Annotated in this window: 42 protein-coding genes; 14 read left to right on the forward strand and 28 right to left on the reverse strand. The window is 70.7% G+C overall.

What is annotated here, in order from left to right; genetic code table 11:
* Nucleotides 1–122: 122 nt before the first annotated feature.
* From O5O46_RS33550 to thyX, 3 genes are all read right to left on the reverse strand, one after another.
* Nucleotides 123–1,808, reverse strand: coding sequence for a ribonuclease J (locus O5O46_RS33550; RefSeq protein ID WP_269859452.1), 1,686 nt, complete (start codon nucleotides 1,806–1,808; stop codon nucleotides 123–125).
* Nucleotides 1,809–1,909: 101 nt separating this feature from the next.
* On the reverse strand, nucleotides 1,910–2,809 hold the full coding sequence (gene dapA / locus O5O46_RS33555) for a 4-hydroxy-tetrahydrodipicolinate synthase (protein WP_269859453.1): 900 nt from the start codon (nucleotides 2,807–2,809) through the stop codon (nucleotides 1,910–1,912).
* Nucleotides 2,810–3,033: 224 nt separating this feature from the next.
* Entirely contained in the window at nucleotides 3,034–3,771 is a 738-nt protein-coding gene (gene thyX / locus O5O46_RS33560; RefSeq protein ID WP_269859454.1) for an FAD-dependent thymidylate synthase, read from the reverse strand.
* A gap of 173 nt (nucleotides 3,772–3,944) precedes the next feature.
* Here thyX and O5O46_RS33565 point away from each other — a divergent pair, with 173 nt between their 5' ends.
* Together O5O46_RS33565 and O5O46_RS33570 are read left to right on the forward strand one after the other, a co-directional pair.
* Entirely contained in the window at nucleotides 3,945–4,187 is a 243-nt protein-coding gene (locus tag O5O46_RS33565) for a hypothetical protein (protein WP_269859455.1), read from the forward strand.
* A gap of 137 nt (nucleotides 4,188–4,324) precedes the next feature.
* Nucleotides 4,325–4,888 (forward strand): hypothetical protein, encoded by a 564-nt coding sequence (locus tag O5O46_RS33570; protein ID WP_269859456.1) that lies wholly within the window; start codon nucleotides 4,325–4,327, stop codon nucleotides 4,886–4,888.
* A gap of 46 nt (nucleotides 4,889–4,934) precedes the next feature.
* Here O5O46_RS33570 and O5O46_RS33575 read toward each other — a convergent pair whose 3' ends face one another.
* The 6 genes from O5O46_RS33575 to eccD form a co-directional block, all read right to left on the reverse strand.
* A complete protein-coding gene (locus O5O46_RS33575; RefSeq protein ID WP_269859457.1) occupies nucleotides 4,935–5,387 on the reverse strand; it encodes a hypothetical protein in 453 nt (150 codons plus the stop codon).
* Nucleotides 5,388–5,392: 5 nt separating this feature from the next.
* The gene (gene dapB / locus O5O46_RS33580; RefSeq protein ID WP_269859458.1) at nucleotides 5,393–6,148 is read right to left on the reverse strand and encodes a 4-hydroxy-tetrahydrodipicolinate reductase; all 756 of its coding nucleotides are present in this window, start codon (nucleotides 6,146–6,148) and stop codon (nucleotides 5,393–5,395) included.
* A gap of 44 nt (nucleotides 6,149–6,192) precedes the next feature.
* Nucleotides 6,193–7,575, reverse strand: a complete 1,383-nt coding sequence (locus O5O46_RS33585; RefSeq protein ID WP_269859459.1) for a M16 family metallopeptidase — start codon at nucleotides 7,573–7,575, stop codon at nucleotides 6,193–6,195.
* Complete coding sequence (locus O5O46_RS33590) at nucleotides 7,572–9,794, reverse strand: polyribonucleotide nucleotidyltransferase (RefSeq protein ID WP_269859460.1); 2,223 nt, start codon at nucleotides 9,792–9,794, stop codon at nucleotides 7,572–7,574. The genes O5O46_RS33585 and O5O46_RS33590 overlap by 4 nt, the downstream gene beginning before the upstream one ends.
* 392 nt (nucleotides 9,795–10,186) lie before the next feature.
* The gene (gene rpsO, locus O5O46_RS33595; protein WP_269859461.1) at nucleotides 10,187–10,474 is read right to left on the reverse strand and encodes a 30S ribosomal protein S15; all 288 of its coding nucleotides are present in this window, start codon (nucleotides 10,472–10,474) and stop codon (nucleotides 10,187–10,189) included.
* Between the two features lie 121 nt (nucleotides 10,475–10,595).
* Nucleotides 10,596–12,038 (reverse strand): type VII secretion integral membrane protein EccD, encoded by a 1,443-nt coding sequence (eccD, locus tag O5O46_RS33600; protein WP_269859462.1) that lies wholly within the window; start codon nucleotides 12,036–12,038, stop codon nucleotides 10,596–10,598.
* Between the two features lie 167 nt (nucleotides 12,039–12,205).
* Between eccD and eccCa the strand changes: the two genes are divergently transcribed.
* From eccCa to O5O46_RS33620, 4 genes are all read left to right on the forward strand, one after another.
* A complete protein-coding gene (gene eccCa / locus O5O46_RS33605) occupies nucleotides 12,206–16,159 on the forward strand; it encodes a type VII secretion protein EccCa (protein ID WP_269859463.1) in 3,954 nt (1,317 codons plus the stop codon).
* A gap of 89 nt (nucleotides 16,160–16,248) precedes the next feature.
* Nucleotides 16,249–16,638 carry a hypothetical protein gene (locus O5O46_RS33610; protein WP_269859464.1) on the forward strand — a complete coding sequence of 130 codons (390 nt, stop codon included), beginning with the start codon at nucleotides 16,249–16,251 and terminating at the stop codon, nucleotides 16,636–16,638.
* Between the two features lie 8 nt (nucleotides 16,639–16,646).
* The gene (locus O5O46_RS33615) at nucleotides 16,647–18,854 is read left to right on the forward strand and encodes a hypothetical protein (RefSeq protein WP_269859465.1); all 2,208 of its coding nucleotides are present in this window, start codon (nucleotides 16,647–16,649) and stop codon (nucleotides 18,852–18,854) included.
* A 19-nt stretch (nucleotides 18,855–18,873) separates the two neighbouring features.
* Nucleotides 18,874–19,476 carry a hypothetical protein gene (locus O5O46_RS33620; protein WP_269859466.1) on the forward strand — a complete coding sequence of 201 codons (603 nt, stop codon included), beginning with the start codon at nucleotides 18,874–18,876 and terminating at the stop codon, nucleotides 19,474–19,476.
* A 98-nt stretch (nucleotides 19,477–19,574) separates the two neighbouring features.
* Here the strand turns inward: O5O46_RS33620 and O5O46_RS33625 are convergent, their stop codons facing one another.
* From O5O46_RS33625 to O5O46_RS33645, 5 genes are all read right to left on the reverse strand, one after another.
* A complete protein-coding gene (locus tag O5O46_RS33625; protein ID WP_269859467.1) occupies nucleotides 19,575–19,874 on the reverse strand; it encodes a WXG100 family type VII secretion target in 300 nt (99 codons plus the stop codon).
* A gap of 71 nt (nucleotides 19,875–19,945) precedes the next feature.
* Nucleotides 19,946–20,281, reverse strand: coding sequence for a WXG100 family type VII secretion target (locus tag O5O46_RS33630; RefSeq protein ID WP_269859468.1), 336 nt, complete (start codon nucleotides 20,279–20,281; stop codon nucleotides 19,946–19,948).
* Nucleotides 20,282–20,436: 155 nt separating this feature from the next.
* Complete coding sequence (locus O5O46_RS33635) at nucleotides 20,437–21,612, reverse strand: S8 family serine peptidase (protein WP_269859491.1); 1,176 nt, start codon at nucleotides 21,610–21,612, stop codon at nucleotides 20,437–20,439.
* Nucleotides 21,613–21,666: 54 nt separating this feature from the next.
* Entirely contained in the window at nucleotides 21,667–23,088 is a 1,422-nt protein-coding gene (locus O5O46_RS33640) for a WXG100 family type VII secretion target (protein WP_269859469.1), read from the reverse strand.
* Nucleotides 23,089–23,102: 14 nt separating this feature from the next.
* Complete coding sequence (locus O5O46_RS33645) at nucleotides 23,103–23,531, reverse strand: DUF2563 family protein (RefSeq protein WP_269859470.1); 429 nt, start codon at nucleotides 23,529–23,531, stop codon at nucleotides 23,103–23,105.
* Between the two features lie 415 nt (nucleotides 23,532–23,946).
* Between O5O46_RS33645 and O5O46_RS33650 the strand changes: the two genes are divergently transcribed.
* Together O5O46_RS33650 and O5O46_RS33655 are read left to right on the forward strand one after the other, a co-directional pair.
* Nucleotides 23,947–25,491, forward strand: coding sequence for a beta-N-acetylhexosaminidase (locus tag O5O46_RS33650; protein ID WP_269859471.1), 1,545 nt, complete (start codon nucleotides 23,947–23,949; stop codon nucleotides 25,489–25,491).
* Between the two features lie 65 nt (nucleotides 25,492–25,556).
* Nucleotides 25,557–26,672: a hypothetical protein gene (locus O5O46_RS33655; RefSeq protein WP_269859472.1), complete on the forward strand. Its 1,116-nt coding sequence runs from the start codon at nucleotides 25,557–25,559 to the stop codon at nucleotides 26,670–26,672.
* A 29-nt stretch (nucleotides 26,673–26,701) separates the two neighbouring features.
* Here the strand turns inward: O5O46_RS33655 and mycP are convergent, their stop codons facing one another.
* Nucleotides 26,702–27,922: a type VII secretion-associated serine protease mycosin gene (gene mycP, locus O5O46_RS33660; protein WP_269859473.1), complete on the reverse strand. Its 1,221-nt coding sequence runs from the start codon at nucleotides 27,920–27,922 to the stop codon at nucleotides 26,702–26,704.
* Nucleotides 27,922–29,484, reverse strand: a complete 1,563-nt coding sequence (gene eccB, locus O5O46_RS33665) for a type VII secretion protein EccB (protein ID WP_269859474.1) — start codon at nucleotides 29,482–29,484, stop codon at nucleotides 27,922–27,924. The genes mycP and eccB overlap by 1 nt, the downstream gene beginning before the upstream one ends.
* Nucleotides 29,485–29,760: 276 nt before the next feature.
* Between eccB and eccE the strand changes: the two genes are divergently transcribed.
* From eccE to O5O46_RS33680, 3 genes are all read left to right on the forward strand, one after another.
* Nucleotides 29,761–31,107: a type VII secretion protein EccE gene (gene eccE, locus O5O46_RS33670; RefSeq protein WP_269859475.1), complete on the forward strand. Its 1,347-nt coding sequence runs from the start codon at nucleotides 29,761–29,763 to the stop codon at nucleotides 31,105–31,107.
* A 14-nt stretch (nucleotides 31,108–31,121) separates the two neighbouring features.
* Complete coding sequence (locus tag O5O46_RS33675; protein WP_269859492.1) at nucleotides 31,122–31,874, forward strand: hypothetical protein; 753 nt, start codon at nucleotides 31,122–31,124, stop codon at nucleotides 31,872–31,874.
* A 325-nt stretch (nucleotides 31,875–32,199) separates the two neighbouring features.
* Entirely contained in the window at nucleotides 32,200–34,785 is a 2,586-nt protein-coding gene (locus O5O46_RS33680; protein WP_269859476.1) for an SCO5717 family growth-regulating ATPase, read from the forward strand.
* Between the two features lie 60 nt (nucleotides 34,786–34,845).
* On the opposite strand, the gene O5O46_RS33685 is transcribed toward O5O46_RS33680, so the two are convergent.
* From O5O46_RS33685 to rimP, 9 genes are all read right to left on the reverse strand, one after another.
* Nucleotides 34,846–35,787, reverse strand: a complete 942-nt coding sequence (locus O5O46_RS33685; protein ID WP_269859477.1) for a bifunctional riboflavin kinase/FAD synthetase — start codon at nucleotides 35,785–35,787, stop codon at nucleotides 34,846–34,848.
* Nucleotides 35,788–36,103: 316 nt separating this feature from the next.
* Nucleotides 36,104–39,544 (reverse strand): S1 family peptidase, encoded by a 3,441-nt coding sequence (locus tag O5O46_RS33690; RefSeq protein WP_269859478.1) that lies wholly within the window; start codon nucleotides 39,542–39,544, stop codon nucleotides 36,104–36,106.
* A gap of 221 nt (nucleotides 39,545–39,765) precedes the next feature.
* Nucleotides 39,766–40,653, reverse strand: coding sequence for a tRNA pseudouridine(55) synthase TruB (gene truB, locus O5O46_RS33695; RefSeq protein WP_269859493.1), 888 nt, complete (start codon nucleotides 40,651–40,653; stop codon nucleotides 39,766–39,768).
* Between the two features lie 20 nt (nucleotides 40,654–40,673).
* The gene (gene rbfA / locus O5O46_RS33700; RefSeq protein ID WP_269859479.1) at nucleotides 40,674–41,123 is read right to left on the reverse strand and encodes a 30S ribosome-binding factor RbfA; all 450 of its coding nucleotides are present in this window, start codon (nucleotides 41,121–41,123) and stop codon (nucleotides 40,674–40,676) included.
* 35 nt (nucleotides 41,124–41,158) lie between these two features.
* On the reverse strand, nucleotides 41,159–41,452 hold the full coding sequence (locus O5O46_RS33705; protein ID WP_269859480.1) for a DUF503 domain-containing protein: 294 nt from the start codon (nucleotides 41,450–41,452) through the stop codon (nucleotides 41,159–41,161).
* 177 nt (nucleotides 41,453–41,629) lie between these two features.
* Nucleotides 41,630–44,656 (reverse strand): translation initiation factor IF-2, encoded by a 3,027-nt coding sequence (infB, locus tag O5O46_RS33710; RefSeq protein ID WP_269859481.1) that lies wholly within the window; start codon nucleotides 44,654–44,656, stop codon nucleotides 41,630–41,632.
* 163 nt (nucleotides 44,657–44,819) lie between these two features.
* On the reverse strand, nucleotides 44,820–45,107 hold the full coding sequence (locus O5O46_RS33715; protein WP_269859482.1) for a YlxR family protein: 288 nt from the start codon (nucleotides 45,105–45,107) through the stop codon (nucleotides 44,820–44,822).
* 85 nt (nucleotides 45,108–45,192) lie between these two features.
* Nucleotides 45,193–46,197: a transcription termination factor NusA gene (gene nusA, locus O5O46_RS33720; protein ID WP_269859483.1), complete on the reverse strand. Its 1,005-nt coding sequence runs from the start codon at nucleotides 46,195–46,197 to the stop codon at nucleotides 45,193–45,195.
* 2 nt (nucleotides 46,198–46,199) lie between these two features.
* Entirely contained in the window at nucleotides 46,200–46,763 is a 564-nt protein-coding gene (gene rimP, locus O5O46_RS33725; RefSeq protein ID WP_269859484.1) for a ribosome maturation factor RimP, read from the reverse strand.
* 238 nt (nucleotides 46,764–47,001) lie between these two features.
* Between rimP and O5O46_RS33730 the strand changes: the two genes are divergently transcribed.
* Genes O5O46_RS33730 through O5O46_RS33740 form a run of 3 tightly spaced genes read left to right on the forward strand, consistent with a single transcriptional unit; the run spans nucleotide 47,002 to nucleotide 48,969 of the window.
* Entirely contained in the window at nucleotides 47,002–47,490 is a 489-nt protein-coding gene (locus O5O46_RS33730; RefSeq protein ID WP_269859485.1) for a hypothetical protein, read from the forward strand.
* 31 nt (nucleotides 47,491–47,521) lie between these two features.
* On the forward strand, nucleotides 47,522–48,004 hold the full coding sequence (locus O5O46_RS33735; protein ID WP_269859486.1) for a ferritin-like domain-containing protein: 483 nt from the start codon (nucleotides 47,522–47,524) through the stop codon (nucleotides 48,002–48,004).
* Nucleotides 48,005–48,045: 41 nt separating this feature from the next.
* Nucleotides 48,046–48,969, forward strand: coding sequence for an aminoglycoside phosphotransferase family protein (locus tag O5O46_RS33740; protein ID WP_269859487.1), 924 nt, complete (start codon nucleotides 48,046–48,048; stop codon nucleotides 48,967–48,969).
* Nucleotides 48,970–48,972: 3 nt separating this feature from the next.
* On the opposite strand, the gene O5O46_RS33745 is transcribed toward O5O46_RS33740, so the two are convergent.
* From O5O46_RS33745 to O5O46_RS33755, 3 genes are all read right to left on the reverse strand, one after another.
* Nucleotides 48,973–50,646, reverse strand: coding sequence for a proline--tRNA ligase (locus tag O5O46_RS33745; protein WP_269859488.1), 1,674 nt, complete (start codon nucleotides 50,644–50,646; stop codon nucleotides 48,973–48,975).
* A 96-nt stretch (nucleotides 50,647–50,742) separates the two neighbouring features.
* The gene (locus O5O46_RS33750; protein ID WP_269859489.1) at nucleotides 50,743–51,279 is read right to left on the reverse strand and encodes a GNAT family N-acetyltransferase; all 537 of its coding nucleotides are present in this window, start codon (nucleotides 51,277–51,279) and stop codon (nucleotides 50,743–50,745) included.
* 245 nt (nucleotides 51,280–51,524) lie between these two features.
* On the reverse strand, nucleotides 51,525–52,370 hold the full coding sequence (locus O5O46_RS33755) for a GNAT family N-acetyltransferase (protein ID WP_269859490.1): 846 nt from the start codon (nucleotides 52,368–52,370) through the stop codon (nucleotides 51,525–51,527).
* Between the last annotated feature and the right edge of the window lie 68 nt (nucleotides 52,371–52,438).

Below are 52,438 nucleotides of genomic sequence, written 5' to 3' on the forward strand. Positions count from 1 at the left end.
ACCCCGTCCTGAGCCCTCATCGGACACACAGGTGTCCGCGGCACTCGTCGAGGCGGAGATGACAACGTACTGGAGCGGGGCGCCCGGATGCAAATCCGGGCGCCCCGCTCGTTGACGATCCGTCAGACCTCTACGACCACAGGCAGGATCATCGGGCGACGGCGGTAGGTGTCGGAGACCCACTTGCCGACGACCCGTCGGATGAGCTGCTGCACCTGGTGTGGTTCCAGAACGCCGTCCTCGGCGGACCTGAGCAGCGACTCCTCGATCTTCGCCACCACCGGTGCGAACGCCGCGTCCTCAATGCCCGAGCCGCGCGCCTGGATGTCGGGGCCGCCAACGATCTTGCCCGTCGTGCTGTCCACCACGACGAAAATGGAGACGATGCCCTCGTCGCCGAGAATGCGGCGGTCCTTGAGCGAGGTCTCGGTGACATCGCCGACGGACAGACCGTCGACGTACACATATCCCGCCTGCACCTTGCCGGTGATCCTGGCGACGCCGTCGACCAGGTCCACGACCACGCCGTCCTCGGCGATGACCGTGCGCTCCTTCGGAACGCCGGTGGCGATTCCGAGATCCGCGTTGGCCCGCAGATGGCGCCATTCACCGTGCACCGGCATGAGATTGCGCGGCTTGCAGATGTTGTAGAAGTACAGGAGCTCACCGGCCGACGCATGGCCGGAGACATGCACCCGGGCGTTGCCCTTGTGGACGACGTTGGCGCCCCAGCGGGTCAGCCCGTTGATGACCCGGTACACCGAGGTCTCGTTGCCGGGGATCAGCGAGGAGGCGAGCACCACCGTGTCGCCCTCGACGATCCGGATCTGGTGGTCGCGGTTGGCCATCCGGGAGAGCGCCGCCATCGGCTCGCCCTGCGAGCCGGTGCAGATCAGCACGATCTCCTCGTCCGGCAGGTCGTCCAGCGTCTTGACGTCCACCACCAGGCCGCCGGGAACGCGCAGATAACCGAGGTCGCGTGCGATGCCCATGTTGCGCACCATCGAGCGGCCGACGAACGCCACCCGGCGCCCGTACTCGTAGGCCGCGTCGAGTACCTGCTGGATGCGGTGCACGTGGCTGGCGAAGCTGGCCACGATGATGCGGCGCTCGGCCTTGGCGAAGACCTGACGCAGTACCGGCGTGATGTCGCGCTCGTGCGGGATGAAGCCGGGGACCTCCGCGTTGGTGGAGTCCGACAGCAGCAGGTCGATGCCCTCCTCTCCGAGCCTGGCGAAGGCGGGCAGGTCGGTGAGGCGGCCGTCCAGCGGAAGCTGGTCCATCTTGAAGTCGCCGGTGTGCACGACCATGCCCGCGGGGGTGCGGATGGCGACGGCCAGGGCGTCCGGAATGGAGTGGTTGACGGCGACGAACTCGCAGTCGAAGGGGCCGATGCGTTCCCGGCGGCCTTCCTCGACCTCCAGCGTGTACGGCCGGATGCGGTGCTCCTGGAGCTTGGCCTCGATCAGGGCGAGGGTGAGCTTCGAGCCGATGAGCGGGATGTCGGGCTTCTCGCGCAGCAGGAACGGCACGCCGCCGATGTGGTCCTCGTGACCGTGGGTGAGGACGATGCCCACCACGTCGTCGAGGCGGTCCCTTATGGAGGTGAAGTCGGGCAGGATCAGATCGATTCCGGGCTGCTCCTCCTCCGGGAAGAGCACCCCGCAGTCGACGATCAGCAGTCGGCCACCGAATTCGAAGACCGTCATGTTGCGGCCGATCTCACCGAGGCCGCCGAGCGGGGTGATGCGCAGGCCGCCCTGCGGCAGGGCAGGGGGCGCCGCGAGATCAGGGTGCGGATGGCTCAAAAGTATCTCCTTACCACTCGCGCCACGTGCCCTACGCGGGTTCGTGGCGCGAGTGCGTCGTGCTGTGTTTCCGGTCCGGTATTCAGTTGTGAAGTCTTTTGCTAGAGCTGTACCCCGCCCGCGGCGAGATCCCTCTTCAGCTGCTCGGTCTCGTCCTCGGACAGTTCCACCAGGGGCAGCCGTAGCGGCCCGCCTGGCAGGCCCTTCAGGCCGAGGGCGGCCTTCACCGTGATGACGCCCTGGGTGCGGAACACGCCGGTGTAGACGGGCAGCAGCCGCTGGTGGATCTCCAGGGCCTTGGCCACGTCGCCCGCGAGGTAGGCCTCGACCAGGGAGCGCAGCTCGGGCGTGACCAGGTGGCTGACGACCGAGACGAAGCCGACCGCGCCGACCGACAGCAGCGGCAGGTTGAGCATGTCGTCGCCGGAGTACCAGGCCAGGCCGCTGCGCGCGATGGTCCAGCTGGCCCGCCCGAGGTCGCCCTTGGCGTCCTTGTTGGCGACGATGCGCGGGTGCTCGGCGAGCCGGACGATGGTCTCGGTCTGGATCGGGACACCGCTGCGGCCGGGGATGTCGTAGAGCATCACCGGGAGGTCGGTGCTGTCCGCGATGGCGGTGAAGTGCCGGTACAGGCCCTCCTGGGTGGGCTTGCTGTAGTACGGCGTCACGGTGAGCAGGCCGTGGGCTCCGGCCCGTTCGGCCTGGCGGGCGAGTTCGACACTGTGCCGGGTGTCGTTGGTGCCGACACCGGCGACGACGAAGGCGCGGTCGCCGACCGCTTCCCGTACCGCCCGCACCAGCTGCTCTTTCTCCGCATCGCTGGTGGTCGGGGACTCGCCGGTGGTGCCGTTGACGATCAGGCCGTCGTTGCCTGCGTCCACCAGATGGGCGGCGAGGCGCTGTGCGCCGTCGACGTCGAGGGCGCCGTCCGGGGTGAACGGCGTGACCATTGCGGTCAGGACCCGCCCGAAGGGGGTCTGCGGTGTGGAGGTCGGAGCCATGGGTCCAACGCTACTCGTAGCGAGTACGGGGGTGTCCCCTCGGGGACCTTCGCGGCTGCCCCAAGAGGCTGCTCAGAGGATTCCGGCGCTGCCTGCTCGGGGGTCCAAGCAGCACCGGAATCCGTTTCTGCAGCCTAGATGAACTTCACCAATACCCGCAATTTGGACACTTGAGGCACTGGTTCGACGGCCCGTGTGTCAGCGCACGTCAACTGGTGTCCGCACTACGGGGCGATACGTCCGTTGGCGTTGAAGGCCGCGTGGGTCAGCGGCATGAGCTTGGCCCACTCCGCCTCCATCTTCTCGCCCACCATCTCGATCTCCCGCTGCGGGAACGAGGGCACCTTGGCCAGCTCGTGCTGGGTGCGCAGACCGATGAAGTGCATCAGCGAACGCGCGTTGCAGGTGGCGTACATCGAGGAGTACAGGCCGACGGGGAGCACCGAGCGGGCGACCTCGCGGGCCACACCGGCCGCCAGCATCTCCTGGTAGGCCTCGTACGCCTGACGGTAGGAGTCCTGCATCACGCGTCCGGTCAGTTCCTGCTGCGCGGGGGTGCCCTCCACGAACACGTACTTACCGGGACGGCCCTCCTGCACCAGCTTGCGGCTCTCGTCCGGCACGTAGAAGACCGGCTGCAGCTCGCGGTAGCGGCCGGACTCCTCGTTGTACGACCAGCCGACGCGGTGCCGCATGAACTCCCGGAAGACGAAGATCGGCGCGCTGATCAGGAAGGTCATCGAGTTGTGCTCGAACGGGCTGCCGTGCCGGTCGCGCATCAGGAAGTTGATGAGCCCCTTGGACCGTTCGGGGTCCTTGGCCAGCTCGTCGATGGACTGCTCCCCCGCGGTTGACACTCGCGCCGCCCACAGCACGTCCGAGTCCGCCGCGTTGTGCTTGACCAGTTCCACGGTCATGTCGCTGCGGAACCGTACAGCGGTCTCAGTGGAGGTGTCGGTCACCAGTGGTCCTTCCTGCCTGCGGTTGTCGCCTGGGGACGCCCAGGGGGCGGCGCCAAGCTTACGTCGAAAAATCCCCGGAGATTCCGGGGGAAACGGGCACTACCGGGCGGCTTCGTACGTTTCCAGGCCAGACGCCGAAGCAGGCGCGAGCCCACGACCAGGGAGGGTGCCCTATGTTCCGCCGGGGAGAGCCGGTTCCGTTCGCCTTCGTCGCCGAGGCGGACCGCTTCCGAAGCAATGTGACCCCTCCCCCGCGCGAACGTGCCACCCGCGTCCAGCTCGCCGGGCGCATACTCGCGACGGTCACCGTGGTCGCCTCCCTGGTGGGTGCCGTCGTCCTCGGCATGCCCGCGTTGGAAGTGCACCAGCCGGGCACCACCGGCCAGCATTCGGCGACAGCCGCCCAGCACCGCTAGCGCCACCCGGCGCCGCGCCCGCTGTCGCAGAGCAGGCATCGGCGCCCAGCCGCGCCTGACCGGCCGCTGAACGGCGCTGGTAGCCTCACCCGTCACAGAGCCACCCATGCCTGTCCGACGGAAGGGACGTCGACGCCGTGCCCCTGTCCTTCCTCACCGCCGACGGCGGCCACGACCAGCCTTCTGACGCCGCTCCCACCGCGCGGCACCATGCCGCCAGGGACTCCGAGGACCACTGGTGGCGGCCGTACCGGCCGGGCCCATGGCGGGTGGCGATCGCCTCGCTGCTGTTGGTGATCGCCTCGTACCTGCTGTTCGCCGGGGTGATCGTGGCCGCGGCGGGCCGCCTGACCGGTGCCGGGCTGAGCATCGGCACCGCGGTGCTGGTGATCGCCGGGGCGCTGCGGTCGCTGCGGATGGGCGTCTGGGTGAGCGGCCGGGGGCTGCGGCAGGTCGGCCTGCTGCGTACGGTGACGGTGCCGTGGGGGCGGGTCAGGGCGGTACGCACCGCGCAGCAGCCGGTGAAGTGGCTGGCGCTGCCGCGCACCGTGCAGGGCCAGGCGCTGGTGCTCCAGGCTGCTGACGGCGCGGAGCCGCGCACCCTGATCACCGACCACAACGCGGACTTCCTCGGCCGCTCCGACGCCTTCGACCTCGCGGCGGACGTGGTGGAGGACTGGGCGACCCGCTCGCGCGGCTGAACCAGGCGGTGCGGCGGCACGGGGCCGCCGCCCCCGGGCGGGTGCCCTACCCCCGTACCGCCTTGCCGTCGTGCAGGGCGATGGCCCGCTGCATCGCCTTGCGGGCGCGGGGGGTGTCGCGGGCATCGTGGTAGGCGACGGCCAGCCGGAACCAGCAGCGCCAGTCCTCCGGGGACGCCTCGGCCTCCGCCTTGCGCCGGGCGAACACCTCGTCCGCGGAGGCCCGGTCGATCCGGCCGCCGGGAGTGCGCGCCAACTCGTCCACCGGCAGGCCGCCTTCGGCGTCCAGCTCCTTGGCGAGCTGGTCCGCCCGGTGCGCGAAGCGGGTGGTCTGCCACAGGAACCAGGCGCCGATCAGCGGAATGATCAGCACGGCCACGCCGAACACGACGGTGATCGGGGTGCCCTGCTCGATGAGCACCACGCCCCGGTCGCCGGCCAGCACGAAGTAGACGACCAGGACGGCGGCCAGGACGAAATACGTGATCTTGGCGCGCACGTCCCTCAGTCCAGATCCATGAAGTGTTCGAGCCCGAAGGTCAGCCCCGGCACCTCGCCGACCCGGCGGGCGGCCAGCAGGATGCCCGGCATGAAGCAGCTGTGGTGGAGCGAGTCGTGCCGGATGGTGAGCGTCTCGCCGGTGTCACCGAACAGCACCTCCTGGTGCGCCAGCAGCCCGCGCAGCCGGACCGCGTGCACCGGCACCCCGTCCACGTCCGCTCCACGGGCGCCCTCAAGGCCGTGCGTGGTCGGGTCCTGCTGGGGCGCGATGCCCGCCTTCTCCCGTGCCGCGGCGATGAGTTGGGCGGTACGGGTCGCCGTACCGGACGGGGCGTCCGCCTTGCCGCGGTGGTGCAGCTCGACCACCTCGACGGACTCGAAGAAGCGGGCGGCAAGCTGCGCGAACTTCATGCCGAGCACCGCGCCGATGGAGAAGTTCGGCGCGATGAGCACACCGGTGGACGGCGACTCGGCCAGCCAGCCGCGCAGCGTGGCGAGGCGCTCCTCGGTCCATCCGGTGGTGCCGACCACCGCGTGGATGCCGTGGCGCACGCAGAACTCCAGATTGCCCATCACCGAGTCGGGGTGGGTGAGTTCCACGACGACCTCAGCACCCGCGGCGGTCAGCACGTCGAGCGAGTCGCCCCGCCCGAGCGCGGCCACCAGCTCCATGTCGTCGGCGGCCTCGACGGCACGTACCGCCTCGGAGCCGATGCGTCCGCCCGCGCCGATGACGGCTACCCGCAGCTTGCTGCTCATCTTTCGCGATTCCTCCGGTTAGGGGGCTTCAGTCCCGGCCGCGCTCAGGCCACGGCCTCGTGCAGCCGCGCCGCCTGCTTGCCCAGCGGGCCGATCGCGGCCAGCGACGGGCGGGCGTCCAGCACATCACGCGCCACCGCCCGTACGTCGTCCGGGGTGACGGCGGCGATCTTGGCCAGCATCTCGCCCACCGACAACTGCTCGCCCCAGCACAGCTCGCTCTTGCCGATGCGGTTCATCAGGGCCCCGGTGTCCTCCAGGCCAAGCACGGTGGAGCCGGACATCTGCCCGGCGGCCCGCCGCAACTCCTCGTCCGACAGACCGTGTTCCACGATGTCGTGCAGCTGGTCGCGGCAGATCTTGAGCACCTCGCCGGTCTTGTTCGGCGCGCACCCCGCGTACACCCCGAACAGGCCGCAGTCGGCGAACGAGGTGGTGTACGAGTACACCGAGTAGGCAAGGCCGCGCTTCTCCCGGACCTCCTGGAACAGCCGGGAGCTCATGCCGCCGCCCAGCGCGGTGTTGAGCACGCCGAGCGCCCAGCGCCGCTCGTCGGTGCGGGACAGTCCGGGCATGCCGAGGATGACGTGCGCCTGCTCGGTGCGGTGGTCCAGCAGCTCGACGCGTCCGACGCCGCGCACCGTACGGGCGCCGGAGCGTGGTGGCGCCGGCAGCGCCATGGGGTCGCCCAGCGCGCCCGCCCGCTCGAAGGCGCGGCGCACCTGGCGTACCACCTTGCCGTGGTCGATGTTGCCCGCGGCCGCGACGACCAGGTTCGGCGCGCCGTAGTGCCGGTCGTAGAAGCGGGCGATCTGGTCCCGGGTCAGCGCGTTGATGGTGTCGACCGTGCCGAGCACCGGACGGCCCAGCCGGGAGTCGCCGAGAACCGCCGTGGTGAACAGGTCGTGCACCTGGTCGCCCGGGTCGTCCTCGGTCATCGCGATCTCTTCGAGGACCACGCCGCGCTCCGCGTCCACGTCCTCGGCGGTGATCAGCGAGCCGGTGAGCATGTCGCAGATGACGTCGATGGCCAGCGGCAGGTCGGTGTCGAGCACCCGCGCGTAGTAGCACGTGTACTCCTTGGCGGTGAACGCGTTCATCTCGCCGCCGACCGCGTCGACCGCCGCGGAGATGTCCAGCGCGGTACGCCGCTCGGTGCCCTTGAAGAGCAGGTGCTCCAGGTAGTGCGTGGCGCCGTTGAGCTTGGGCGTCTCGTCCCGCGAGCCGACGCCGACCCATATCCCGAACGTCGCCGAGCGGACGGTCGGCAGGGTCTCGGTGACGATCCGCAGGCCGCCGGGGAGGACCGTCCTGCGGACCGTGCCGCCGCCGTCCTCGCCCTTGAGCACGGTGCGGGTGGTGGTACGGGGGACGGCCCGCCCCTCGGAAGAGGTGCGGGCCGTCCCACGGTGCGTTGCCGAGGTCACTTGGCGGACTCGTCCTTCGCGGCCTCGTCCGCGCCGTCCTCGCCCTCGATGACCGGGATCAGCGACAGCTTGCCGCGCTGGTCGATCTCGGCGATCTCGACCTGGACCTTGGCGCCGACTCCCAGCACGTCGTCCACGTTCTCCACCCGCTTGCCACCGGCGAGCTTGCGGATCTGCGAGATGTGCAGCAGACCGTCCTTGCCCGGCATCAGCGAGACGAACGCGCCGAACGTGGTGGTCTTGACGACGGTGCCCAGGTAGCGCTCGCCGACCTCGGGCATCGTCGGGTTGGCGATGCCGTTGATGGTGGCGCGGGCGGCCTCGGCGGCCGAGCCCTCGGAGGCGCCGATCAGCACCGTGCCGTCGTCCTCGATGGCGATCTCGGCGCCGGTGTCCTCCTGGATCTGGTTGATCATCTTGCCCTTGGGGCCGATGACCTCGCCGATCTTGTCGACCGGGATCTTGATGCTGATGATCCGCGGCGCGTTCGGGGACATCTCGTCCGGAACGTCGATGGCCTCGCTCATCACGTCCAGGATGTGCAGTCGCGCGTCCCGGGCCTGCTTCAGCGCGGCGGCCAGCACCGAGGCGGGGATGCCGTCGAGCTTGGTGTCGAGCTGCAGCGCGGTGACGAACGTCTTGGTACCGGCGACCTTGAAGTCCATGTCGCCGAACGCGTCCTCGGCGCCCAGGATGTCGGTGAGCGTCACGTAGTGCGTCTCACCGTCGATCTCCTGCGAGATCAGGCCCATGGCGATACCGGCGACCGGGGCCTTCAGCGGCACACCGGCGTTCAGCAGCGACATGGTCGACGCGCACACCGAGCCCATCGAGGTCGAGCCGTTGGAGCCCAGCGCCTCGGAGACCTGGCGGATGGCGTACGGGAACTCCTCGCGGGTGGGCAGCACCGGGATCAGCGCCCGCTCGGCCAGCGCGCCGTGGCCGATCTCGCGGCGCTTGGGCGAGCCGACGCGGCCGGTCTCACCGGTGGAGTACGGCGGGAAGTTGTAGTTGTGCATGTAGCGCTTGCGCGTCTCGGGCGACAGCGTGTCCAGCTGCTGCTCCATGCGCAGCATGTTCAGCGTGGAGATGCCCAGGATCTGGGTCTCGCCGCGCTCGAACAGCGCCGAGCCGTGCACCCGCGGCACGACCTCGACCTCGGCGGACAGGGTGCGGATGTCGGTGACACCGCGGCCGTCGATGCGGACCTTGTCCTTGATGACGCGCTCGCGGACCAGCTTCTTGGTCAGCGCGCGGTAGGCGGCGGAGATCTCCTTCTCGCGCCCCTCGAACTGCGGCAGCAACTTCTCGGCGGCCAGGGCCTTGACCCGGTCCAGCTCGGCCTCGCGGGCCTGCTTGCCGGCGATGGTCAGGGCCTGGGCCAGCTCGTCGCGGACCGCCTCGGTGAGCGCCTCCAGGACGTCGTCCTGGTAGTCGAGGTAGATCGGGAACTCGGCGGTGGGCTTGGCGGCCTTGGCGGCGAGGTCCGACTGGGCCTTGCACAGCGCCTTGATGAACGGCTTGGCAGCCTCAAGACCGGCGGCCACGACCTCCTCGGTCGGCGCCTCGGCGCCGCCCTCGACCAGCTTGATGGTCTTCTCGGTGGCCTCGGCCTCGACCATCATGATCGCGACGTCGCCGTCCTCGAGCGTGCGGCCGGCGACGACCATGTCGAACACGGCCTCTTCCAGCTCGCTGTGGGTCGGGAACGCCACCCACTGGCCGCGGATCAGCGCGACGCGCACGCCGCCGATCGGGCCGGAGAACGGCAGACCGGCGAGCTGCGTCGAGGCGGAGGCGGCGTTGATGGCGACCACGTCGTAGAGGTGGTCCGGGTTGAGCGCCATCACCGTGGCGACGACCTGGATCTCGTTGCGCAGGCCCTTCTTGAAGGACGGGCGCAGCGGGCGGTCGATCAGTCGGCAGGTGAGGATGGCGTCCTCGGAGGGGCGGCCCTCACGGCGGAAGAACGAGCCGGGGATCCGCCCGGCCGCGTACATCCGCTCCTCGACGTCCACCGTCAGCGGGAAGAAGTCGAGCTGGTCCTTGGGGTGCTTCGACGCGGTGGTGGCCGACATGACCATGGTCTCGTCGTCCAGGTACGCCACGGCGGAGCCGGCGGCCTGGCGGGCGAGGCGGCCCGTCTCGAAGCGGATGGTACGGGTGCCGAAGGAGCCGTTGTCGATGACGGCGTCGGCGTAGTGGGTCTCGTTCTCCACTATGGGGATTCTCCTTGTGTCTGCCCCCGGGCAACCGCCCGGGGACCCTCTGCGGTGGAGCGCCGCACGTGTGCCGACCCACGGTCCCGGCCGGGCCGGTCTTCGATCGAAGCCACCGGGTGCCGCGCTCGCGCGCTGCCCGGGGGCCACTACCGAGGACCGGCGCCTCTGGCACCGACTCGGCGGTCGGCTGGCGCGGGCGCTCCTCCTTCTTCCGAAGCCTCTACCCGAGGCTTCTCCGGTGTGAAGTTGTCTTCTGTGCGAAGTCGCCTTCGTCAGGTGGTACCGGGGCCAGCCTACAAAGCTTGCGGTCCGGGCACATGCGTGGCGTGGTCACACATACGGCAAAGGGAGCGGCCCCCAGGTCTGGGAACCGCTCCCTCCACGACGTCTTACTTGGCGCCCGCCGCACCACGGCGGATGCCGAGGCGGTCGACCAGGGTACGGAAGCGCGTGATGTCCTTCTTCGCCAGGTACTGCAGCAGGCGGCGGCGCTGGCCGACGAGCAGCAGCAGACCACGGCGGGAGTGGTGGTCGTGCTTGTGGGTCTTCAGGTGCTCGGTCAGGTCCGAGATGCGGCGGGTCAGCAGCGCGACCTGGACCTCGGGGGAGCCGGTGTCGCTCTCAGAGGAACCGAACTCGGTGACGATCTGCTTCTTCGTGGCGGCGTCGAGCGACACGCGTACTCCTTCGAGTGGTCGTTGTCCGCGAGTGCCCCTGGTCTTCATCACAGACGGGTCTTGGATGACTCGGCGGACAGGCCGCATGCGGGCATGCAGCGGTCACCCAGAGTACCAGCCGCTACCCGGAGGTCATCCCGCGGGCCGCCGCGTACACGTTCAGCACCGCCAGGCACAGCGGTACCAGGGAGAGCAGCACGGCGCCCTCCACCAGGTCGAGCAGTCGGCCCCAGAACGGGGAGACGCCCTTCTTCGGCACGATCAGCGCGATCGCGGTGAGCAGCCCGGCGCCCGCGGCGACGCTGGCCGCCAGCCACACGGTACGGATGTCGACCTGGGCGCTGTTCCCGGTGAGCAGGTCGCGCACCAGGCTCGACGGGGGGTTGAGGGACAGCCCGAGCACCAGCAGGCCGATCGCGGCGATCCCGGCCACCAGCAGGCAGGTCACCTGTGCGGTGTAGCGGAAGAGCCGGGCCCGCAGCAGCGTGGCCGCCCCGACGGCCAGTGCAAGCAGCTGCGCCCAGAGGGAGTGCGTGAAGCCGAGCACCGCGGCGCAGCCCACCACGACCGCCGAGCAGCCGCCGACCAGTCCGAGCAGCATCTCGTGGCCGCGCCGGGCGCGGGCGGCGATCCGCTCCTCGTCCACCGGCTCGTCCCGGCCGTCGGCGCCCTCGGCGCGCGGCGCGGTGTAGCCGATCGGCAGCCGGGCGAAGCGGGCGGACAGCGAGGGCAGGAAGGCGGTGACCGCGATCGCCGCGACGGCGCACGTGGCGGCGGTGTCGCTGGCGGACGCCTCGGTGAGGATCCCGACGAAGGTGGCCAGGGTGCCGACGCCGGACACGAACGCCGCCGCCACGAACGGGGCATCACCTTGCGGGGTGAAGGCGATGAGCAGCGCTGACACCACCAGCACGGTGACGCAGCCCAGCAGGAACTGCAGCCGCCCCTGTCCCTGTCCGGGGTCGGCGGCGACGATGCCGGATCCGGCGATCATCAGCAGCGGCAGCGCGGCCAGCCCGAGCGCGACGGCGGAGCCGCGATCGTCGTAGACCCGGGCACGGACCGCCGACAACGCGGTGAGCAGCACCCCGGCCGCACCCGCGATGACGCCGGGCAGGCTGTGCATGTCGTGCCGCACCGGGTCGGCGAACCACAGCACGAAGCCCATCAGGACCAGCAGCAGCACACCGCCGACCAGTCCGGCCGCCCGCATCAGGTCGTCGTTCCAGCGCCGCCGGTCTCGGGTGACGGCGGAGGCGACGGCGTCCACCACGTCGTCGTAGACCGCGGGCGGCAGCGACTCGGCGAACGGGCGCAGGGAGAGCAGTTCGCCGTCCAGCACGCGCTGCGCGGCGAGCGAGCGGGCGCCGTCGAGCACCGTGCCGTCCCGCCGCACCAGGTGCCAGCCGGTGGGCGCGCCGTCCGGCTGCGTCTGTCCGGACAGTCGCAGGATCTCAGGGTACACGTCGGCGAGCGCGATGTCCTCCGGAAGGGCGACATCGATACGGCTGTCGGGTGCGACGACGGTGACCCGGCAGAAGCCGGTCCCTGCGGTCGTGCTCACCTCGCGGTTCCCCCTAGTGTGCGTACGGTGCGGCAGGTGCGGGTGGTCACCCTATCGGGATGGCGAGTTGGCATGCCCAGTAGGATCGGCCGTCGCGCGGAGGGAGGCCGTCGCCACGGGGGCGCCGGTGCGGAACTTTCGTCTCCGCATTGAGGATTGATGCATCGGTGAGTGTGGTCGTCGTCAAGCGCCCGCCCCGGGCGGTGCCGCCCGAGGTCCCGACCGACGAAGTGCGACTGGAGACCCCTCCCGAACTGCCCAGAACACAGGACCAGGGCATGTTGATGGCCCTGTTGCCGATGCTCGGCATGGCCTCGTCGGCCGCCTTCTTCTTCATGCCGGGCCAGCAGGCGTTCATGAAGGTCATGGGCGGACTGATGGTGGCCTCCACGGGCGCGATGGCCGTCGCCCAGGCGGTCAAGATGCGCCAGGGCCCCAGCGGCCAGATGTCGCAGGCCCGCCGCGACTACTTCAAGTACCTGGCGCAGGTGCGCAAGCAGGTCCGCAGGACGGCGGCGACCCAGCGTGCCGCCCAGTTCCACCAGCACCCCTCCCCCGACCAGCTGTGGTCACTGGTCGCCGAGGGCAAGCGGGTGTGGGAACGCCGCATCAACGACGAGGACTTCGCCCAGGTGCGCATCGGCCTCGGCCCGCAGCAGCTGGCCACCCCGCTGGTCGCGCCGACCACCGCCCCGGTGGACGAACTCGAACCGCTGACCGCCGCCGCGATGCGCCAGTTCCTCTCCGCCCACGGCGCCCTCGACGGCCTGCCGATGGCGGTCAGCCTGCGCTCCTTCTACCACCTGACCGTCTCCGGCGCCCCCGACTCGGTCTACGGCAGCGCCCGCGCCCTGCTCGCCCAACTCGCCGCCCTCCACTCCCCCGAGGACCTGGTCATCGCGGTCGTGGCGGGCCGCGGCGCGGCGTCGGAGTGGGAGTGGACGAAGTGGCTCCCGCACACGCAGCTGCCGGGGGCGCTGGACGGGGCGGGGGCGCGGCGGTTGTTCTCCGACGACCTGATCGAGCTGGAAGAACTGCTGTCCAAGCACCTGGAGGGCCGACCGCGGTTCCACCGCAGTGGTGAACTTCTCCTCGACCAGCCGCACGTGGTGGTCGTCGTGGACAACGCCACGGTGCCCGCGGAGTCGTTGATCGCCAGTCCCGAGGGGCTCCAGGGCGTCACCGTCGTGGAGGTGGTGGCGGGTGAACTGTACGAGCCGAGTGGGGCGTTGTCGGTGATCGTGCAACCCGGGCGGCTGCGCACCGAGACCGCCGACGGCATCGTGTACGAAGGCTCCCCCGACTTCCTCAGTGACACCGAGGCGACCGCCCTGGCCAGGCAGCTCGCACCGCTGCGGGTGGGCAGCGGGGACGGTGAGGAACCCCTGCTGACGAACCTGGAGTTCACCGATCTGCTCGGGCTCGGCGACGCCGCCTCGGTGGACGCCGCACGGACCTGGCGGCCGCGCTCCCACCATGAGCGGCTCCGAGTTCCGATCGGTGTGGGCCAGGACGGCCAGCCGGTGATGCTCGACCTCAAGGAGGCGGCCCAGGAAGGCATGGGACCGCACGGCCTGTGCGTCGGGGCAACCGGTTCGGGCAAGTCGGAGCTGCTGCGCACACTGGTACTCGGCCTCGCGGTCACCCATTCCTCCGAGACGCTGAACTTCGTCCTCGCCGACTTCAAGGGCGGCGCGACCTTCGCCGGTATGTCCGAACTGCCGCATGTAGCCGCCGTCATCACCAACCTGGCCGACGACCTGACACTGGTCGACCGCATGCGCGACTCGATCACCGGCGAGTTGCAGCGCCGCCAGGAGTTGCTGCGCTCCGCGGGCAACTACGCGAACATCCACGACTACGAGAAGGCCCGGGCGGCGGGCGCACCGCTAGAGCCGCTGGCTTCCCTGGTGCTGGTGATCGACGAGTTCAGCGAACTCCTCACCGCCAAGCCGGACTTCATCGACATGTTCATCCAGATCGGCCGAATCGGCCGGTCGCTGGGTGTCCATCTGCTGCTCGCCTCCCAACGCCTGGAAGAAGGACGACTGCGCGGGCTCGACACCTACCTGTCGTACCGCATCGGTCTGCGCACTTTCTCCGCGGCGGAGTCCCGGGCGGCGCTGGGCGTCCCGGACGCCTACCACCTGCCGTCGCTTCCGGGTTCGGGGTACCTGAAGTTCGGTACGGACGAGATGGTGCGCTTCAAGGCGGCCTACGTCTCCGGCGCCTACCGTTCCGGCGTCACCCATTCCGGCACCGAGTCCCTGCCGGTGGAGAAGCGTCCCGTGCTGTTCACGGCGGCGCACGTGCCCGTGACCTACGCGATGCCCGAACCCGGTTTCTCCCTGCCATCGCGAAACGATGACGACTCCTCGCTGACCGACACCGTTCTCGACGTGATAGTGCAGCGGCTCGAAGGACAGGGTCCACCGGCCCATCAGGTCTGGCTGCCGCCGCTGGACAAGGCGCCCTCGCTCGACGAACTGCTCCCGCCGCTGGCTCCGGTGGAAGGCCGTGGCCTGACGGCTCGGGAGTACCCGCGCCCCGGCGGACTGGTCGTTCCGCTGGGCGTCGTGGACAAGCCGTTCGAGCAGCGGCGCGACACCCTCTACCGGGACTTCTCCGGTGCGGCGGGCCACATGCTCGTGGTCGGTGGTCCGCAGTCCGGCAAGTCGACGCTGCTGCGCACGCTCATCAGTGCCTTCGCGCTCACCCACACTCCAGGGGAAGTGCAGTTCTACGGGCTGGACTTCGGTGGCGGCGCGATGAGCTCCATCGCCGATCTGCCGCATGTCGGCGGTACCGCTTCGCGTCTCGACCCGGAGAGGGTGCGCCGTACGGTGGCGGAGGTCGCCGGAATCCTCGCGCGCAGGGAGGAGTTCTTCCGCGCCCAGAGCATCGACTCGATCACCACGTATCGTCGCCGCCGCGCCGCCGGAGACCTTCCCGACGAGAGTTGGGGCGATGTCTTCCTCGTCGTCGACGGGTGGGGCGCCTTCAAGCAGGACTACGAGATGTACGAGCCGGTGGTGACGGACATCGCGCAACGCGGCCTCGGCTACGGCATCCATGTGGTCATCAGCGCTTCCCGGTACATGGAGGTGCGGCCCGCGCTCAAGGACCAGATGCTCAACCGCCTCGAACTCCGCCTTGGCGACCCACTGGACTCGGAGTTCGACCGCAAGGTCGCCGCGAACGTCCCGGCGGGGGTCGCCGGTCGCGGTCAGCTCCCCGAGAAGCTGCACTTCATGGCTGCGCTACCGCGGATCGACGGATCCAGCACGGTGGAGGACCTGTCGGACGCCACCGCGGCCATGGTCCGCACCGTCGACGGCGCATGGGCCGGCCCGCACGCGCCGAAGGTACGGCTGCTGCCGCGCATGCTCCCGGCCGACGAACTGCCCAAGGGGTTCGAGTTCCCCGACCAGGGCTTCGCCATCGGCCTGGACGAGAACAACCTCGCTCCGGTCTTCGTCGACTTCGAGACCGACCCGCTCTTCGTGGTCTTCGGAGACAGCGAGTCCGGAAAGTCCTCTCTCCTGCGGCTCATCGCCAAGCAGATCTCGGAGCGGTACACGCCGCAGGAGGCACTCATCGTCGCGGGCGACTACCGGCGTTCGCTGCTCGGTGCGCTGCCGGAAAGCCATCTGCTGGAATACGCCCCGATGGCGTCCTCGCTCGAACTCCACATGAACGAGCTCAACGCCCTGATGCAGCGGCGTGCACCCAAGCCGGACGTAACCCCGCAGCAGTTGCGTGACCGCAGTTGGTGGCAGGGCCCGCAGTTCTTCATCATCATCGACGACTACGAACTCGTCTCCACCGGGCCCAGCAACCCGATGTCGGTTCTGGTGGAGAACCTTCCGTTCGCCCGGGACGTCGGCATCCGCTTCATCATCGCCCGCAGTTCCGCGGGAGCGAGCCGCTCGATGTACGAGCCGTTCATGCAGCGCCTCAAGGAACTCGGCGCCCAGGGCGTGGTGTTGTCAGGCGACCCGGGAGAAGGGGAGATCCTGGGCAACGTCCGCCCGCGCCCGATGCCGACCGGCCGTGGCTTCTTCGTCTCACGCAAGCGCGGCACACCACTGGTCCAACTGGGCTTCCTGCCCGAGCAGTAGCCACCGCGGCGCTGACCATCGCCACGATGCGATGGTCAGCGCCGTTTGCTAGCGTCGATTGTTCGTCTGCCACCAGGAGGGGGACCGGGATGTCCGGCGACAAGGGGGACTTGAAGTCGAGCTCCCAGAGCAAGAAGGACGCCGTATCGGCGCTGAAGGGACTGGAAGAGGACCTCAAGACAGACGGCAGTTGGGCGGACAGCTCTACGCACGACGCCGTCAACACGCTCAAGGGGTGGGACACCGCGACAGGGCTCAAAGACGCGCTGACCGAATGGGGCCAGCAGGTGAATGACCTACGCAACCGCTTCCTGGGAGAGCAGACGGCCCTGGGCAAGACCAACACGCTCTTCGTGGGCAACGACGGTGACACCTCCGGCCAGTTCTCCATACAGCCGCGGATGCCGCTGTCACCGCAGGACCAGTACCCGCCGTTGGTCCTCAACCCCAACCCCACCTCGAAACTGTCGGACTACTAGGGGTAACCGTGCCTACGTACCAGCAGGTCATCAGCGCGGACCTGTCGAAGCTCACCGATGCCGCCAAGAAATGGGACGAGATGGCAGGCAAGTTCGACACCATGGCGACCACCTACAAGAACAAGGTGCAGAGCACGGGTGTCGACGGCAGCTGGTCAGGTCTCAGCCAGCAGGCGTACGCCCCCGCGTCGATCAAGACCCTCGCTGACATTAACGCCGCCAAGAAGGAGGCGACGGCCGTCGCCTCGCTACTGCGCCAGGCGGAGGGCAAGCTCAGCGAGCTCCAGGGCAACGTCAAGAAGGTCGTCTCGGACGCCGAGCGCGCGGGCATGAAGGTGGACGAGAACGGCATCGCGTCCTTCGACTACAGCAAGGTGCCGGCACACGAGCAGAACTCCATCGCGCACGACCCGGACCTCCACGAGGTGGAAGGCCAGTGGACCCGCCGCGTTGCCGACGCCGTCCAGGCCGTCAACGACGCGGACTACGGCATCAAGCTCGCCCTCCGGGACGCCTCCAACTACCAGCCCCTAAACCTCAACGGCGTCGCCTTCAACGCCAACGCCGACGGCGACCTCGAACGCGACGAGGGCCACCAGGCCGCCAACCTCGCACTGGAACTCGACTCCAAGGGAAAGCTATCCAGCGAGGACATGCAGAACCTGGAAAGGCTCATGCGCGCCAATTCGCATGACAAGGACTTCGGCCAGACGCTTCTCACCGACCTCGGGGCCGGCGGCACCATCCAACTCACCAACCGGCTCAACGACCTCGCGTACTCCACCGACAAACGGAACCAGACGCAGTACCTGAGACTGGAGACCGGCTTCGCAGACAGCCTCGCGGCGGCCACCAAGGATCCTGGGTCTTCCTTTTACAAGCGGTGGCACGATGATCTACAGAAGGCGGGAGTCCAGGAGTACCGGCTCCCCATCGACGACGTTCCCGGGTGGTACAACGTCCGCGGATACCAGAGTTTGGTGTCCCTCATGCAGCACGGGAGCGGTTACTCTCATCAGTTCCTTGACGACCTGGGCGACGATCTGATCAGCGCCGAGAAGAAGGACAAGGACATATGGCATCTGAAGGATTCGTATGTGGACGCCGGCCATGCATGGGGTCTCGCAAACGATCCACTCGACGGCGTGCTCGGCATCATGAGCCACGATCCGGGTGCCGCGACCTCATTTCTTGACACGCGAACCAGCGCGGGCCAAAGCCGCTTCGACTACCTAGTCAAAGACCGCGACTGGAACATCGTGGATCACACTCGCTGGCAGGGGAACATAGAGATTCCGACGTCTCCGTCCATGGACCCCAACGGACCCAGGGGTTTCGCGGCAGCACTTGAAGCCGCAGCCACCGGGCGACCGTTCGGCGATGACGGCCCCCCGATCAGGCACTCGGACGCAAGTGCCGCGATCATGCGACACACGGTCGACCTCTTCGGCAACGACCCCACGCTTGTCTCCAAGGAAGGCAAGTTCGCCAGCCTCCGAAGCAATCTGGGCGACATGACCGCCGAGTATATGGCTGACTTCCAGCAAGCCATGTACCGAGGCCAAGGAATAGCCACATTTGGCACTAGCGCCGGCCTATCTGGACTTCCAGTAGATGCATTTCTCGCCACCGTCGGCCAAGACCCGCACGCCTACGCCGCCATTACCGCAGCACAGCAAGCATGCACAAGCAACCTCGTCAATGACGCCATCAACGGACCGGCGAGCTCCGCACTTTCCGTCGGCGACCGCGTACACAATGCTGTAGCGCCCGGCGCTCATATCGCAGGCATCATGAGCGCGGCTCGCGCCGAAGCGATTCACCAAGCCCACACCGCAAGCGACAAGGCCTTCAACGACAATGTGGACCTGGTCGACAAATGGGTAACACGGGGGCTGAGTATGGGCGTGTCGAAAATCCCCTCCGAGATCCCCGTTCTCGGCACTGCTACTGCCTGGCTACAGGATGATGTAAACCAAAGCGTGATGAACACAATCCACCATGACACCACGGCAGCAGCGCAGCACGAGGCAGGCCACGAATACGATGCGGGTCAGAACGCCGTAATCGCTGCTTCCCAGGCGGCAGTTGTACGAGCAGTCAGGAATGGCAACTACTCCCCTCAGGACGTAGCAGGCCTTCAGAACGCTGCCGGTACGGCCGCTGGAGACAGTTTCGGAGCGGGGGCCGTACAGCAGCAGGCACGCAATTCATAAGAGGCGTCAAGGAAAATAAATGACTGTGCACGCGACCCTTGCCAATCCCCTCCAGCGAGCTTCTTTCATTACGTCGTTTCTGCTATTGGGTACAGCACTAACCGGCTGTTCGACTGGCAACGCCAGTTCCGCACCGGAAAATCTATGCGGAATGAAAGTCGACAAGCCCCTGTACGCTCCTCTGTTTCCGAGCGGAAAGAAGGTAACAGAAACAGGGGGGTTCACCAACCAAGATGCATATGCCGCCCAGAGCGGCAGCCGTCAGTCCTGTTACTACTGGGTCGACGGAAAGATCGCCGTAAGTCTCTACACATGGTCGGCCGACTCGACTTCCGGCCAGCCCAAAGCAAGCATCGCCAACGTAGCGCATGACGACGATGCAGCAAGCAATTTCAGGAAGATCGACGGGAAGTACGACTCCGCCTCCTGGAACGGTGGCGAAGGAAAGACCTCAGGGGCTGTGACAGGCTGCCCGATCCCTCAGAAACAAGGAGAGGAGCAGTATTCTCTGCTGATCAGAAGGATTGACGGCACCAGCAAGGACGAGCAAGTGTTGAGGAAACTCATCAATCCGGCGATGCAGGCTTTGCTGGACATGCGCCCATGCCAGAAAAGCAATTAGCCGCCCAATATGGCTGCGAGCACTCGTCAAAGCTGTGGGGGGTGGACACCGGTTAGTAGGGCATCCGCCCCCCACCGTGCGAGGCCTCGCTCAGGCGCTCAGGCGTGGAAGTAGCCCGACGCCTTCTTGTCCGTCGCGTGGTAGCTGGCGTGAGCCTTCTCGACCCTGCTCGCGACGTCGTTCAGGACGTTCTTGATGTGTTCCGTCCGCTGCCGCCAAACAGTGTCGGCCTGGACGAACGCCTGGCGTGCCTCGCCGTCCCAGGTCTGGGACACGCTTTCCACCTCGGCACGCAGGCCGTCCAGCTCGCCCGCCAGAACCTTCGCGGCGTTCCTCAGAGTTTGGGCGGCCTCCTGCAGCGAGGAGTAATGAACCTTGAGATCGAGGTCAGACATCATGCCCCCTGATGTGAAGTCAATTGCTTTGAGTGCGGCGTTGCGTGGCTTGATCCCGTCAAGCCGGAACCGGCCTAGTAACCGGCGAGGCCGCTCCTCAGGTCCCCGGACAGGTTGACGCGCTTGAAGTCGTCGGTCACCTGTTCGTCATTGGCATGGGTGCCGACCTTGGTGTCGTGCACGGCCTGCTTGATGACGTCCAGTGCCTTGCGCAGAGCCAGGTGATCGTCATTCAGGTCCTGCTGCGCCTTGGTGAACGCCGAGGCACCGAGGCCCTTCCAGTCCGCCTGCAGCTGGGCGAGCATGTTCGACAGGTCGCCCAGCTGCTTGGTCATCGAGTGGCTGGTGTCCTCAATCCTCCGTTCGAGCTTGTGAATCCGCTCGTAGTTAAGCGACGTCTGCTGGGTCATTAACTGCCTCCCCCATGATTTTTCGGACTCCGCGGGTCACTATGTGCGACTCGCGTCGATCTGACACGCGCGCGGAAGTGAGCGCGGACGTAAGCCTCTCGCGTCACTCTAGTAGGTGGACACGACAATCCCAACACGCCTATATGCTGGGCAAGTTAGGCCGCCCTACGTCGCACCACGAATGCCGCCACGCCGCCTACGACAACGGCCGCCCCAAGACCGAGCAGGACCCACAGGGTCGTGTTGCCGCTCCCTGCGGCGGCCGCGGCTTCCCCGTGCTGCGGTGCCGACGACACGGCCTGCCCGGCCTTCGAGGGCGCCGGAGAGGGCGACCCCGACGCCGGTCCGTTCGGCAGTGGGTAGACGTTGGCCGCGCCGGGGTCGCCTTGGTGCTCGAGCAGGACCATCCGGGGACGCACGAACCCGTACCCGACGTACTCGCTCGGCACCTTGCCTTCCGTCGGCCTGCCAGCCGTCTCGATCAGGGCGCGCAGCACCTGGTTCCCGGTCCAGTCCGGGTGAGCGGACCAGACAAGGGCAGCGGAGGCAGAGGCGAGGGCAGTTGCCTGGCTGGTGCCCCAGCTGGAGCAGTACCCCCCGCCGTCTGGGCACCACATGGGAATATCGTCCCCGGGAGCGGTCAGGGCGACCTGTGGTCCGTACGTGGACCACTTCGTCACGGTCAAGCTCTTGTCCACCGCGCCGATACCGACGACACCGGGCAAGGATGCTGGCGCCTCAGCCAAGTTGGCCTTGTCCCCGGTGTTGCCAGTCGAGGCAAATAGCAATGCGCCTTTTTCGTCAGCGTAGTTGATAGCCGACTGCATCGCTTGGTACTCGCCATCCACAGGGCTACCGAACGACATGTTGATGATTCGAGCCCCATGGTCCACCGCGTAGCGGATTCCTCTGGGTATGGCACTGGCCGCGGTGGCACCGGAGTCATATCGCAGAGGCAGGATCTTCGAGCCGGGAGCAAGGCCTTGGATACCGCCAGCGGCGGCCGACCCCGCAATCAGCTCGGCCATTTCCGTCCCATGGCCGTCCCGATCACTCACCTCGCCGGCCTTCGAGTCGCTGAGGTTCTCTCCTTGCAAGACCTTTCCGCGCAAGTCAGCCGCCGAAGAGTCCACCCCGCTGTCGATGACGGCGACCGTCACCCCCTGCCCCGTGCTCACCTTCCACATGCTCTCTGCCTGCATGACGTCCAGATACCACTGGTGGGAGCGCGCATCATCGGCGAACGCCGGTGAAGTCATACCGACGGAGAGCGTGCCCCCGGAGAAGAGAACTGCCAGCAATGGTGCGAGCCATTGACGTTTCGCTCTCACGGTCAAGGTTCGCACCGTGCCGTAGCCTCCACTAGATCCGCTGGCCCACTTGGCTTAGTCAATGACACGCGGAACGACGTCCTGTCGGTTCGTGTTCCAAGTCTCTTCGTCTTCTTCGAGATAGTCAGGCCGATCCGCTGTAGGGCGTCGGCGGTCGCCAATCGACCCCACTCCTGCGGACGGTACCATCCTGGCTCCGGGCTCCTGCCCCTCCCTCACGAGCCCGGAGCCGCCAGGCGTGAACTCCCGCGTAGCAGAGCCCGAGGAGCGAACCTCCCCCACGACACCGCCTGGTTCGGATGCCAGACGACGCCCTGGTCCTGCAGCGGCACCGGGCCCTCCAAACCCGCTTGCGCCAGCGGCTTCCCCTATGGGGCCGCGGAAGACCGAACCGCGCGGTGCCGGTTCTTCTCCCCCGCCGATCACAGTCCCTCGGGGAATGCGGGGAGCAGACGTCGCCGAGCCGTTCCGGCTGGGAATTCCCCCAACGATTCCGTCACTCGGTTCTGTTGGCAGCTTGCTTGCTGCAGGCAGGCGACTATCGCTCAGACCACCAACATTGCCAAGCCCACGACCGAATCCGGATGCCGGCCTGGAAGCCACTGTTCCTACCGTGAACCCTGGATTACCGAACACCGGAGGAAGACGCATGCTGCTCGGTTGGTTGGTGGATGTGCCGTTGGCAGATACCGGCTCATGGTACGCGGGAGACTGCGTGACATGGGTGGGAGCCGCCGAATCCAGCGACGTGTGAGAATCGACGTTTGTCTCCGACGGCGCAGTTCGAACATCATGTGCCACGGCCTCTGGACCATGCGGGGCAGAACCGCTGGAGCTAGGAACTTCAGATACCGGCTCCACGTACGACGCAGCAGGCCGACCTTCGCTGGTACCGCTGCTTGCGTCAGACGAGCCATAGTGCCGGAAGCCGGCAGAGTTCTCACCCGGGTTGTAGGTGGACTCCGGCAACGGCTGGAAGTTCGGCATCTGCTCCCCCTGGATCACCTCCTTCGCCGTCACATACGTCGAGGCCACCTTGCTCACCTGGGTGATGGCCTCATTGTGGTCCGAGGAGTTCGGCTTGGCGTCGGGGGAAAGCGTCCGCACCACGCTCTGCGCGTGGCCGAGGGCGTACCCGGCGGCGCTCATGTGGTCACCCGCCACATAGGCGACGTGAGCCAGCTTCAGGCTCTGGTTCGCGAACTGGTTTCCCCAGTCCTGGAACGCGGTGGCGCCTGCTCCTTGCCACTGTCCGCCCGCCACCGCCACATAGTGCTTGAGTTGGTTCGCGATGTCGGTGATCTCACCGTGCGCGTCCAGCAGGGCGTGCCCCACACTGGTGATGTCGCTCGGGTTGCCACTCTCCACCAGTGCCCGCAGGTCCTTCACGGACATGCTCTCGAAGTTGTGGCTCTCCATCGCGTAGCACTCGAAGACGTCGCTTTGGCCCGCCTTCGCGTCGTCATACTGGCCCATGAGACTCCCCCGTCCTACGCAACGACCGACTTGCCGTGGCCGTCGGGCGGCTGGGCGGCCGGACCGCTCGGCTTCGGCGCCGTGTAGTACTGCGCCGTCCTCTTCTGGATCTCACGCAGTCGGTCCGCCTGCTCCTGATCGATGCCGTCGTAGCCGCGGTCGATGATCTGGACGGTGATACCCAACGCTTCGAGCTGGTCGCTGAACGTCTGCGACAGGGTGACCAACTGCTTGTGCACGTTGTCGTAGAGCGCGTGCAGATCGTCGGCCTCGGCGAACTTCCCGCCGAACGACGCGCGCGAGACCGCCTGGCCGCCGAGCTTGGTGTGCGAGGCCGCGGACTGCTCCAGTTTGGTCAGCAGGTCGTTGATGCGCTTCTGGATATCCAACAGCGCGTCGGGCTTGCGCCCGAATCCCGACGTGCCGTTGTCAGACACAGCCACGGTCCGCTCCCCCTTACAACACCTTTAACACTGCCTACCACTCTATCGAGTGCCACTGACAGCCCCAACCGCGTTGCCGCCAACTGCGCCGTCGGTCAAGGTGACTTGGCTCACCGCTCTGATCAGCCCCGCCCGATCCGGCGCGACGATCACCAGCGGCCAGGCCGATCTCCATGCTCCTGGTCCGGTCGAGCCAACCGAGCCGACACATCGTGTCCCGTCGCACGGCGTCCTTGACGCCTCGTCAGACTCACGGTACCCAGGAAGCGCATTTGGTCGGTTTATCGGAGTTCGGTCGCAGGTGTCGGTTGGGCCTTGGTCCTCGGCGGAGGGATCGTTCGTGAGACGACGCGGTGCTTGGGTTTCTGCGGTGGCCGTGCGGCGGTTGCCGTGTTTGTTGGGTGCGCTGCTCCTGATGGTGGGGGTGACCGCCGGGGCCACCTCGGCGGCGCCCAGGGACGCGGCCCCGCGGCCGTTGTCCCAGGTGGTGCCGGTGCCCGCGGCCGTGCACGAGGGTGGTGCGCCGTACTCGATCGGTGAGCGCACCGCCATCCGGGTGCCGGAGGGCTCACCGGAGGCGGTGCGCGTCGGGCGGTATCTGGCGGCGCTGCTGCGGCCGTCGACGGGGTATCCGCTGCCCGTACGGCCCCTGGCGGCGGGCGGGCGTGACGGGATCGTGCTGGCCCTCAGCGGTCACGCCGGGGGCCTGGGCGAGGAGGGGTACCGGCTGGACGTCACCAAGCACGGCGTGGCCATCACCGCCGAGCGGCCCGCGGGGCTGTTCCACGGGGTGCAGACACTGCGGCAGTTGCTGCCCGCCGCGGTGGAGGCGCGGACGCCGCAGCCGGGGCCGTGGACGGTCTCCGGCGGGACAGTCACCGATGCCCCGCGGTACTCCTACCGCGGGGCGATGCTCGACGTCTCGCGGCACTTCTTCACCGTCGCCGAGGTGGAGCGGTACATCGACCAGCTGTCGCTCTACAAGATCAACTATCTTCATCTGCACCTCTCGGACGACCAGGGGTGGCGGATCGCCATCCGGTCCTGGCCGCGGTTGGCCACCTATGGCGGGTCGACCGAGGTCGGGGGCGGCGCCGGCGGGTACTACACCGAGGCGCAGTACGAGCAGATCGTGCGCTATGCGGCGAGCCGCTACATGACGGTCGTTCCGGAGATCGACATGCCCGCGCACACCAACGCGGCGCTCGCCTCCTATGCGCCGCTCAACTGCGACGGGGTGGCTCCCCCGCTGTACACCGGGACGAACGTGGGTTTCAGCTCGCTGTGCGTACCGAAGGCGGTGACATACGGCTTCATCGCCGATGTGCTGCGGGAGTTGGCGGCGCTCACTCCCGGCCCGTATCTGCACATCGGCGGTGACGAGGCGCACTCCACCAGTGCCGCCGACTACGCGGCCTTCATGGACCGGGTGCAGCCGCTGGTAGCCGCGCACGGGAAGACCGTGCTGGCCTGGCACGAGATCACCAACGCCCATCCCATCGCGGGCGCGGTCGCGCAGTACTGGGGCACGGCCGGTACGGAGAAGGGCGTCGTGGCGGCGGCCAAGGCGGGGACGCGGCTGGTGATGTCGCCCGCCAACCACACGTACCTGGACATGAAGTACAACCGGTCCACCAAGTTGGGCCTCAGCTGGGCCGGTTACACCGAGGTCAAGGACGCGTACGGCTGGGACCCGGCGACGTTCCTGCAGGGTGCGCCCGCTTCGGCCGTACTCGGAGTCGAGGCGCCACTTTGGTCGGAAACCATCTCGACAAGCGACGACATAGGGTATATGGCGTTCCCTCGGCTGCCGGCCATCGCCGAACTGGGCTGGTCACCGGCCGCATCGCATGACTGGGACGCGTTCCGGGCGCGTCTGGCGGCGCAGGGGCCGCGTTGGGACGTCCTGGGGATCGACTACTACCGCTCTCCGCAAGTCCCCTGGCCCGCGGACGAGTAGCCGTTGTCGCCGTCCGCCGCCGTTCCGTGTCCGAGCGGCGGCGGGCGGCACATAGGGTATCGGCCATGTCTTGGCCCCAGAACCCACATGAGTCGCAGCAGCCCCAGCAGCAACCCCAGCAGCCGCCGCAGGGATTCGGCCCGGCGCCCGCCTGGACTCCCACCGGTGAGATGCCGAAAATACAGCCGCCAGGCTGGCCAGGGCCGCCCGCACCGGCCGCGCATCCCGCGCCGCAGCCGCAGGCCCAACCCCCGTACGCACAGCCCGCACAGCCGCCCCAGGGGCCGCCGCCCATGCCGCCCGCCGGGTTCCCGCAGCACGCCGCCGCGCCGCAGGGCCAGCCGCCCTTCACGCCGCCGGAGCCGGAACCGCAGCAGCCCGCGCGCAACCGCAGGACGCTGCTCACCGTCGCCGGCGCCGTGGTCGCGCTCGCGGTGATCGGCGGCGGCGTGGCGTTCGCGATGAGGGGCGGCGGCTCGAAGCCGCAGGGCTCGAAGCCGCCCGCCGCCGCGGCGACCCGGACCGCGCCGTCGCCCACCGAGCAGGGCCCCAACTCCACCGGGAACAGCCAGGCCGCCAAGCCGGTGATCGCGGGCTGGCAGACGCAGACCTGGCAGCGGCACGGCTTCACTTACGACGTGCCACCGGCGTCCGACCAGTGGAGCGTCGACAAGCCCGACCTGGAGAACGCGTACACCGACCAGAACGGCAAGCCCATGCTGGGCATGACCGGTGTCTCGTACTACCGCCAGGGCGGCTGTGCCTCGGCGGGCAGCCAGACCGGCCCGATCCAGGCGGGGAAGGGCCAACTCGCCACCATCGGCTCCCAGGGCAACCAGGGCGGCACGCTCCAGGACAGCGCCAAAATCGCCGCGAACAACTGGCTGTTCGGGGCCTACGGCGGGCTGGACGGCCACAAGCCGAAGGTGACGGTAGACCAGGTCACCCCGTGGAAGCACAACGGCATCGACGGCTACGTCGCCACCGCGACGGCAACCGGCATCTACCGGCCGAGCCCCTGCGTTCCGCCGACCGCCACCGCGCGCGCCATCGCGATGCGCCTCAAGGACGGCACGACGGGCATCTGGATCCTCTACGCGGACCAGGGCGTACCCAACGCCCTGACCTCGGCCGAGATCGACAAGATCATGAGCACCGTCCGTCCGGCCAACGCCAACTGAGCGCGTCGCCCCGCCACTTGGGCGGCAAGTCAGGTGGTCGTACGGCGGCGCCGGGCGTCCCGTACGACCACCGCGCCGCCCACGATCACCGCCACCAGGACGGCCGCGGCGCCCAGGGCGTAGGTCGCGGTGCGCTCCGCGCGGTGCTGCGGGGTCTCTCCCAGGGTCAGCGCGGCGGGCTGCACCTTGGCGCCGCCCTTCGTCAGGGCCTTGTCCGCGACGGGTTCGTCGATCGGCTTGGCGTCGTCGGTGAGGGCGCGTACCGGATCGACCACGCCCCAGCCGATGAAGTTGTTGTGCCCGGGGTCCACGCGTTCGGCGGTCTGCTCGATCTGGGCGACGACCTGCTGTTCATGCCAGTCGTGGTGCTTGGCGCGGATGAGCGCGGCGACGGCCGCCACATAGGGCGCCGCGAAGCTCGTTCCGTTGTCGACGCACTGGCCGCCGATCGGCACCGTGGACACCATGTCGACGCCGGGCGCCGCGACCCCCACGAACGGGCCGGACTGGGAGAAGTCGGCGCGCTCGTTGTTGCGGTCGGACGCGCCGACCGCCAGCACCCCGGGGAACGCGGCCGGATAGGTGGTGTTCTGCTGCCCGCCCGTGCCGTTGTTGCCCGCGGCGGCGACCACGACCACGTCCTGGCCCAGTGCGTACTGCACGGCCTGGGCCAGCTGCGCGTCGGGGCCGCCGGTGGTGTCCTGCGAGATGTTGATGACCTTGGCGCCCGCCGCCACCGACTTGCGGATGGCCTGGGCGAGCGTCCCCGCGTTGCCGTTGCCCTGGTCGTCGTTCTGGCGCACCGGGATGACCGTCGCCTGGGGGGCCAGGCCGACGAATCCGGTACCGGCGGCCGGGCGCGCCGCGATGATGCCCGCCACCTTGGTGCCGTGGCCCACGGTGTCGTTGGTGCCGTCACCCTTGTTGTCGATCAGGTCGAAGCCGTCACGCCTGTCGACGGCGTCCTTGAGTTGCGGGTTGCGGGCGTCGACACCGGTGTCGATGACGGCGACGCTGACGCCCTTGCCCTGGCTGTTCTGCCACAGTTGGTCGAGCATCACCCGCTGTAGCGACCAGGGTTCGCTCTTGATGGGCTGCGCCGGGTAGGTGCACTCGCCCGCGTCGTCAAGGCGGAGGTGGGCCGGTACCGGCTGGTGCACCGGTACCAGTCCGGGGGCGAGCGCGAGCGCGCAGGCCGCGCCTGAGGCGGTCACGTACCGTACGAGGCGGGTGAGTTGGAGTACGCGCATCACGAACCCTGGGGCTGGGCGGCGTCGTTGGCGTCCAGCGTTGGGCCCGCGGGCAGGAAGGACGACCACGCCTGCGGAACCGGAACCGGCTGCACCTGTCCGTAACCGAGCCGCACCTGGGCCTGGTTGGCCTGTTGCTGGCTCTGGTCCGCGCTCTGGGAGCCCGGGGAGGCGGAGGGATCGGTTCCGATGTTCGACTTGTGGGAGTCGCTGTCGTTGTTCGACTGCACGGCGTAGCGCAGGCCGGTGTCGGTGACCAGGAAGACGCTGCCGGTGTCCGTGGAACCGCCGACCGTCTGCCGGTAGAGAAGGCCGGAACCCGGCGTCACGTAGGCGCTGGTTCCGCCGTCCACGACGGTGGCCGGGAAGTGCGCGCCCGTCCACACGCTCACCTGGGGCCTGTTGCTGCCGTCCACCGTGCCTCGGTAGACGCTGCACGAGGCGCCGGAGACTCCGTCGTTCGCCTGTTGCGGCGGCTCCTGCGGCCATCCGCTGTCGTCCGGGAAGGCCGCGTCATCGGGGGTGAAGTCCTGGGCGGCGACCTGCTGCGGCGCCGGCACACCCGGGTACATCGACGTGACGCCCGGCATGTTGAGCAGCAGCTTCGCCACCAGGTCGGAGACGCGCTGGACCTTGCCGGCCAGCACCACGTACTTCTGGGAGCCGGTGCCGCTGGGAGCGACCAGCACCATGCCGACCCGGTTCAGCTGCGGGCTCAGGCCCGGCACGTTGGCCGCCCCACCGAGGCCCGCCAGCTGCGGGAACTCGACCGGCTTGCCCTGGTTGAAGGTGGCCAGCCAGTCCTCGGTGACCAACTGGGGCGTCCGGTCGCCGCCGAACAGGATCCTCACCAGCAGCTTCTGGGCGTCCTGTCCGGCCCTGCTGGAGTTGCGCCAGTCGGGGTTGCCGATGACGTACTTGGTGCCGTTCGGGTCGATCAGGTACTCGGTGCCGCCGGGCCCCTGGGCGAACAGCCCCTGGTCGCCGCTCAACCGCCCGGCGCCGTCGACCTTGGCCGCGTCCCGGCTGGCGAGCACGAAGGCGGCCTTCTGGACGTCTCCCGGCCCCTGGCCCGGCCGCTCGCACACCGCCCACAGCTTGGCGGTTCCGGCATCGGCGCTGCTGGGCAGCCGGTCGGGGGCGTACGGGATGCCGAGGGTCGGGCCGTGCGGCATCTTGCCGTTGTCGAGTACCGACTCCGGGATCTTGAGCACCCCGAACTTCTGCGGATCCAGCAGGAGTTTGGCGGACGCCAGGTTGAGCACCGGGTGCAGTTCCGGTTTGCCGTCGGTGTTCAGCACCACGTAGCGGGTGGTGGACTCACTGCCGACCAGGACCTTGGCACCGGGCGTGTCCCAGCCCAGCGGGGCACCCGGTTTGATCATTCCCCAGGCGCCGAAGCCCGCGAGCAGCAGGGCGCCGACGACCAGGCTCGGCGCGAAGGCGCGCAGGGGTCGCGGTGCACCTTCCTCGGAGCCCGACGCGGACGGCTGGAGGAACGCCGCCAAGGTCCGCTTCCTGGCAAAGGTGTAGGCGTTGAGCTCGTCCCGCCGTGAGGCCATCGGCTGTTTCTTCTCCCCCGGTGATCAGTTCACGATCTGGTCGGTGTGCGCTCTCGCGCCCGCTGCCCGCCGCGGTCGCGGTGCGCGCCGACGGAACTCGTCGGCGGTGCACCCCGGTTATCCACAGGCTGGGGCGGGCGCCCGCGCTTGTCGGACTGGGCCTCTACTATGCCGGGTGACGATCGACAACGGTCGTGCGGGTGGGGCAGGCAGCACGTCAACCACCCGGAGGGAAACCGGCATTCACCGCAAGAGTGGAACAAGGGGGCGACGGGGATGGCCAGCGCGACCACGACGCGTGCGGAAGGGCAGCCGCCCTCCGGCACGCGCTCGCGCGGTGCGGCACGCGCGGCCGGTGCGCCGCTCCCCGACGGAGGGCCGCGGAGCGGCGCGGGACCGCAGTCGGGTGCGGTGCTGAGGCCGCATCCGCAGTCGGGCCGCATCGGCCCGTTCGGGGTGCGGCAGTTGGTACTGATAGAGGTGGCCGCCGCGCTGCTGCTGGCGGCCTGGGTCACCGATCCGCTGCTGCTCGCGCCCGCGGGCGTGGTCGCCGCGGCGCTGGTGGTGCTCGCCGTGGTGCGCAGACACCGGCGGCCCGCGCCGGAGTGGCTGGCCGCCGCCCTGGCGCTGCGGGCCCGCAGACGACGGGCCGGTGAGCCGGTGCCGTCCGGCACCGACCCGGCGTTCGCGCCTGCCGTGGAGTGCGACCCGAGCCTGCGTACCTGCACCTACACCGCCCGGGAGCGGCGCGCGGTGGGCATGGTCGGAGACGGCACGTTCCTGACCGCGGTGCTCCAGGTGCAGGCCGCCGACATACCGCTGCGCCCGCTGCGCACCGCCCGCCCCCTGCCGCTGGAGCTGCTCCACGAGGCGCTGGAGGTGGACGGGATACGGCTGGAGTCGGTGCAGGTGGTGCAGCACACCCAGCCCGCCCCGGCGCCGCACCTGCCGGAGCAGGCCGTCGCGGCGCGCAGTTACGCGCCGCTGCAGGCGCAGTCCGGTGCTCCAGCGGTCCGGCTGACCTGGGTCGCGCTCAAGCTCGACCCGCAGCTGTGCCCCGAGGCGGTACGGGCCCGTGGCGGCGGCACAGCCGGAGCGCAGCGCGCCCTGCTGCGCGCCGCCGACCAGTTGGCGAGCAGGCTGGCCGGTGCGGGCTTCGAGGCCACGCTGCTGGACGAGCCCGCGCTGATCAGCGCCGTGGGCACGTCGAGTTGCGTCAACCCGCTGGCCAACGCGCAGGCGGGCCGCTCGGATTCGCCGCCCCGCCGCACCGCGGAGACGGCTCGCGCCTGGCGCTGCGACGACCGCTGGCACACCACGTACTGGATAGGCCGCTGGCCGCAGTTGGGACCGGGTGGCACGTCGGCGCCGAACCTGGTGGCGCTGCTCACCTCGATGCCCGCGCTGGTCTCCACGTTCAGCCTCACCGTGAGCCGGGGAACCGCGGGCGCGGCCGCGGTGGCCGGGCATGTCCGGGTGACCGGCCGCAGTGACGCCGAACTGACCGCCGCGCGGCGGCAGTTGGAGCGTGCGGCGCGCGGGGTGAAGGTTGATCTGGTGCGGCTGGACCGTGAGCAGTTGCCCGGTGTGCTGGCGACGCTGCCGTTGGGAGGTGCCCGCTGATGTCCTCTTCGGGGATGACCGAGGTCGGTACGCCGTCGGGCGTGGAGCGTGAAACGCGCGGCGGGCGGGCCAGGTTGGGGTTCGGCCTGCTGGGGCCGCGCCGCTCCCGGCATGTGCTGCCCGCTGGGCAGTTGGCGGCGGTGGGCGTGCCGGTCGGCGACGACGGCGTGGTCATCGGCGTGGACGCGCAGAACCGGCCCGCGGTTCTCGGCCTCAACCGGCCCACACCGTTGGAGGTCGTGCTGGTCGGCGGCCTGTGGATGGCCCAAGTGGTCGCGCTGCGCGCGGCGGCCACGGGGGCGCGGATCGCGGTGGAGACCGGACGGCCCCAGGTGTGGGCGCCGTTGGCGCAGGCGGCCGGTGGCGGCCAGCAGTGTGTGACGGTGCACGAGGTGGGGCGGGTGCCACCGCAGGGCCCGTCGGTGGGCTCCCCGGTGCTGGTGGTGCGCGACGCGGGGATCCGGCCGCCGCGCGGAAGGGTGGCGGCGGCGCCGTGGCAGTCGGTGCTGACGCTGCTGCCGTATCTGGGGCCGACGGCGCCTCGGTTCCTGGAGAGCGCCACGCTCGTCGGGGTGCAGCGGGTCTCGCCGGACGAGGCCGAGGTGATCGGGCGGACCATGGCACTGCCCGCGGCGGACGTCGGTGCGCTGTCCGGGCTGGGCGACAACTTCGCGCTGTGGTGCACCCGTACCCACCGCCAGTTCGTGATGACCCAGCCCACGGATGCCGAGACCGGGCTGCTGGGTACGGCGCGCCGGGTGGACTGACACCGGCTGGCAGGGGTCGGGGGGGCGGTGCGGCGACCGGTGGCCGATGCGTCGCGGACGGCGGGGGCGGGCCTGACGCGGAGGGGCACCTGATGATTAGGCTGTCCTCCAGAGCGGCAGGAGCACACGAGGGCAGGTATCCCGAATCAGCCTCCGCGGCCCCCTGAGACCGAGGGGACCGCAGCAACGGGCCGGATGGGCTGCCGCGGTACGGGGAGGAACCATCGATGGCGCGAGCCTGCGCTACGACGCCCACCCCACCCGTGCCGCAGGCCCCGGCGTACGACATGCCGTTCGCGAGCATGACAGCAATCCAGGAGGCACAGTGAGCACCGACCGGGACGAGAACCGCGGCGACGGGCGGTCGACCGACGCCGACCACACCGGCGAGTTCACCATCGACTACACGCCGCCCGCCTGGTACATGACAAGCAGCGAGGAGAGTGGTTCGCCCGCGCCCGCCACGGCCCCGAAGCCTCCGGCGCCCCAACCACCCTTGCCCGCCCCCGACATGGCCACGCCGCCTCCGGTCAGCGCCGCGCCGCAGTCCGCACCGGGGCCGACCACGGGCGGGCCCGGCTGGTCGACGCCCGCGAGTGCCCCGGCCGTCGGCGACGCCGAGCCCTCCTTCCCGGGCCTGGCCAAGACGCATGGGGACCCGGCGGCCAGCGCCGCGCACGGCACCCCCGACGGCCCGGCCAGCGGCGCACCCGTCGCACCCAACGCCCAGCAGGCGGACGCCGAGCCGGAGCCGGACAGCAAGGACGAGCCGCTACAGGGCGCCATCCGCAGCGAGTCCACCATGCGCTTCTCGGCCGTCCCCGCCCAGGCCGCCAAGCCCGCGGAGGACACCGCGCCCACAGCGGCGGACACCGACGACTCCCCGCGGAACGTGGGCCCGAACGCCGAAGCCGCCCCCGCTCAGCCCGAGGGCGAGCCCGCGGACGCGAGCCCCGCCGCCGAGGAACCACGCGACGCCGCGCCCCAGCCCCCGGCGCCGCAGACCTCAACTTCCGGCCCGGCGGCGCCCGTTGCGGCCACTGGCGAGTCGGCCGCGCCCACCGGCGCCCGGCCGTGGTCGCCGCCCGCGCCGCACCAGCCCGTGCACCAGCCGCCCGCGCCGCAGCAGCCGATGGGCAACTCGCCGTGGCCGCAGCAGGTGCCGCCTCCGCAGACGCCGCCGCAGCACGCCGTGCCACCGCTGCCGCCGCAGTTCCAGGCACCCCAGCAGCCCGGTCCGCAGCAACCCGGACCCCAGCAACCCGGACCGCCGCAGTCCGGATACGGGTTCCCGCACCCGCCCGTACCGAACGCGCCGAACCCGGCGAGTGGCGCGCCGCTGCCGCCCCCGCCGTACGGCCCGGCGACCGGCCAGGGCGCACCGCTGCCGCCGCCCGCGCCCTACGGCCCGCCGACGAGCCAGGGCGCACCGCTGCCGCCGCAGCAGCCCGGTCCCGGCTTCCCGCAGCCGCCGGCGCCCAACGCGCCCAACTCGCCGACACCGCAGTCCGCTTACAGCTTTCCGCAGACCGGTGCACCGATGCCGCCGCCCGCCAACCCCGAGCAGCAGCAGGCGGCCCAGCCCGCCGACCCGCGTACCGCTGGCTGGCCCGCGGTCACGCCGGACCAGCGGCAGCGCACCGTCGGCGGGGCGCCGCTGGGTTACACCGCGGCGGTGGAGCTGTCGTCAGACCGGCTGCTGCGCCATCAGCCCAAGGCCAAGAAGCCCGGCGGCAACATCCCGGGCCGCTCGCCGTTCCGGCTGGGCGGCCGGGCGGCTGAAGCCGAGCGGCAGCGGAAGTTGGAGCTGATCCGTACGCCGGTGCTGTCCTGCTACCGGATCGCGGTGATCAGCCTCAAGGGCGGGGTGGGCAAGACCACGACCACCACCGCGCTCGGCTCCACCCTCGCCTCGGAGCGCCAGGACAAGATCCTGGCCATCGACGCCAACCCGGACGCGGGAACGCTCGGCCGCCGGGTGCGCCGGGAGACCGGTGCGACCATCCGCGACCTGGTGCAGCACATTCCGCATCTGCACAGCTACATGGACATCCGCCGGTTCACCTCACAGGCGCCCTCCGGACTGGAGATCATCGCCAATGACGTGGACCCGGCCGTGTCGACCACGTTCAACGACGAGGACTACCGCCGGGCGATCGACGTCCTGGGCAGGCAGTACCCGATCATCCTCACGGACTCGGGCACCGGTCTGCTCTACAGCGCGATGCGCGGGGTGCTCGACCTCGCCGAGCAGTTGATCATCGTCTCCACCCCGTCGGTGGACGGCGCGAGCAGCGCGAGCACCACGCTCGACTGGCTCTCCGCGCACGGCTACGCCGACCTGGTGCAGCGCAGCATCACGGTGATCTCCGGGGTCCGCGAGACCGGAAAGATGATCAAGGTCGAGGACATCGTGGCGCACTTCGAGACCCGCTGCCGTGGCGTGGTCGTCGTCCCGTTCGACGAGCACCTGGCGGCGGGCGCCGAGGTGGACCTGGACATGATGCGTCCGAAGACCCGCGAGGCGTACTTCAACCTCGCCGCGATGGTCGCGGAGGACTTCACCCGGGCCCAGCAGGCGCAGGGCCTGTGGACCCAGGGCGAGGGTGGCGGCATGCCGCCGCAGATGGCCCCGCCGATCCCGGGCCAGCCGCAGCAGGGCTACTACCCGGCGCCGAACAGCTACGCTCCGTACGGCGAGGCGCAGCCGCCGCAGCAGCCGTACGGTCAGCCGGGCGCGCCGCAGGGCTGGCCGCAGCAGCCGCCGTCCCAGACCCAGGCTCAGTCCGCGCCAAGCCCCGCCGGCGCGCCGCAGCCCGGTCCGGGCCAGCCGCCCGCTGCGGGTGGCGAGACCCCGCCGCCCGGCTGGCCGCAGCAGCAGGGGTACGGTTACCCGCCGCCACAGCAGTGAGCACATGGGGAAGGGCCGGACGAGACCGTCCGGCCCTTCCCTGTACGGCAGTTGGAAGGCCTACGCCTCCACGAGTTCGCGGGCCCGCTTCACATCGATCGCCATCCGCTCCAGCAGCGCGTCGATCGAGTCGAACTTCTCCTGGCCGCGCAGGAAGGCGAAGAAGTCGACGGCCACGTGCAGCCCGTACAGATCGAGGCCCACCCGGTCGATGGCGTAGGCCTCCACGGTGCGCTGGGTGCCGTCGAAGGTCGGGTTGGTGCCGACCGAGATGGCGGCGGGCATCGACTCGCCGTCCACCACGAGCCATCCCGCGTAGACGCCGTCGGCGGGGATCGCCGAGTGCGGCAGGGTCTCCACGTTGGCCGTGGGGTAGCCGAGTTCCCGGCCGCGCTGGGCGCCGCGTACCACCACGCCCTCGACGCGGTGCGGGCGGCCGAGGATCTCCATGGCACCGGTGACGTCGCCCTGCGCGACCAGTCGGCGCACCAGTGTGGAGGAGAACGGCTCGCCGCCGCCCGCCGTGCCGCGCATGTAGAGATCGACGACCTCGACCTGGTAGTCGTGCTTCAGGCCGAGCGCCGAGAGGTACTCCACGTCACCGGCCGCCCGGTGACCGAAGCGGAAGTTCGGGCCCTCCACCACGAGCTTGGCGCCCAGTGTCTCGACCAGCACGGTGCGGACGAAGTCGCCCGGCGAGAGCTGGGAGAACTCGGTGGTGAACGGAAGGATCAGCAGCGCGTCGACGCCCAGCTGCTCCATCAGCTCGGCGCGGCGGTGGTGTGCGGCCAGCAGCGGGGGGTGGCTGCCGGGGCGGACCACCTCGCTGGGGTGCGGGTCGAAGGTGACCACGACCGAGGGGACACCCAGCTCGCGGGCGCGCTCCACGGCGCGGCCGATGATCAGCTGGTGCCCGCGGTGGACGCCGTCGTACGAGCCGATGGTGACGACGCTGCGCCCCCACCCCTGGGGAACGTCCTCCAAGCCCCGCCAGCGCTCCACAGTGACCGCTCCTCGCCCGCAACAGAAATCCAGTGTGCCGGTCCAAGAGTGCCATGTCGCCGCGCTGGCTGTGGGTTCGGGTTCCTGTACTGCGGGTTTCCCGCCCTGGCGGCGGGGCGGGGGCTCCCCCGGGGCTCGGCGCTCTTTCTTCGCCACCGCGCCCTCCGGGTGGGCAGGGGTACGCGGAGGTCGGCCGGAGAAGCCGGGCCGGGCGTGCGGCCACGCGACAGGCGGCGAGGACATGCGCGGTTGTCCGCAGACGCCGGGCCGTGGGTGGGCACGCGCCCGGTGTGTGGGGCGATGGACGGGTGGTGGGTTATGCCGTGCCGCGGCGGACCGCTTCCAGGACCGCGGCATCGTGTTCGCCTTCGAGGAGGACCTGGAGGAGTTCCCGGCGCAGGGGGCGGGAGACGGCGGAGCCGGTGGCGGTCAGTACGGGGGCGAGTGCTCTGCGTACCTCGGCGCGCGGGTCGCGTAGCAGGCCCACCGCCAGGGGGAACAGCACCGCGCGGGCGCCGGGGCCCTGCTCCAGGCGCAGGTCGAGGTAGTCGGCCACGTAGCGGGCGCCCTCCGGGCAGTGTTCCGCGTAGCCGCGTACGAGCGCCGCGGCGCGGCGGGCCAGCGCCGGGGTGGTGACCCGGGCCAGCTCCGCCAGTACCTCGGCGGCGCGCGGGCCCGACTCGCGCAGCCGGGCCTGGAAGGCGGCCAGTACCGGCTCGGGATGCGTGGCCAGCGCGGTACCCAGCACGCTCGCCGGAATGTACGGGTCCGCCGCCGCGAAGCGCGCCAGCGCCCGCTCCAGATGGCGGTTGCGGGTCACCGGATCCCGTACCAGCAGGGCGAGCGCCGCGCCGTGCAGCGAGCAGGCGTCGCTGCGGCCGAGCAGGGCGAGGGCCGCGTAGCGCAGCAGTTGGCGGTCCGCCTCGGAGGTCACATGGGCCGCGGCGCGCAACCCGTAGGCCGCGGCGGCCACATGGCGTTCCGGACGGTCGTCGTGCGCCCAGCGGTCCACCGCACGGCACAGCGCTGAGGGCTCGTCCTCGGCGAGCGCCGCGAGGAGTTCGTCGGCGCGCGGATGGGCGGCCGCCACCAGCGCCTCGGTCAGCGAGTCGACCGCGCGGTGCCGGTGGGTGTGCAGCAACGCCTGGGCGGCGGACGCCACCGTGGTGGTGCGGCCCGGCCCGGGGGCGGCGGGCAGCGGCCGGTCGTCGTCGAACCAGCCGCAGATCAACGGCAGCGCGACGTCCGTGTCAGCGCACAGCAGTTCACCGGCCGCGGTCAGGAACCGGTCCTCGCCCGCGCCGCAACCCTTCGCCGGAGGCGGCCCGTCGGCGGGCAGCAGCAGCCGGAGCAGATCCAGCCGGTCCGCGGTCTCCAGCGGCAGCCGCAGCCAGAACCATGGGCCGAAGTCGGCCATTCCCGCCGGTAGTTGGGCTGCGCCGAACCCACCGCGTTGCAGTGAGCGCACGGTGATCCGCTCCGCCAGCCGCCGCAGCACATCGCGGAACGGCCCGGCGTCGGGAACGCGCAGCAGCACCTCGCCGAGCAGATGTGCCGCCCACCACGCGGCGTCCGCGCGCCGCTCGTCGGAGGCGTCGGTGCCGCCGCCCCCCGCGCGGTCCGGTGGCTCGCCGTCGGACACCAGCCGGGTGGGCTCCGCCGCGCCCGCGTCCAGCGCGCCGGCCAAGTCGTCGAGCCGGTGGGCAAGTTCGGCGGTTCCGTCCCGCCGTCCGGCGAGCAGCAGGGCCTGTACGACCTGGCCGATGCGGTGCCGTGGCACCGGCAGCGCGTGCGGCGGATGCGTGGGGGCGACGGAGGGCGCCGGAGGGGGCGGCGGCACCCGGTCGTCGAGGGTGCTGGTGCGCACTGTCGTCGCCGGGCGGGACGGCAGCCGTACCGGGGCCTCCTCCTGCCCTGGGGGCGCCGTCTGCCAGCGGTGGACCAGGGCGTGCAGCGCGGCGTCCAGATCGAGGTGCCCGGCCTGCAGCCAGTCCCCGAACTCCTCGTGCGCGAACCGGTATCCGGCGCCCGCGGGCACCAACAGCCCCTCGGTGAGCACCGCGGACGCCCAGCCGCTGCGCCACGGGAAGATCTCCTCGAAGGCCTCCCGGTCCAACTCGCCCTGCCCCGGCCCCAGGCACTGCCGCGCCGCCTCGTGCACCTGCCCGGCGACCCGGGCGGCCAGCCGCCGCAGCGCGGTGCCGGTGAGCTGCTCGGAACCGGCCACCGCGAGCCGTACCGCGATCCGCAGGCACACCAGGTCGAGGTAGGCGGAGAAGATCGCGTGCCGGTCCGGCGCCCCGGCCACGTCCGGGGTGGCCGCGCGGACCTCGGCCAGCAGCCGCAGCGCCAGCGGATGCGCGGCGTCCGCCGGGTCGATCGCGTCGTCCGGGATCCCGTACCGCTCACGGGCCCGCTCGGCCTGCTCCGGCGTGAGGTCACCGAGCCGTACGCAGGCTGGCAGCGCCCGTGCCGGGCCGCCCGGTACGGGCGCGGCGGCCTCTGGCCGGAACAGCAGTTCCGCGGGGAACAGCGACCCGGCCCGCTCCCAGTACTCCGGGCGGCAGGCCACCACCAGCCGTACTCCGGCGGCGCGCAGCCAACTCGTGGTACCCGCCGTCCAGTCGGGCAGCGCGTGCGCCAGTACCGGGGGCATCTCCTCGGGCGCGTCCAGCAGCACCAGCAGCGGGCGGCCCGCGGCCCGGGCCAGATGCGCCACCGCGTCCGGTGTGACGCCCTCCGCCTGCCCGGCCTCGCCCACCCCGCCCGAGGCGTCGATGATCCGCCCAGCGGCCCTCAGTGACCGTTCCACCGCCTCCTTCAACCCGCCGTCGCCGGGCCTCAGTTCGGCGCCGCGCAGCCATACCGTGGGGGCCGGGCGGGCGCCCCGGGCGCGGCGGGCGGCGAGCGTGCCCAGTTCCGTGGTGCGGCCGCAGCCGGGGTCGCCGACCAGGCCGAGCACCAGGGGGCCGCGCTCGTCCGTGGTGTCCAGGAAGTTCCGCAACTCGGCCTCGACGGCGGGTCGGTGCTCCGGTTCCCGCCAGTCGCGCGGTCGTCCTGCGCCCGCCGAACCGACCGAGGTGGCGGTGAGCTGCAGCGCACCGGCCAGGTTCAGATGGGCGCCGTAGGCGGGCACGGTGGCGGCGTTGCGGGCGAGCGGTTCGGCCAGTGGGCCCTCGGCGCGCAGCGGGATGGCGAAGCCGGTCGCGGCGTGCGCGGCGTGCACGGCGGTGGCCACCACGCCGAGCACCGCGCCGGTCCTGGTGTCCACCAGCGGGCTGCCGGAGACCAGGTGCCCGCCGCGCAGCGCCTCCGGGGTGCCGGTGACCAACTCGTAGACCCGGCCCAGCAGATGGAAGCGGTCGGTGGCGGTGTACGTGGCGGGCACCGTGCCGACCACGGCCGCGTGCACCCAGCCCTCGGCGTGCAGCCGCACCCAGCCGTCCGGATCGGCGGGGCCGCTCTCGGCGACCGGCAGCGGCGGTACGACCAGGCCCTCGGTGGCCACCAGCGCGAGGCCCTGCTCGGGCAGCGGGGTGATCGCCTCGGCCTCGACCAGGCAGGTCTGCTCGCCGGGTGCGTGCAGCACCAGTCGGCGCAGCCCGTCCACCGCCTCATGACTGGTCAGCAGCGTGCCGCCGGTGTCGATGAGAAACCCGGTGCCGCGTGGCCGACCGGCCAGATCGCACAGCCGCACCAGCGACTCGTCCGGATCGGCCTTCCCGTGCCCCGCGGTAGGGGGGACCCCAAGCGCCATCCACGAACCTCCCACCGAGCACTTCACCGTCGACGGTAGGCGGGTGGTGATCGACAGGACAGGGCGTGCGGCGAAAGCGCCCCCGGACACCACGGGATTCACTCCGAGCGCCTGCCCGTTGGGGTGAATCCGCAGCTCGGAGCGGATAAGAGAAGATCGGAGGGGAATCGTCGAGTGCGGGCCCGGGCTGCCAACCGCCCCGGCCCGCGCTCACGGTGGCGCTAGGAGACGAAGCCCGCGAGGATCTTGGTCTCCCCGCGCCGCTCCTCGACCAGCGCGATGAAGCGGTCCTCCGGCCCGAAGACCGCGATCGGTCCGGCGCCGAGTCCGGGGGCCTTCTGCCGTACGCCGTTGATCAGACGTCGGGCCTGTTCGGCGCTGACGTCCCAGCGCGGGAAGGCCTCGGACGCGGCCTGCCCGATCGGCAGCACCGCGAAGGACTCCGCCAACTCCTCCAGGGTCCGCGCCTGTTCGATGTCGTACGGGCCGACGCGGGTGCGGCGCAGCGCGGTCAGATGCCCGCCGGTGCCCAGGTCGGCGCCGAGGTCGCGGGCGAGGGCGCGGATGTAGGTGCCGGAGGAGCAGCCCACGGTCACGTCCACGTCCAGCAGCGCGGTGCCGTCGTCGGCGACCGCCTCACGTACGGCATGCACTTCGAACGACGAGACGGTGACCGGCCGGGCGGCCAGTTCCACGTCCTCGCCGTCGAGCACCCTGCGGTACGAGCGCTTGCCGTCCACCTTGATCGCGCTGACCTTGGACGGCACCTGGAGGATGTCCCCGGTGAGCCTGGCGACCGCGGCGTCCAGCGCCTCCCGGGTCACCCCGGCCGCCGAGGCGGTGGCGGTGACCTCGCCCTCGGCGTCGTCGGTCACCGTCGACTGACCGAGCCGGACGGTGGCCTGGTACGTCTTGGTGGTCAGCGCCAGGTGCCCGAGCAGCCGGGTTGCCTTCTCCACACCGATCACCAGCACCCCGGTGGCCATCGGGTCGAGGGTGCCCCCATGGCCGACCCGGCGGGTTCCGGCGAGCTTCCTGATCCGGGAGACCACGGTGTGCGAGGTCAGCCCGGCGGGCTTGTCGACGATGACGACCCCGTCCGGACCCATGGGCCTTGTGCGTGCCTGGCTCACGCTTCGTCCGACTCCTCGTCGTCCTGCGCGGCGGGCTTGCGGTACGGGTCCGCGTCGCCCGCGAAGCCCTTGCCCGCGGCGGTCTCGCGGACCTGGGCGTCGGCTGCGCGCGCCTTGGCGAGCAGGTCGTCGATGGTCCGGGCGGTGTCCGGGACCGCGTCGAGGACGAAGGTGAGAGTGGGGGTGAACCGTACGCCGGTCTGGCGGCCGACCTCGGAGCGCAGTACTCCCTTGGCGCTCTCCAGCGCCGCGGCGGAGGCGGCGCGCTCCTCCTCGTCGCCGAAGACCGTGTAGAAGACGGTCGCCTCCCGCAGGTCACCGGTGACCCGGGTGTCCGTGATCGTCACATAGCCCAGCCGCGGATCCTTGATCCGCCGTTGCAGGGTCTCGGCGACCACGACCCGGATGCGGTCCGCCAGCTTGCGCGCCCGCGCGGTGTCGGTCATGCGTAATCTTCTCTCTTCTTCGGTCTTCGTTCGGTTCAGTCGTCTTCGCCGTGGATCCGCTCCCGGGAGGACAGCAGGTCCACCTCGGGCCGGGCGGCCATCCAGCGCTCGCAGCGGCCCAGCACGTCCTTGATGTGCCCGAGGTCCCCGGACACCACCGCGATGCCGAGCTCGGCCCTGCGGTAGAGGTCCTGGGCGCCGACCTCGGCGGCGCTGACGCCGTACCGGCGTTGCAGCTCGGCCACGATGGGCCGGACGATGGAGCGCTTCTCCTTCAGCGACCGCACGTCGCCGAGGAGCAGGTCGAAGGACAACGTCCCTACATACATGGGCAGCGGGTCAAGCCGACCCGTGAGGCCTCGTGTGAACAGTAACCACAACAGTACCGGGAACGGCCGGGGCCGATCGACGGGATATTTTCCGCCGACCGGCCCCGGCCTGCCAGCCCTCGCCCGGCCACCGCGGCGGTGGACCGGGCTACGCGCGGGCTGGTTTCACCGCGTGGATCAACCGCGCGGCTTCTCACGCATCTCGTAGGTGGCGATGACGTCGTCGACCTTGATGTCGTTGTAGTTGCCGAGGTTGATACCGCCCTCGTAACCCTCGCGGATCTCGGTGACGTCGTCCTTGAAGCGGCGCAGGCCCTCGATGGTGAGGTTCTCCGCGATGACCTTGCCGTCGCGGATGAGTCGGGCCTTGGTGTTGCGCCGGACCTCGCCGGAGCGGATGAGCACACCGGCGATGTTGCCGAGCTTGGACGAGCGGAAGACCTCGCGGATCTCCGCGGTGCCGAGCTCGACCTCCTCGTACTCCGGCTTGAGCATGCCCTTCAGCGCCGCCTCGATCTCCTCGATCACCTGGTAGATGACCGAGTAGTACCGGACGTCGACGCCCTCGCGCTCGGCCAGCGACGTGGCGCGGCCCTCGGCCCGCACGTTGAAGCCGATGATGATGGCGTCCGAGCCCGCGGCCAGCGAGACGTCGGTCTCGGTGACCGCACCCACACCGCGGTGCAGGATGCGCAGGTCGACGTCGTCGCCGACGTCCAGCTGCAGCAGCGAGGACTCCAGGGCTTCCACCGAACCGGAGGCGTCGCCCTTGATGATGAGGTTGAGCTGCTGCACCTCGCCGGCCTTGAGCACCTTGTCCAGGTCCTCCAGGCTGACCCGGCGACGGGTCTTGGCGAACATCGCGTTCCGCTCACGGGCGGCACGCTTCTCGGCGATCTGCCGGGCGGTGCGGTCCTCCTCGACGACGAGGAAGTTGTCACCGGCACCCGGCACGTTGGTCAGACCGAGCACCAGGACCGGGGCCGAAGGACCGGCCTCCTCCACGTTGTTGCCGGTGTCGTCAAGCATCGCGCGGACGCGGCCGTAGGCGTCGCCGACCACCATGGTGTCGCCGACCCGCAGCGTGCCGCGCTGGACCAGCACGGTGGCCACGGCGCCGCGACCGCGGTCGAGGTGCGCCTCGATCGCGATGCCCTGCGCGTCCTGGTCGGGGTTGGCCCGCAGGTCGAGCGCGGCGTCCGCGGTGAGGACGACGGCCTCCAGCAGGTCGTCGATGTGCAGCCCCTGCTTGGCGGAGATGTCGACGAACATGGTGTCGCCGCCGTATTCCTCGGCCACCAGGCCGTACTCGGTCAGCTGACCGCGCACCTTGGTCGGGTCCGCGCCCTCGACGTCGATCTTGTTGACCGCGACGACGATCGGCACGTCGGCCGCCTTGGCGTGGTTGAGCGCCTCGACGGTCTGCGGCATCACGCCGTCGTTCGCCGCGACCACCAGGATCGCGATGTCGGTGGACTTCGCACCGCGGGCACGCATGGCGGTGAACGCCTCGTGACCCGGGGTGTCGATGAAGGTGATCTTCCGGTCCTCGCCGTTGACCTGGGTCGCGACCTGGTAGGCACCGATGTGCTGGGTGATGCCACCGGCCTCGCCCGCGACCACGTTGGTCTTGCGGATCGCGTCCAGCAGTCGGGTCTTACCGTGGTCGACGTGACCCATGACGGTCACCACCGGCGGACGCGCGACCAGCGCTTCCTCGCCGCCCTCGTCCTCGCCGAACTCGATGTCGAAGGACTCGAGCAGCTCGCGGTCCTCCTCCTCCGGGCTGACGATCTCGATGACGTAGTTCATCTCGTCGGCGAGCAGCTGAAGCGTCTCGTCGGAGACGGACTGGGTCGCGGTGACCATCTCGCCGAGGTTCAGCATCACCTGGACGAGCGACGCCGGGTTGGCGTTGATCTTCTCCGCGAAGTCGGTGAGCGACGCACCGCGCGACAGCCGGACCGTCTGGCCGTTGCCGCGAGGCAGCATCACACCGCCCACGGACGGGGCCTGCATGGCCTCGTACTCCTGGCGCTTCGCCCGCTTCGACTTACGGCCGCGCGCCGGGCGACCGCCCGGGCCACGCCCGAAGGCACCCTGCGTACCGCCACGGCCACCCGGACCACCGGGACGACCGCCGAAGCCGGGGCGGCCGGCGAAGCCGCCGCCACCGCCACCCGGGCCGCCACCACCGGGGCGACCGGCGAAGCCGCCGCCACCGGGACGACCGCCACCGCCCGGACCGGCCGGACGACCGGCGAAGCCGGGACGGGCGCCGCCGCCACCGCCGGGACGACCGCCGCCACCGGGGCCACGACCGCCACCGCCCGGACCCGGACGCGGGCCCGCGGCGGGACGCTGCGGCATCATGCCCGGGTTCGGACGCGGGCCACCGGGACCGGCCTGGCCGCCGGGACGCGGCATACCGCCCGGAGTGGGCCGCGGGCCGCCCTGAGCGCCACCGGGACGCGGCGCGCCCTGCGGACGCGGGCCACCGGGCGCACCGGGACCGCCGGGACGCGGGCCACCGGGACGCGGAGCGCCGGGGGCCTGCGGACGCGGCATGCCGGTGCTACCGGACGAGGTGAAGGGGTTGTTGCCGGGACGCGGACCGGCCGGACGGGCGCCGCCCTGGGCGGGACGCGGCGCGCGCTCGCCACCGGAGCGCGGACCGCGCTCGCCACGACCGCCGTCCCGCGAACCGGGACGCTGGCTGGGGCGCGGACCAGGCGTGGGGCCAGGACGCTGCGCCGGGCGCTCGGGAGCGGCCGGAGACGGCGCGGCGGCGGCCGGAGAGGAGAACTCCGCCGCGGGCGCGGGCTGCGCCGGGGCGGGCTTGGGGCCAGGACGCGGGCCGGGGCGCGGGCCGGGCTGCGCCGGGGCGGCCGCGGGCGGCGTCGCGGCGGCCGGCTTCGGCGCGGGCGCGCCGGACGGCTTGGGGGCGGCGGGACGAGCCGCGCCTGCGCTGGGCGCGGCCGGCTTGGCGGGCGCCTGCTTGCGCGGCGCCGAGGGCTTGGCAGCGGTGGAACCGGCGGCGCCGTTCCCCTGCTGGAAAGCGTCAGTCAGTTTGCGAACAACCGGCGCCTCGATCGTCGAGGACGCCGAACGGACGAATTCGCCGAGTTCTTGGAGCTTGGCCATGACGACCTTGCTCTCAACTCCCATCTCCTTGGCGAGTTCGTATACCCGGACCTTAGCCACTTCGCTCCTTCTAGGTCCGGGGTGGTCGTCCGCCGGACCGTCGCTACTTCATGGGCGTACTCATCGCGTACTCATCGAGTGCTCATCGCAATCTCGACCTACTTCCGACTCGTACCTGACCGCACGGTTACCCGTACCGTTCTCTGTTCCGTGCCGCCTTGTGCTAGGCGGCGTTCCGTACCGCGTGTTCCATGGACCGTTGCAACTCCGCCGTACCGAGCGGCCCCCGGCTCCGAAAGGCCCGGGGGAACGCCCGGCGGCGGACCGCCAGGTCGTAACACGCCATGTCGGGGTGCAGATACGCACCCCGGCCGGGCAGCGTACCGCGTGGATCAAGGACACACTCATCCTCGATCACCGCGATGCGCAGCAGTTCGTTCTTGGCCGCCCGCTTCCGGCAACCCATGCAGGTTCGCTCAGGGCATGCTCGGGCACGCGTCCGGCCAGACACTGCTTAAGTCTACCTCCCCGCGCCAACCTCACCCCTTCGGGTCGGTTTGCGCTCGGCTGTTCGTTACGGAGTGCTCACTGCCCGCTTACCGCGGCACTTCGGCGTTCTGCGGCTCGGACTCGGTGTCCGGCCGGATGTCGATCCGCCAGCCGGTGAGCCGGGCGGCGAGCCGGGCGTTCTGGCCCTCCTTGCCGATCGCCAGCGACAACTGGTAGTCGGGCACGGTCACCCGCGCGGAGCGACCGGACAGGTCCACCACCTCGACCTTGCTCACCCGGGCGGGTGACAGCGCGTTCGCCACCATCTGCGCCGGGTCGTCCGACCAGTCGACGATGTCGATCTTCTCGCCGTTCAGCTCGGCCATCACCGCGCGCACCCGGCTGCCCATCGGGCCGATGCAGGCGCCCTTGGCGTTCAGCCCCTGGCGGGTGGAGCGCACCGCGATCTTCGTGCGGTGGCCCGCCTCGCGGGCGATCGCCTCGATCTCCACCGAGCCGTCGGCGATCTCCGGGACCTCCAGCGCGAACAGCTTCTTCACCAGGTTCGGGTGGGTACGCGACAGCGTCACGGACGGTCCGCGCACCCCCTTCACCACCCGGACGACGTACGCGCGCATCCGCGTACCGTGCTTGTACTCCTCGCCGGGGACCTGCTCCTGCGGCGGCAGGATGGCCTCCAGCCTGCCGATGTCGACGAGGATGTTGCGCGGGTCGTTCCCCTGCTGCACCACACCCGCGACGATGTCGCCCTCGCGCCCGGCGTACTCGCCGAAGGTGATCTCCTCCTCGGCGTCCCGCAGCCGCTGGAGGATGACCTGCTTGGCGGTGGTGGCCGCGATTCGGCCGAAACCCGACGGTGTGTCGTCGAACTCGCGCGGAGCCTCGCCCTCCGGGACCTCGGAGGCGTCCTCCTTCGCCCAGACGGTCACATGGCCGGTCTTGCGGTCCAGCTCCACCCGTGCGTCGCGGTGGCTGCCCGGCTCGCGGTGGTAGGCGATGAGGAGGGCCGACTCGATGGCCTCGACCAGCAGGTCGAACGAGATCTCCTTCTCCCGTACCAGACCCCGCAGGGCACTCATGTCGATGTCCACGGCTACGCCTCCTCAGTGCTCTCGGCGTTGTCGGCGGCCGGGTCCGTGTCGCCGTCCGCGTCGTCGTCCAGGTCGGGGGTGTCAGCGGGGGCCTTGCGGTTGAACTCGACCTCGACCCGGGCCTTGGCGATCTCCGCGAAGGCGAGGCGGCGGGCGGTGGGCCTGCGGCCCTTGACGCCCGGTACCTCAAGGTCAAGCCCCTCGTCGTCCACCCCCGTGATGCGGGCGACCAGCTCGCCGCCCTCGGCCAGCTGCACCTTGATGAGGCGGCCGGTGTTGCGTACGAAGTGGCGGGGTTCGGTCAGCGGCCGGTCGGTGCCGGGAGAGCTGACCTCCAGGACGTACGGGGCTCCGCCCATCACGTCCGACGCGTCAAGGGCCGCGGAGAACTCACGGCTGAGTTCGGCCACCGCGTCCAGCTGTACGCCCTCGTCGGAGTCGACCACGACCCGCAGCATCCGCCGCTTGCCCGCCGGGGTGACCGCGACCTCTTCCAGCTCCAGACCCGCTGCCGATGTCAGCGGCTCCAGCATCTCTCGCAGCCTGTCGGTCTGGGTGGTGCTCATCCGGGTGACTCCTCGGCCGCGTTTGCTGTTGTGGGTTCGTCGCGTGTCGGCATGAGCCTATCGTTTCCGGCACCCGACTGACGATTCGGGCGCCCGTGAGCAGACCCGATGGGTGCACGCGCCCGCCTACCCGTCACGGGTAGGCTCTGCCCTGCCCTGGACCTTGATCCGCCAGGACCGTCCCGGGATCCGGGATCCGCCCCAGCATGCCGCCAGGAAGAGGAACGTGCCGCTCCCCATGACGTCGCAGGCCCCCGGCGGCCCGCGCAGACGGGCCGTCCTCACCGGCGGTCTGGCCGTGCCGCTGGCGGCCCTGGCCGGATGCTCGGGCGGCGCCGCGCACGGCGCCCCGGCCGACCCGACGGCCGAGCTGAGCGCCCGGGCCGCGCGGGACAGCGCCGCGCTGCTCGCCCGGTACGACGCCACCGCCGCCGCGCACCCCGCCCTCGCCGACCGGCTGCGTCCGCTGCGCGCCCAAGTCGCCCTGCACATCGCGGCGTTCACGCCGTCGGGCGGCTCGGCGGGCCCGGCCCCCAGCGGGTCCGGCGGCGCGGTCGCGGCCGACCAGAACGCGGCGCTGGCCGCGCTGGCCGACGCCGAGCGGCGCACCGCCGACGCCCGTACCACCGCGCTTCAGGACGCTCCGCCGGAACTGGCCCGGCTGCTCGCCTCGGTCGCGGCGGCCGGGGCCTGCCATGCGGCGCTGCTCCAGGGCGGCGGTGGCTGAAATGACCGCTGCCGCAGCTGAGGAGGGCCCGATGACCACCCCGTCACCCGGTGGCGAACTCGCGGCCGTGCAGGCCGCGCTGGCCGCCGAGTACGCCGCCCTGTACGGCTACGGGGTGGTCGGCGCCCGGGTGGACGACGCGCGGCGCGCCGACGCCCGCGCCGCCTACGACGCGCACCGCGCCCACCGTGACGCGCTCACCCGCACCGTCCGCGACCTCGGCGCCGATCCGGTGGCCGCGGACGCCGGGTACACGCTGCCGTTCCCGGTGACCGACCCCGCCTCCGCGGTCCGGCTGGCCGCGGTGCTGGAGGACCGGGTCGCCGCCGCCTACGCCGACCTGGTGCGGGCCGGACACGGCGACGTGCGCCGGGACGCCGCGGCCGCGCTGCGCGAGTCGGCGGTACGGGCGGTGCGCTGGCGGGGCAGCGGCGCGGCCTTCCCCGGGCTGCCGGAGCGGGCCGCCGACGCCGGCCCGTCCGCGTCCGCCACGCCCTCGCCCGACTCCCTGTGAACCGCCACCTGACCGAACCGGACCGGAAGGACCCGTCACCCATGGCTTCGGCACCGCACGTACCGCTGGAGCCACCCGAGCGGCTGGTCCGCGTGCTGACCGCGTGGGAGGGCGAGGCGGGCCGGGAGTGGCTGGCCGGACTTCCCGAGCGGCTCCAGGAGTACCTGGAACGCTGGGAGTTGACGCCGGAGCGGGTGCAGCAGCCCGGCGGGAACATCAGCATGGTGGTGCTGGTCCGGCAGGCCGACGGCACACCCGCGGCGCTCAAGCTGGGCCTGGTGACCGCCGAGACCGCCGAGGAGCACGCCGCCCTGGCGCACTGGGACGGGCTGGGCGCGGTACGGCTGCTGCGCGCCGACGCCGAGCGGGGCGTGCTGCTGCTGGAGCGGCTGCACGGTGACATCTCGCTGCGCTCGCTGCCGGACGCCAAGGCGATGCTGGAGGCCGCCGGGGTGCTGCGCAGGCTGTGGGTGCCAGCCGCCGGCCATCCGTTCACCTCGGTCGCCGAGCACACGGCTGGCCTGGCCGGTAAGTTGCGGGAGCGCGCCGAGCGGCCGTGGGCGGCGGACGCCCGCCCGCTGGTCGACGAGGCGCTGGAGCTGCGCGACCGGCTGCTGGCCGATCCGCCGGAACCGGTGCTGCTGCACGGCGACTTCCACCACGGCAACGTGCTCGCCGCCGACCGGCTGCCGTGGCTGGCCATCGACCCCAAGCCGCTGGTCGGCGACCCCGGTTACGACCTGGCCTGGCTGGTACGGGACCGACTGGACACCCTGGCCGCGGCGCCCGCGGCCCGGTCCGCGGCGCGTCGGCGGCTGGGAAAGCTGGCCGAGGCGCTGGACGTGGACCGGGACCGGCTGCGGGACTGGTCGTTCTTCCGCGCGGTCGAGGCCGGAGTCTGGAGCCTGTCGGTCGGTGACCGGGAGGGCGGCGAGCTGCTGCTGGAGTTCGCCAGCTGGCTGTAGGCGTCAGCCGGTCAGCCGGTCCAACGCCTCGGCCACGGACACCTCTTCGCGCTCGCCGGTGCGGCGGTCCTTCAGCTCGACCACGCCTTCGGCCGCCCGGCGGCCCGCCACCAAGATGGTCGGCACCCCGATCAGTTCGGCGTCGGTGAACTTCACCCCGGGCGAGACGCCGGTACGGTCGTCCACCAGAACCCGGACACCGGCGGCGTGCAGCCGGTCGGCCAGTTCCAGGGCGAGTTCGGTCTGGGCGGCCTTGCCCGCCGCGACGATGTGCACATCGGCCGGGGCGACCTCGCGCGGCCAGCACAGCCCGTGCTCGTCCGAGGTCTGCTCGGCCAGCGCCGCCACCGCGCGCGAGACGCCGATGCCGTAGCTGCCCATGGTGACCCGGACCGGCTTGCCGTCCTTGCCGAGGACGTCCAGCGTGAACGCGTCGGTGTACTTGCGGCCGAGTTGGAAGATGTGCCCGATCTCGATGGCCCGGCCGATCTCCAGGCCCGCGCCGCACCTCGGGCAGGGGTCGCCCGGCTCCACCACGACCACGTCCAGGTAGCGGTCGACGGTGAAGTCCCGGCCGCACACCACGTTGCGGGCGTGCCGGCCCGGCTTGTTGGCGCCGGTGATCCACGCGGTGCCCTCGGCGATCCGCGGATCGGCGAGGTACGGGAAGGCGCGGTCCTGCGGCCCGATGTAGCCGCGGACGAGTTCGGGGCGCCCCTCGAAGTCCTCGGCGGTCACCAACTCGACGGTGGCGGGGGCCAGTTGCTCGGCGAGCTTGCCGAGGTCCACCTCGCGGTCGCCGGGGACTCCGATCGCGGTGACCTCTCCGTCGATCTTGACCAGCAGGTTCTTCAGCGTCGCCGAGGCGGGCACGCCCAGGTGTGCGGCGAGCCTCTCGATGGTGGGTGTGTCGGGGGTGTCGAGTTCCACGACCGGCGGGTGCTCGACGTCGGGGACGGGCGGGACGACGGCGGTGACCGCCTCCGTGTTGGCCGCGTAGTCGCACTTGGGGCAGTCCACGAAGGTGTCCTCGCCCGCCGCCGCGGGAGCCAGGAACTCCTCGGAGGCCGAGCCGCCCATGGCACCGGAGACGGCCGAGACGATCCGGTAGTCGAAGCCGAGCCGCTCGAAGATCCGCACATACGCCTCGCGGTGCAGCCGGTAGGAGGCGGCCAGGCCCTCGTCGTCGGTGTCGAAGGAGTAGGCGTCCTTCATCTGGAACTCACGGCCGCGCAGCACGCCCGACCGGGGCCTGGCCTCGTCCCGGTACTTGGTCTGGATCTGGTAGAGGATCACCGGCAGGTCCTTGTAGGACGTGGCCTGGTCCTTCACCACCTGGGTGAAGATCTCCTCGTGGGTGGGGCCGAGTACGTACTGCGCGCCCTTGCGGTCGCTGAGCCGGAACAGCAGGTCGCCGTACTCGTCGGCGCGGCCGGTGGTCTCGTAGGGCTCGCGCGGCAGCAGCGCCGGGAGCAGCACCTCCTGGCCGCCGATGGCGTCCATCTCCTCGCGCACCACCCGGGAGACGTTGTCCAACACCCGCTTGCCGAGCGGCAGCCAGGTCCACACACCCGCCGACGTACGGCGCACGTATCCGGCGCGCACCAGCAGCTTGTGGCTGGCGGTCTCGGCGTCGGCCGGGGCGTCGCGCAGTGTCTTGAGGAGCATTCGGGACATGCGCAGGACCATGGTGGCTCTCCGTACGGACGCTGTCAGTGTGCCGCGGCCGACGATACTGCGCGGTGCGGCCGGTGCCGTACGGGTTTTCGCGGCTCAGCGTCCGCGCAGCGGCAGCATCGCGCCCATCACCGTGTACGGGGTCCTGGCGCTCGGGAAGTGCACCGGGTGCGCCAGGTCGCGGTAGCCGAGGCCGCGGTAGAAACGGCGGGCGGGGCTGTCCAGGTCCAGCGCGGACAGTATGGTGCGCGGCTGCGGTACCGGGTCGGTGATCTCCGTGATCAGCCGGCGGCCGATGCCGACGCCCTGGTAGGCGGGCAGGACGTGGAGTTCCACGATGACGAACGAGTCGTCCAGCCAGTCGTCGTGGCCGCCTCTGCGCAGATACGGTTCCACGACGGTGGACCACCAGTGGCCGCGGTCGTTGGGCATCCCGTAGACGAAGCCCACCAGGCGGCCGTCGGCGGTGGTGGCGCCCAGTGCCCGGACTCCCGGCAGGGTCAGGTGGCGCAGCACGATCTGGCGGCGGACCGCGATCTCATCGTCGGTGAGCCCGAACGCGAGTGCCTGCACCGCGAGTGCGTCGTCCACCCTGCTCGCCAGATCAAGCGGCCCCACCGCGACGTCGTCCATGACCGGAGCGTACTAGCGGCACGGCCGCGGCAACCACGGCGCCTGAGCCTTGCTGCCCGCCCCGCCCGTGATGGAACGCGCCGGGGAACCCCGCTTCCGCGAGGTGAGCGAGCCAAAGGGCGCGCCGGTCTCGAAAGCGACGAGGAGGAGGGAGCGAAGCGACCGCTCGACGAGGAGTGTCGAGACCGGGTACAAGCGCCCGGAGGCGAGCGAACACAAAAAGGACGTGAGCGAACACAGAAAAGTCAGAACAGCACGCTCATGAACGAGCCGACCTCGGTGAACCCGACGCGGCGGTAGGCGGCCCGGGCGGCGGCGTTGAAGTCGTTGACGTAGAGGCTGGCGACCGGGGCGACATCGCGCAGCGCGTAGTGCAGCACCGCGGACATACCGGTCTCCGACAGTCCGCGGCCGCGGTACTCGGGGGCCACCCAGACGCCCTGGATCTGGCAGGCGTGCTGGGTGACCGCGCCGATCTCCGCCTTGAACACCACCCGGCCGTCCTCGATGCGGGCGAACGCCCGCCCGGAGGTGACGAGTTCGGCGACCCGGGCCTGGTAGAGCAGCCCGCCGTCGCCCGCCAGCGGGGAGACGCCGACCTCCTCGGTGAACATGGCGACGCAGGCGGGCATGATCAGGTCCAGCTCGTCCCGCCGGACCCGCCGCACCAGGGGGTCGGGAGGTACGTCGGCGGGCAGCGAGCGGGTGACCATCAGCGGCTGGTGGGCGCGGACCTCGCGGGCCGGGCCCCAGCTGGGCTCCAGCAGCGACCACAGTTCGGCGGTGGACTCGGCCGGCCCGACGATGGAGGAACAGCGGCGTCCGCTGCGCCGGGCCCGTTCGGCGAAGGCACGCACCGCCTCCGGGCCCGCGCAGATCGGCACCAGGTTCGCCCCGGCGTAGCACAGCGACTCAAGGCGTCCGCCGGTGTACCAGCCCCACATCTCGCCGCCGAGCCGCCAGGGGTCCAGACCGGCGACGCGTACGCGGGCGGCGACGAAGGCGTTGACGACCGGCTCCCGCTCCAGAACGGCCAGCGCCGCGTCGAGTTCGGCCGGTTCCAGGACCTTGGTGGTGGTCGTCGTCAACACGTGGGCGCCTCACCAGTACGGGGCTGATCTCCGCACTTTACCGTGCGGCTGCGACAGAGGTGTCAGGA

This window comes from Streptomyces sp. RPT161 (assembly GCF_027533845.1).
Lineage (GTDB): Bacteria > Actinomycetota > Actinomycetes > Streptomycetales > Streptomycetaceae > Streptantibioticus_A > Streptantibioticus_A silvisoli_A.

Coding starts and splice junctions, on each gene's coding strand:
- rbfA (WP_269859479.1), bottom strand. CDS start 41,123: ATGACCGACACCGCGCGGGCGCGCAAGCTGGCGGACCGCATCCGGGTC.
- O5O46_RS33675 (WP_269859492.1), top strand. CDS start 31,122: ATGACCGAGGTCGGTACGCCGTCGGGCGTGGAGCGTGAAACGCGCGGC.
- O5O46_RS33565 (WP_269859455.1), top strand. CDS start 3,945: ATGTTCCGCCGGGGAGAGCCGGTTCCGTTCGCCTTCGTCGCCGAGGCG.
- O5O46_RS33620 (WP_269859466.1), top strand. CDS start 18,874: ATGACTGTGCACGCGACCCTTGCCAATCCCCTCCAGCGAGCTTCTTTC.
- rimP (WP_269859484.1), bottom strand. CDS start 46,763: ATGAGCACCACCCAGACCGACAGGCTGCGAGAGATGCTGGAGCCGCTG.
- dapA (WP_269859453.1), bottom strand. CDS start 2,809: ATGGCTCCGACCTCCACACCGCAGACCCCCTTCGGGCGGGTCCTGACC.
- truB (WP_269859493.1), bottom strand. CDS start 40,653: ATGGGTCCGGACGGGGTCGTCATCGTCGACAAGCCCGCCGGGCTGACC.
- O5O46_RS33690 (WP_269859478.1), bottom strand. CDS start 39,544: ATGGCGCTTGGGGTCCCCCCTACCGCGGGGCACGGGAAGGCCGATCCG.
- O5O46_RS33745 (WP_269859488.1), bottom strand. CDS start 50,646: ATGTCCCGAATGCTCCTCAAGACACTGCGCGACGCCCCGGCCGACGCC.
- O5O46_RS33640 (WP_269859469.1), bottom strand. CDS start 23,088: ATGGGCCAGTATGACGACGCGAAGGCGGGCCAAAGCGACGTCTTCGAG.
- O5O46_RS33730 (WP_269859485.1), top strand. CDS start 47,002: ATGACGTCGCAGGCCCCCGGCGGCCCGCGCAGACGGGCCGTCCTCACC.
- dapB (WP_269859458.1), bottom strand. CDS start 6,148: ATGAGCAGCAAGCTGCGGGTAGCCGTCATCGGCGCGGGCGGACGCATC.
- O5O46_RS33625 (WP_269859467.1), bottom strand. CDS start 19,874: ATGATGTCTGACCTCGATCTCAAGGTTCATTACTCCTCGCTGCAGGAG.
- mycP (WP_269859473.1), bottom strand. CDS start 27,922: ATGCGCGTACTCCAACTCACCCGCCTCGTACGGTACGTGACCGCCTCA.
- O5O46_RS33610 (WP_269859464.1), top strand. CDS start 16,249: ATGTCCGGCGACAAGGGGGACTTGAAGTCGAGCTCCCAGAGCAAGAAG.
- O5O46_RS33650 (WP_269859471.1), top strand. CDS start 23,947: ATGGTGGGGGTGACCGCCGGGGCCACCTCGGCGGCGCCCAGGGACGCG.
- O5O46_RS33735 (WP_269859486.1), top strand. CDS start 47,522: ATGACCACCCCGTCACCCGGTGGCGAACTCGCGGCCGTGCAGGCCGCG.
- eccE (WP_269859475.1), top strand. CDS start 29,761: ATGGCCAGCGCGACCACGACGCGTGCGGAAGGGCAGCCGCCCTCCGGC.
- O5O46_RS33740 (WP_269859487.1), top strand. CDS start 48,046: ATGGCTTCGGCACCGCACGTACCGCTGGAGCCACCCGAGCGGCTGGTC.
- O5O46_RS33705 (WP_269859480.1), bottom strand. CDS start 41,452: ATGTATGTAGGGACGTTGTCCTTCGACCTGCTCCTCGGCGACGTGCGG.
- O5O46_RS33750 (WP_269859489.1), bottom strand. CDS start 51,279: ATGGACGACGTCGCGGTGGGGCCGCTTGATCTGGCGAGCAGGGTGGAC.
- O5O46_RS33630 (WP_269859468.1), bottom strand. CDS start 20,281: ATGACCCAGCAGACGTCGCTTAACTACGAGCGGATTCACAAGCTCGAA.
- eccB (WP_269859474.1), bottom strand. CDS start 29,484: ATGGCCTCACGGCGGGACGAGCTCAACGCCTACACCTTTGCCAGGAAG.
- O5O46_RS33655 (WP_269859472.1), top strand. CDS start 25,557: ATGTCTTGGCCCCAGAACCCACATGAGTCGCAGCAGCCCCAGCAGCAA.